General features: G+C 71.0%; 49 protein-coding genes, 1 tRNA gene and 1 pseudogene (2 of these 51 cut by a window edge). 36 read left to right on the top strand and 15 right to left on the bottom strand.

Features of this window, described 5'->3' with window-relative positions; translation table 11 throughout:
• The 3 genes from M3677_RS03190 to M3677_RS03200 all read left to right on the top strand — a co-directional run.
• On the top strand, positions 1-913 hold the 3' portion of the coding sequence (locus M3677_RS03190; RefSeq protein WP_066654496.1) for a glutamate synthase subunit beta. It extends 545 nt beyond the left edge of the window; the window shows 913 of its 1,458 coding nt (coding positions 546-1,458); the start codon falls outside the window, past its left edge; the stop codon is at positions 911-913.
• Between the two features lie 139 nt (positions 914-1,052).
• Positions 1,053-2,498 carry a pyruvate kinase gene (pyk, locus tag M3677_RS03195; RefSeq protein WP_066654495.1) on the top strand — a complete coding sequence of 482 codons (1,446 nt, stop codon included), beginning with the start codon at positions 1,053-1,055 and terminating at the stop codon, positions 2,496-2,498.
• A gap of 330 nt (positions 2,499-2,828) precedes the next feature.
• Entirely contained in the window at positions 2,829-3,905 is a 1,077-nt protein-coding gene (locus tag M3677_RS03200) for a VIT1/CCC1 transporter family protein (protein ID WP_251155024.1), read from the top strand.
• Between the two features lie 88 nt (positions 3,906-3,993).
• On the opposite strand, the gene M3677_RS03205 is transcribed toward M3677_RS03200, so the two are convergent.
• Positions 3,994-4,566 carry an HdeD family acid-resistance protein gene (locus M3677_RS03205; protein WP_158407755.1) on the bottom strand — a complete coding sequence of 191 codons (573 nt, stop codon included), beginning with the start codon at positions 4,564-4,566 and terminating at the stop codon, positions 3,994-3,996.
• A 223-nt stretch (positions 4,567-4,789) separates the two neighbouring features.
• On the opposite strand from M3677_RS03205, the gene M3677_RS03210 reads away from it, so the two are divergent.
• From M3677_RS03210 to M3677_RS03220, 3 genes are read left to right on the top strand one after another with little or no spacing between them, the layout of a single operon-like run.
• Positions 4,790-6,331, top strand: coding sequence for an aldehyde dehydrogenase family protein (locus tag M3677_RS03210; protein WP_066654488.1), 1,542 nt, complete (start codon positions 4,790-4,792; stop codon positions 6,329-6,331).
• Positions 6,331-6,744, top strand: a complete 414-nt coding sequence (locus M3677_RS03215; protein ID WP_251155023.1) for a DUF779 domain-containing protein — start codon at positions 6,331-6,333, stop codon at positions 6,742-6,744. The genes M3677_RS03210 and M3677_RS03215 overlap by 1 nt, the downstream gene beginning before the upstream one ends.
• 54 nt (positions 6,745-6,798) lie before the next feature.
• Positions 6,799-8,007: a GAF domain-containing protein gene (locus M3677_RS03220; RefSeq protein ID WP_251159772.1), complete on the top strand. Its 1,209-nt coding sequence runs from the start codon at positions 6,799-6,801 to the stop codon at positions 8,005-8,007.
• An 84-nt stretch (positions 8,008-8,091) separates the two neighbouring features.
• Here M3677_RS03220 and M3677_RS03225 read toward each other — a convergent pair whose 3' ends face one another.
• Positions 8,092-8,616, bottom strand: a complete 525-nt coding sequence (locus M3677_RS03225) for a hypothetical protein (protein WP_251159773.1) — start codon at positions 8,614-8,616, stop codon at positions 8,092-8,094.
• 149 nt (positions 8,617-8,765) lie between these two features.
• Here M3677_RS03225 and M3677_RS03230 point away from each other — a divergent pair, with 149 nt between their 5' ends.
• The 6 genes from M3677_RS03230 to M3677_RS03255 all read left to right on the top strand — a co-directional run bounded on the left by M3677_RS03230 (position 8,766) and on the right by M3677_RS03255 (position 13,324).
• On the top strand, positions 8,766-9,449 hold the full coding sequence (locus M3677_RS03230; protein WP_235426333.1) for a response regulator transcription factor: 684 nt from the start codon (positions 8,766-8,768) through the stop codon (positions 9,447-9,449).
• Complete coding sequence (locus M3677_RS03235) at positions 9,446-11,041, top strand: HAMP domain-containing sensor histidine kinase (RefSeq protein WP_251159774.1); 1,596 nt, start codon at positions 9,446-9,448, stop codon at positions 11,039-11,041. Before M3677_RS03230 ends, M3677_RS03235 begins: the two co-directional genes overlap by 4 nt.
• The gene (locus tag M3677_RS03240) at positions 11,038-11,595 is read left to right on the top strand and encodes an MOSC domain-containing protein (RefSeq protein ID WP_066654478.1); all 558 of its coding nucleotides are present in this window, start codon (positions 11,038-11,040) and stop codon (positions 11,593-11,595) included. The genes M3677_RS03235 and M3677_RS03240 overlap by 4 nt, the downstream gene beginning before the upstream one ends.
• A 41-nt stretch (positions 11,596-11,636) precedes the next feature.
• Positions 11,637-11,717: transfer RNA gene (locus M3677_RS03245), tRNA-Leu, on the top strand.
• 285 nt (positions 11,718-12,002) lie between these two features.
• The gene (locus M3677_RS03250) at positions 12,003-12,608 is read left to right on the top strand and encodes an ANTAR domain-containing response regulator (RefSeq protein WP_022903868.1); all 606 of its coding nucleotides are present in this window, start codon (positions 12,003-12,005) and stop codon (positions 12,606-12,608) included.
• Positions 12,609-12,853: 245 nt separating this feature from the next.
• The gene (locus M3677_RS03255) at positions 12,854-13,324 is read left to right on the top strand and encodes a GNAT family N-acetyltransferase (protein WP_251155018.1); all 471 of its coding nucleotides are present in this window, start codon (positions 12,854-12,856) and stop codon (positions 13,322-13,324) included.
• Positions 13,325-13,328: 4 nt separating this feature from the next.
• Here M3677_RS03255 and M3677_RS03260 read toward each other — a convergent pair whose 3' ends face one another.
• Positions 13,329-13,754: a PaaI family thioesterase gene (locus M3677_RS03260; protein WP_066658268.1), complete on the bottom strand. Its 426-nt coding sequence runs from the start codon at positions 13,752-13,754 to the stop codon at positions 13,329-13,331.
• Between the two features lie 55 nt (positions 13,755-13,809).
• Here M3677_RS03260 and polA point away from each other — a divergent pair, with 55 nt between their 5' ends.
• The 15 genes from polA (at position 13,810) to M3677_RS03335 (ending at position 35,173) form a co-directional block, all read left to right on the top strand.
• Positions 13,810-16,482 (top strand): DNA polymerase I, encoded by a 2,673-nt coding sequence (gene polA, locus M3677_RS03265; RefSeq protein WP_066654473.1) that lies wholly within the window; start codon positions 13,810-13,812, stop codon positions 16,480-16,482.
• Between the two features lie 241 nt (positions 16,483-16,723).
• Positions 16,724-18,403 (top strand): DUF885 domain-containing protein, encoded by a 1,680-nt coding sequence (locus M3677_RS03270; protein ID WP_251159775.1) that lies wholly within the window; start codon positions 16,724-16,726, stop codon positions 18,401-18,403.
• Positions 18,404-18,652: 249 nt separating this feature from the next.
• Complete coding sequence (gene rpsA / locus M3677_RS03275; RefSeq protein ID WP_066654468.1) at positions 18,653-20,128, top strand: 30S ribosomal protein S1; 1,476 nt, start codon at positions 18,653-18,655, stop codon at positions 20,126-20,128.
• 89 nt (positions 20,129-20,217) lie between these two features.
• A complete protein-coding gene (coaE, locus tag M3677_RS03280; RefSeq protein ID WP_251159776.1) occupies positions 20,218-20,820 on the top strand; it encodes a dephospho-CoA kinase in 603 nt (200 codons plus the stop codon).
• A 96-nt stretch (positions 20,821-20,916) separates the two neighbouring features.
• Positions 20,917-22,989 carry an excinuclease ABC subunit UvrB gene (gene uvrB, locus M3677_RS03285; protein ID WP_066658265.1) on the top strand — a complete coding sequence of 691 codons (2,073 nt, stop codon included), beginning with the start codon at positions 20,917-20,919 and terminating at the stop codon, positions 22,987-22,989.
• Positions 22,979-23,902, top strand: coding sequence for an SDR family NAD(P)-dependent oxidoreductase (locus tag M3677_RS03290; protein ID WP_251159777.1), 924 nt, complete (start codon positions 22,979-22,981; stop codon positions 23,900-23,902). The genes uvrB and M3677_RS03290 overlap by 11 nt, the downstream gene beginning before the upstream one ends.
• 49 nt (positions 23,903-23,951) lie before the next feature.
• Complete coding sequence (gene uvrA, locus M3677_RS03295) at positions 23,952-26,987, top strand: excinuclease ABC subunit UvrA (protein ID WP_245171061.1); 3,036 nt, start codon at positions 23,952-23,954, stop codon at positions 26,985-26,987.
• Entirely contained in the window at positions 26,988-29,156 is a 2,169-nt protein-coding gene (gene uvrC, locus M3677_RS03300; RefSeq protein WP_251159778.1) for an excinuclease ABC subunit UvrC, read from the top strand. It begins immediately after the preceding gene.
• Positions 29,157-29,264: 108 nt separating this feature from the next.
• The gene (gene rapZ, locus M3677_RS03305; RefSeq protein WP_066654437.1) at positions 29,265-30,176 is read left to right on the top strand and encodes an RNase adapter RapZ; all 912 of its coding nucleotides are present in this window, start codon (positions 29,265-29,267) and stop codon (positions 30,174-30,176) included.
• 76 nt (positions 30,177-30,252) lie between these two features.
• Positions 30,253-31,233, top strand: a complete 981-nt coding sequence (gene whiA / locus M3677_RS03310) for a DNA-binding protein WhiA (RefSeq protein ID WP_251159779.1) — start codon at positions 30,253-30,255, stop codon at positions 31,231-31,233.
• A gap of 204 nt (positions 31,234-31,437) precedes the next feature.
• Positions 31,438-32,448, top strand: a complete 1,011-nt coding sequence (gene gap / locus M3677_RS03315) for a type I glyceraldehyde-3-phosphate dehydrogenase (RefSeq protein WP_058749583.1) — start codon at positions 31,438-31,440, stop codon at positions 32,446-32,448.
• Entirely contained in the window at positions 32,445-33,662 is a 1,218-nt protein-coding gene (gene pgk / locus M3677_RS03320) for a phosphoglycerate kinase (protein WP_251159780.1), read from the top strand. Before gap ends, pgk begins: the two co-directional genes overlap by 4 nt.
• Positions 33,659-34,438, top strand: coding sequence for a triose-phosphate isomerase (tpiA, locus tag M3677_RS03325; RefSeq protein ID WP_251159781.1), 780 nt, complete (start codon positions 33,659-33,661; stop codon positions 34,436-34,438). Before pgk ends, tpiA begins: the two co-directional genes overlap by 4 nt.
• Before the next feature lie 120 nt (positions 34,439-34,558).
• Entirely contained in the window at positions 34,559-34,810 is a 252-nt protein-coding gene (gene secG / locus M3677_RS03330; RefSeq protein WP_058727797.1) for a preprotein translocase subunit SecG, read from the top strand.
• A gap of 3 nt (positions 34,811-34,813) precedes the next feature.
• A complete protein-coding gene (locus tag M3677_RS03335; protein ID WP_066654425.1) occupies positions 34,814-35,173 on the top strand; it encodes an RNA polymerase-binding protein RbpA in 360 nt (119 codons plus the stop codon).
• Between the two features lie 297 nt (positions 35,174-35,470).
• Here M3677_RS03335 and pgl read toward each other — a convergent pair whose 3' ends face one another.
• The 5 genes from pgl to tkt all read right to left on the bottom strand — a co-directional run bounded on the left by pgl (position 35,471) and on the right by tkt (position 42,381).
• Positions 35,471-36,241, bottom strand: a complete 771-nt coding sequence (gene pgl / locus M3677_RS03340) for a 6-phosphogluconolactonase (protein ID WP_251159782.1) — start codon at positions 36,239-36,241, stop codon at positions 35,471-35,473.
• Between the two features lie 106 nt (positions 36,242-36,347).
• Positions 36,348-37,292 (bottom strand): glucose-6-phosphate dehydrogenase assembly protein OpcA, encoded by a 945-nt coding sequence (locus M3677_RS03345; RefSeq protein WP_066654421.1) that lies wholly within the window; start codon positions 37,290-37,292, stop codon positions 36,348-36,350.
• A complete protein-coding gene (zwf, locus tag M3677_RS03350) occupies positions 37,289-38,827 on the bottom strand; it encodes a glucose-6-phosphate dehydrogenase (protein WP_066654419.1) in 1,539 nt (512 codons plus the stop codon). The genes M3677_RS03345 and zwf overlap by 4 nt, the downstream gene beginning before the upstream one ends.
• Before the next feature lie 191 nt (positions 38,828-39,018).
• Positions 39,019-40,131, bottom strand: a complete 1,113-nt coding sequence (tal, locus tag M3677_RS03355) for a transaldolase (RefSeq protein ID WP_066654417.1) — start codon at positions 40,129-40,131, stop codon at positions 39,019-39,021.
• A 156-nt stretch (positions 40,132-40,287) separates the two neighbouring features.
• On the bottom strand, positions 40,288-42,381 hold the full coding sequence (gene tkt, locus M3677_RS03360; protein WP_251159783.1) for a transketolase: 2,094 nt from the start codon (positions 42,379-42,381) through the stop codon (positions 40,288-40,290).
• 373 nt (positions 42,382-42,754) lie between these two features.
• Here tkt and M3677_RS03365 point away from each other — a divergent pair, with 373 nt between their 5' ends.
• Positions 42,755-43,699 carry a heme o synthase gene (locus M3677_RS03365; protein ID WP_066654411.1) on the top strand — a complete coding sequence of 315 codons (945 nt, stop codon included), beginning with the start codon at positions 42,755-42,757 and terminating at the stop codon, positions 43,697-43,699.
• Between the two features lie 632 nt (positions 43,700-44,331).
• Here the strand turns inward: M3677_RS03365 and M3677_RS03370 are convergent.
• The gene (locus M3677_RS03370; RefSeq protein ID WP_251159784.1) at positions 44,332-45,318 is read right to left on the bottom strand and encodes a heme A synthase; all 987 of its coding nucleotides are present in this window, start codon (positions 45,316-45,318) and stop codon (positions 44,332-44,334) included.
• Between the two features lie 250 nt (positions 45,319-45,568).
• On the opposite strand from M3677_RS03370, the gene sufB reads away from it, so the two are divergent.
• The 5 genes from sufB (at position 45,569) to M3677_RS03395 (ending at position 49,825) form a co-directional block, all read left to right on the top strand.
• Positions 45,569-46,987: a Fe-S cluster assembly protein SufB gene (gene sufB, locus M3677_RS03375; protein ID WP_066654410.1), complete on the top strand. Its 1,419-nt coding sequence runs from the start codon at positions 45,569-45,571 to the stop codon at positions 46,985-46,987.
• Positions 46,988-48,340, top strand: a complete 1,353-nt coding sequence (gene sufD, locus M3677_RS03380; protein WP_251159785.1) for a Fe-S cluster assembly protein SufD — start codon at positions 46,988-46,990, stop codon at positions 48,338-48,340.
• The gene (locus tag M3677_RS03385; RefSeq protein WP_066654408.1) at positions 48,337-48,666 is read left to right on the top strand and encodes a non-heme iron oxygenase ferredoxin subunit; all 330 of its coding nucleotides are present in this window, start codon (positions 48,337-48,339) and stop codon (positions 48,664-48,666) included. The genes sufD and M3677_RS03385 overlap by 4 nt, the downstream gene beginning before the upstream one ends.
• Before the next feature lie 62 nt (positions 48,667-48,728).
• Positions 48,729-49,496 carry a Fe-S cluster assembly ATPase SufC gene (gene sufC / locus M3677_RS03390; protein WP_066654406.1) on the top strand — a complete coding sequence of 256 codons (768 nt, stop codon included), beginning with the start codon at positions 48,729-48,731 and terminating at the stop codon, positions 49,494-49,496.
• Entirely contained in the window at positions 49,496-49,825 is a 330-nt protein-coding gene (locus tag M3677_RS03395) for a metal-sulfur cluster assembly factor (protein ID WP_022902786.1), read from the top strand. Before sufC ends, M3677_RS03395 begins: the two co-directional genes overlap by 1 nt.
• Before the next feature lie 253 nt (positions 49,826-50,078).
• On the opposite strand, the gene M3677_RS03400 is transcribed toward M3677_RS03395, so the two are convergent.
• Positions 50,079-50,678 carry a biotin transporter BioY gene (locus M3677_RS03400; RefSeq protein WP_066654402.1) on the bottom strand — a complete coding sequence of 200 codons (600 nt, stop codon included), beginning with the start codon at positions 50,676-50,678 and terminating at the stop codon, positions 50,079-50,081.
• Between the two features lie 116 nt (positions 50,679-50,794).
• Between M3677_RS03400 and M3677_RS03405 the strand changes: the two genes are divergently transcribed.
• On the top strand, positions 50,795-52,393 hold the full coding sequence (locus M3677_RS03405) for an ABC-F family ATP-binding cassette domain-containing protein (RefSeq protein ID WP_066654400.1): 1,599 nt from the start codon (positions 50,795-50,797) through the stop codon (positions 52,391-52,393).
• 134 nt (positions 52,394-52,527) lie between these two features.
• Here the strand turns inward: M3677_RS03405 and M3677_RS03410 are convergent, their stop codons facing one another.
• The 3 genes and pseudogenes from M3677_RS03410 to M3677_RS03420 all read right to left on the bottom strand — a co-directional run bounded on the left by M3677_RS03410 (position 52,528) and on the right by M3677_RS03420 (position 54,268).
• Positions 52,528-53,487, bottom strand: coding sequence for an SURF1 family protein (locus M3677_RS03410; RefSeq protein ID WP_081984869.1), 960 nt, complete (start codon positions 53,485-53,487; stop codon positions 52,528-52,530).
• 98 nt (positions 53,488-53,585) lie between these two features.
• Positions 53,586-53,792: pseudogene (locus tag M3677_RS03415) on the bottom strand (hypothetical protein); the annotation flags it as partial.
• A complete protein-coding gene (locus M3677_RS03420) occupies positions 53,792-54,268 on the bottom strand; it encodes a DUF3099 domain-containing protein (RefSeq protein ID WP_251155007.1) in 477 nt (158 codons plus the stop codon). The gene M3677_RS03420 and the pseudogene M3677_RS03415, both read right to left, overlap by 1 nt.
• Before the next feature lie 179 nt (positions 54,269-54,447).
• On the opposite strand from M3677_RS03420, the gene fabG reads away from it, so the two are divergent.
• Positions 54,448-55,161, top strand: a complete 714-nt coding sequence (gene fabG, locus M3677_RS03425) for a 3-oxoacyl-ACP reductase FabG (RefSeq protein ID WP_066654398.1) — start codon at positions 54,448-54,450, stop codon at positions 55,159-55,161.
• Between the two features lie 124 nt (positions 55,162-55,285).
• On the opposite strand, the gene serB is transcribed toward fabG, so the two are convergent.
• On the bottom strand, positions 55,286-55,924 hold the full coding sequence (serB, locus tag M3677_RS03430; protein ID WP_251159786.1) for a phosphoserine phosphatase SerB: 639 nt from the start codon (positions 55,922-55,924) through the stop codon (positions 55,286-55,288).
• A 213-nt stretch (positions 55,925-56,137) separates the two neighbouring features.
• A complete protein-coding gene (gene glgC, locus M3677_RS03435) occupies positions 56,138-57,379 on the bottom strand; it encodes a glucose-1-phosphate adenylyltransferase (protein WP_066654395.1) in 1,242 nt (413 codons plus the stop codon).
• A gap of 47 nt (positions 57,380-57,426) precedes the next feature.
• Here glgC and glgA point away from each other — a divergent pair, with 47 nt between their 5' ends.
• A protein-coding gene (gene glgA / locus M3677_RS03440) for a glycogen synthase (protein WP_066654393.1) crosses the window boundary here: on the top strand, positions 57,427-57,671 show its beginning. It continues 955 nt past the right edge of the window; 245 of the gene's 1,200 nt are visible here — the first part of the coding sequence; it begins with the start codon at positions 57,427-57,429; its stop codon lies off the right edge, out of view.

The raw sequence follows: 57,671 nt of genomic DNA on the forward strand, positions 1-57,671 counted from the left end.
GCTGCGCTACGGCATCCCGGACTTCAAGATGGAGAAGCGCCAGATCGACGCGCGCCTCGCCCAGATGCAGGCCGAGGGCACCCGCTTCCGCGCCGGTGTGGAGATCGGCGTCGACATCACCTGGGACGACCTGAAGTCCCGCTACGACGCGGTCGTCGTCGCGACGGGCGCCACGGTGCCGCGCGACCTGCCGATCCCGGGGCGCGACCTCGAGGGCGTCCACTACGCGATGGACTACCTCGTCCAGCAGAACAAGGCGAACGCGGGGACCACCGTCGACAACCAGCTCACCGCCGAGGGCAAGCACGTCGTCGTCATCGGCGGTGGCGACACCGGCGCCGACTGCATCGGTACGGCCCACCGTCAGGGCGCCCTGAGCGTGACGAACCTGGCGATCGGCAAGCAGCCGCCGCTCGAACGTCCGTCCGAGCAGCCGTGGCCGATGTTCCCGACGGTGTTCGAGGTCACGAGCGCCCACGAGGAGGGCGGCGAGCGGCACTTCCTGGCGTCGACCGTCGAGTTCCTCGGCAACGCCGCCGGCGAGGTCCGCGCGCTCCGGGTGGCGGAGACCGAGTACCTCGACGGCCGGCGCGTGCCGAAGGCGGGCACCGAGCGCGAGATCCCCGCCGACCTGGTGCTCATCGCGATGGGCTTCACCGGTCCGGAGACCGACACGATCGAGCCGCAGCTCGGGCTCCCCGCCACGGTGTCGGGCGCGGTCGCGCGCCAGGCCGACTACTCGACGAACGAGCCGGGCGTGTTCGTGGCGGGCGACGCCGGCCGTGGCCAGTCGCTCATCGTCTGGGCCATCGCCGAGGGACGCGCGGCTGCGTCCAAGGTCGACGAGTACCTCGAGGGCTCGACGATCCTGCCGGCGCCCGTCAAGGCCACCGACCGCGCGCTCACGGTCTGACGCCGTGAACGCCCCCGGAACACCGGTCCACCGATGAGCAGCAGGCCACCGGCACTCGATAGGGTGCTGGTGGCCTGCTCTCGTTCCGCGCGGCCCCACAGCGCGGAAACCGGCACCACCCACCACACGAAGGAATCCATTGAGACGCGCAAAGATCGTTTCGACGCTCGGTCCGGCTACGTCGGACTACGAGACCGTCAAGGAGATCATCGAAGCGGGCGTCGACGTCGCCCGCCTCAACCTCAGCCACGGTGACTACAGCGTCCACGAGGCCAACTACGAGAACGTCCGTCGCGCCGCGGAGGACCTCGGCAAGCCGGTCGCGATCCTCGTCGACCTGCAGGGTCCGAAGATCCGTCTGGCGAAGTTCGCCGACGGTCCGCACGAGCTCGCGGTCGGTGACGTCTTCACGATCACGACCGAGGACGTCCCCGGCTCGAAGGAGATCTGCGGCACGACGTTCAAGGGCCTGCCGCAGGACGTCAAGCCCGGTGACCCGCTGCTCATCGACGACGGCCGTGTGCGCCTGCGCGTGCTCGACACCGACGGCGTGCGTGTCCGCACCGAGGTCGTCGTCGCCGGTACGGTCTCGAACAACAAGGGCATCAACCTGCCCGGCGTCGCCGTCAACGTCCCCGCGCTGAGCGAGAAGGACGAGGCGGACCTCCGCTGGGCGATCCGTCAGGGCGCCGACCTCATCGCGCTGTCGTTCGTCCGCAACGCCTCGGACGTCGTCCGCGCCCACGAGATCATGGACGAGGAGGGCAAGCGCCTCCCGATCATCGCCAAGGTCGAGAAGCCGCAGGCCGTCGACGCCCTCGAGGAGATCATCGACGCCTTCGACAGCATCATGGTCGCCCGTGGTGACCTCGGCGTGGAGCTCCCGCTCGAGGCCGTCCCGATCGTGCAGAAGCGCGCCGTCGAGCTGTCCCGCCGCATGGCGAAGCCGGTCATCGTCGCGACGCAGATGCTCGAGTCGATGATCTCGTCGCCGATCCCGACCCGCGCCGAGACCTCCGACGTCGCGAACGCCGTCCTCGACGGCGCGGACGCCGTCATGCTCTCGGGCGAGACCAGCGTCGGCGAGTACCCGGTGCAGACGGTCCGCACCATGGCCCGCATCGTCGAGTCGACCGAGGACCACGGCCTCGAGCGCATCGCGCCGCTCGGCACGAAGCCGCGCACGCTCGGTGGCGCGATCACGCTCGCCGCGGTCGAGATCGCCGAGTTCACCGAGGCGTCGTACCTCTGCGTCTTCACCGAGTCCGGCGACTCGGCCCGCCGCATGTCCCGACTGCGCCACGGACTGCCCATCATCGCCTTCACCCCGAACGAGGCCACGCGTCGCCGCATGGCGCTCACCTGGGGTGTCCGCTCGTTCCTCGTGGAGCGCAAGACGCACACCGACGAGCTGTTCTCGCAGGTCGACGACGTGCTGCTCGCGAACGGCCTCGCCGCCCCCGGCGACCGGGTCATCGTGACGGCCGGTTCGCCCCCCGGACTCGAGGGGTCGACGAACGACCTGCGCGTGCACCGCGTCGGCGACGCGCACGCCGAGGCGGCTCCCGCCTACGTGCGGGACTGACCCCGGTCACCGCACCCGGTCACCACGCCGACAGGGCGCGGACGGGAGGCACGGCGCGACACCGCGCACGGCCTCCGGTCCGCGCCCTGTCGCGTTGGTCCGCCCCTGCGTCGCGTCGAGTCACCGGCGTGCCGACACGCCGGCGTCGCCGCGAGACGGACCGGAGCGAGCGAGACGCCGTCGGATCCGGCGGCGTCTCGTCGGGACGGCGGCGTCTCGTGGGGACGGCGGCGTCTCGTCGGGACGGCGGCGGCGGTCTCGACACGCAGGAACCGGCCACCCGCGGTGCGGCGCGACCGCGCGTCGGGCCGAGCGGGCAGGATCGGTGCTGTGAGCCTCCAGGACGACCGCCCCACCGCACCCACCGCAGCGGACGTCCGCCGCTGGCGCCGCTACCTGGCGGACGAGCGGGCGGAGGCCGCGGTCTACCGGAACCTGTCGACCCGCAGGACCGGTGAGGAACGCGAGATCCTGGCCGCACTCGCCGACGCCGAGGGTCGGCACGAGCAGCACTGGCTCGACCTGCTCGGTGACGACGTCGGGCGGCCGCTCCGCGGCAGCCTCCGCACCCGGGTCCTCGCCGCGCTCGCGAAGCGGTTCGGTTCCGTGTTCGTCCTGGCGCTCATGCAGCGCGCCGAGGACCGTTCGCCCTACGCCGACGACGACGACGCGACCGCGCGCATGGCGGCCGACGAGCGGATCCACGGCGAGGTCGTCCGCGGCCTCGCGAACCGCGGGCGCATGCGGTTGTCCGGCACCTTCCGCGCAGCGGTGTTCGGCGCCAACGACGGACTCGTCTCGAACCTCGCGCTGATCATCGGCATCAGTGCCTCGGGCGCCGATCGGCACTTCGTGCTGCTCAGCGGCATCGCCGGGCTGCTCGCCGGCGCGCTGTCCATGGGGGCGGGGGAGTACGTCTCGGTGCGGTCCCAACGCGAGCTGCTCGACGCCTCCGCACCCCACCCCGAGGCCGGGCGCGCGGTGGCCGACCTCGACGTCGACGCGAACGAGCTCGCGTTGGTCTACCGGGCCCGGGGCATGGACGAGGCCGCGGCGCAGGAGCACGCGGCCGAGGTCCTCGGCGGTCGAACGGTCACGGCAGCCGCCGCGACCGACGACCACGAGGCGGTGGGGAGCGGCACGAGTGCGGCGGTGTCGAGCTTCTGCTTCTTCGCCTCGGGCGCGATCATCCCCGTGCTGCCGTACCTGTTCGGGCTCGAGGGCTGGCCGGCGATCGTGCTCGCGGCCGTGCTGGTCGGCATCGCGCTCCTCGGCACCGGCGCGGTCGTCGGCGTGCTCAGCGGCGCGTCGCCGCTGCGGCGGGCGCTGCGCCAGCTCGCGATCGGCTTCGGCGCCGCCGTCGTGACGTACGGCCTCGGCCTGCTGTTCGGGACGGGCAGCGCGTAGCCGTCTCCCGGCCAGGCCTGCTGTTCGGGACCGGCAGCGCGGAGTCTGCACCCGGTCGGCGGTCACCGGTCGTCGGGGCTGGCGACCCTCACCGCCGGTCGGTGCGACCGGTGCCGACCGCCTCACGGCGGACCGCAGCGCGCGGCGGCAGCAGGAGGAGCGCGGCCGCGCCGACGCCGATCAGCGCGATGCCGGAGAACACCGTGAAGACCGACAGCGCGAGCGCCGGCGCGACGAGCACGACCACGCCGCCGATGCACGACAGCAGGCCGCTCACCACGGTCGGCGATCGCGAGGAACCGGGGTGGCCCACGACGGCACCGACGAGCGCGGCGACGCCCTCCACGAGGAACCCCACCCCGGCCAGCACCGCGTAGACGAGGAGCGGGACGGCGGGAGCGAGGAGCGCGACGAGTCCCGCCACCCCGACGAGCCCGCCGACGGCACCCGCCGTCCACCGCCACACCGCGGACGTCCCGTGCCCGCGGACCGCGGCGACCACGCGCATCGTGCCGGCGACCACGAGGTAGACGCCGAAGACGAGGGCGACGAGCACGATCGACGGCGCGGGCCAGACGACGGCCACGATGCCGAGCACGATCGCGACGACGGCCGTGGCGACGACGAACGCACGGAAGGACCGCACGGCGCGAGAGTCCACGGGTGCCCCTTCCGCTCGGTCCGCGAGGACACCGACGGTACCCGGGGGCGGTCGCCGGTGTCCGGGGGAGGCCGCGGGCGCTCTGGGGAGGTCACGGGCGCCCGGGGCGGTCGCCGGCGCCCGGGGTCGCCACCCGGCGCAATCGCTTGCAACCCCCGGCGTCGTACCGTCGCCGCAGGTGCTGGACCAGCGCCACCGACAGCGTCGTCGAAAGGTGTCCACCATGACCATCGCAGCATCGCCATCGACCTACGCCGCACCCGGCGAGGACGGGGCGCTCGTCTCCTACCGTTCCCGGTACGACCACTTCATCGGCGGCGAGTACGTCCCGCCCGCCGGCGGCCGGTACTTCGAGAACCCCACGCCGGTGACGGGCAGGGTCTTCACCGAGGTCGCCCGGGGGGACTCGACCGACGTCGACCGGGCGGTGGAGGCCGCCTGGAGGGCCTTCCCCGCCTGGTCGCGCACGAGCGTCGCCGAGCGCGCCGGCATCCTCAACCGGATCGCCGACCGGATGGAGGCGCACCTCGAGGAGCTCGCGGTCGCCGAGACCTGGGAGAACGGCAAGCCGATCCGCGAGACCCTCGGCGCGGACATCCCGCTCGCCGTCGACCACTTCCGCTACTTCGCCGGGGCGATCCGCGCGCAGGAGGGCTCGACGGGGGAGATCGACCACGACACCGTCGCCTACCACTTCCACGAACCGCTCGGCGTCGTCGGGCAGATCATCCCGTGGAACTTCCCGATCCTCATGGCGGTGTGGAAGCTCGCGCCCGCCCTCGCCGCCGGCAACTGCGTCGTGCTCAAGCCCGCGGAGCAGACGCCGGCATCGATCCACGTGCTGGTGGAACTGATCCGCGACCTCGTGCCCGCCGGGGTCCTCAACGTCGTGAACGGGTTCGGCATCGAGGTCGGCGCGCCGCTCGCCCAGCACCCGGACATCCGCAAGGTCGCCTTCACGGGGGAGACCACCACCGGCCGGCTCATCATGCAGTACGCCTCGCAGAACCTGATCCCGGTGACGCTCGAGCTCGGCGGGAAGAGCCCCAACGTGTTCTTCGCCGACGTCGCGCAGGAGCGGGACTCCTTCTACGACAAGGCCCTCGAGGGGTTCGCGTTCTTCAACCTCAACCAGGGCGAGGTCTGCACGTGCCCGTCCCGGGCGTTGGTGGCGCGCGAGATCTACGACGGGTTCGTCGCGGACGGGCTCGACCGGGTGCGCGCGGTCAAGCAGGGACACCCGCTGGACCCGGCGACGATGATCGGTGCGCAGGCGTCGAACGACCAGCTCGAGAAGATCCTGAGCTACATCGACATCGGGAAGCAGGAGGGGGCGAAGCTGCTGACGGGCGGCGAGCGGGCGGACCTCGGCGGTGACCTGTCCGGCGGCTACTACGTGCAGCCCACCGTCTTCGAGGGCGACAACGCCATGCGCATCTTCCAGGAGGAGATCTTCGGCCCCGTGCTCGCGCTCACCAGCTTCGACGGCTACGACGACGCCATCCGGATCGCCAACGACTCCCTCTACGGGCTGGGTGCCGGGGTCTGGAGCCGCGAGGCGACGACGCTCTACCGCGCCGGGCGTGACATCCAGGCCGGTCGCGTGTGGTCGAACACCTACCACCAGTACCCGGCCGGAGCGGCCTTCGGCGGGTACAAGCAGTCCGGCATCGGGCGCGAGAACCACAAGATGATGCTCGAGCACTACCAGCAGACGAAGAACCTGCTCGTGTCGTACGCCGACGGTCCGATGGGCTTCTTCTGATGCCCGACCCGGACCGCCCGGCCGCGGCGCGCGTCGCGGTGACGCCGGCGGCGGGGGAGCTCCTGCGCTCCCTCGCCGCCCGGCACGGGCCGCTCATGTTCCACCAGTCCGGCGGCTGCTGCGACGGGTCGAGCCCGATGTGCTACCCGGTCGGGATGTTCCGGACGGGGCCGGCCGACGTGCTCCTCGGCGCGCTCGACGTCGACGGTGCCGGCCCCGTCGAGGTCTGGATGTCACGCGCGCAGTTCGAGTACTGGAAGTACACGCACCTGACGATCGACGTGGTCGACGGTCGGGGCGCGGGCTTCTCGCTCGAGGTGCCGGAGGGCAAGCGGTTCCTCACGCGGTCGCGCATGCTCACCGACGACGAGCTCGACGACCTCGGTCTGGTCCCCGCGGACCACCGGACGTAGGCTGACCCCGTCGACCGCGACGACGCGGCGGACGTCTCGTCACGAGGAGGCCCGATGCGCGCACCCGCGGGGCTCCGTCCGCTCGTCGCCGCGTCCTGGCGTCGTTGTGCCCGGGTCGACCCGGACGACCGGCCGTCGCTGGCGCTGGGGCCCGACGAGCTCGACGCGCTCCGCCGCCACGGGCCGCTCGGGACGGCACTGCCCGTGGTGCGGCGGCTGCTGCTCGACGACGTGCGGTCCGCGGGGTGCGTCGTCGCCGTCACCGACGCCGCCGGGCGTCTCGTCTGGGTCGACGGCGCGCGTCCCGCCCGCAGCGCAGCCGAGGACATGGGCTTCCTGCCGGGTGCGGACTGGGCGGAGGAGCGCGCGGGCACGAGCGCGCCCGGTACGGCCCTGCGGCTCGACCGGGCGGTGCAGATCCACGCGGACGAGCACTGGGCGACCGCCGTCAAGGCCTTCTCGTGCACGGCGGTGCCGCTCCACGACCCGACCGGCGCCGTCGTCGGGGCGCTCGACATCACCGGCGACGCGCGCGCGGTCGAACGCCACACCCTGCCGCTCCTCGTCGCCACGGCCGCGGTGGCCGAGGCGGAACTGGCACTGCGGGCGGTGCAGGGCCTCCGCACCCCCGGACCGACCGGGGACGTGCCCCGTGGACGCGGCCGCGGTGCGCCGTGTCCGGCCGTCGGACTGGCCCTCCTCGGCTCGGACACCGCGACACTGACCTCCGACGGGCGCACGGTCCGGCTGTCGGAACGGCACTCGGAGATCCTCGCGGTGCTCGCATCGACGCCCGGCGGCCTCGCGGCGGCGGACCTGGCGGTCGCCGTGTACGGCGACCGCGGTGCCGTCACCACGCTCCGTGCCGAGGTGGTGCGCCTGCGTCGCGTGCTCGCGGCGCACGCCCCCGGTGCGACGGTGACCTCGCGACCGTACCGACTCCAGGGGCTGCGGACGGACGTCGACTCCGTCCTGTCCGCGCTCGACCGCGGGGCGCGCCTCCAGGCCGTCGACCGGTACGTCGGCCCGGTCCTGCCCGGTTCCGTCTCGCCGGGCGTCGACGACCTGCGCGACCGGGTCAGGACGCGGTTCCGTGAGGCGCTCGTCGCCGACGGCGGCGTCGAGGCGCTCCAGGCGTGGGCGCGGACGGCGGACGGCGCCGCCGACGCGCAGGTGCTGCGCGCGCTGCTCGCGGTCCTGCCGCCGCGGTCGCCGCGTCGGTCGGCCCTGGTGGCGGCGATCGAGGCGCTCGACGGATCGTGACGGGCGACCCGGCCCGGCCGGGAGGCGCGCCACGCGTCGACCGTCCGGCCGACGACGCGCGCCTCCCGCACCGGGTCGTCCCGCTCAGGACCCGGAGGTCGGTGCCGGGGTGGCAGAGCCGTCCGTGCCGCCGTCCCGGTCCGGCTGCGGCGGCTCCGGGGCGTCCGTGCCCTTCGGCGGCGTGGGTGCGTCGCTCTCCTCCGGCTTCGGCGCGTCGGAGCCCGTGGGCGGCTTCGGGGCGTCCGCGCCCTCCGGCGGGGCGGGGACGGCGCCGTCCTTCGGCTTCGGGGCGTCGCTGGCCGCGGGCGGAGCTGCCACGCAGCCCGGAGCCGGAGCGGCGCCCTCCGCGCCCTTCGCGCCGGGACCGGGGGCACCCTTCGTGCCCGGAGTGGGAGCACCGGAGGGTGCACCACTCGGTGCGCCGCTCGGCGCTCCCGTCGGTGCGCTCGTGGCACTCGGTGCGCCGGAGCCGTCCGCGACGGCAGCGGTGACGCCGAGCCCGCCGAGGAGCAGCGCCGCGGCGGCCGCGGAACCGATCCCCACGCGACGCAGGGTGCGCCGACGGCGGTCGGGCGCGGTGACGGGCTGGTCGTGTCGTTCGTCCTGCATGGTGTGCCTTCCGTGTCGGTGTCGGCGGACCGGGGCGGTCCGGCGACGAGGACGACGGTCGAGCTCGAACCTGAAGCAGGACTGAAGCACAGGCTTCGTCCAGCGTCCTCCATGCTGCTTGCGGGCAGTGCCCACCTACCGTGTCCGCCGTGAACGCACCCGCACGTGTCCTGGTGGTCGAGGACGACGACTCCCTCCGCACCGCCGTGGCCGCGACCCTGCGCGCCGAGGGGTTCGTCGTGACCGAGGCCACCGACGGCCGGGCGATCGCCGAGGACCTCGACCGCGCCGCTCCCGACCTCGTCCTGCTGGACTGGATGCTGCCCGGACCGAGCGGCATCCTGCTCGCGGCACGGATCCGGACGCGGTCGGACGCCGCCGTCGTGATGATGACCGCCCGCGACGAGCTCGACGACCGGCTGCGCGGCTTCGCCGAGGGGGCCGACGACTACGTGGTGAAGCCGTTCGCGATGGCCGAGCTCGTGGCTCGCGTCACGGCCGTGCTCCGCCGCCGCGGTCGGGTCCCGTCGGTGATCGAGGTCGGCGACCTCGTGCTCGACCCGGAGGGCGCGACCGTGCGACGCGCCGGCGTCCTGCTCGACCTGACGGCCACCGAGTTCCGGCTGCTGCGGTTCCTCGCCGAGAGCCGTGGCCGGACCGTCTCCAAGGGGCAGATCACGACGCAGGTGTGGGGCTACGAGGACATCGCGCCGAACCTGGTCGAGGTCCACCTCAGCGCACTCCGCCGCAAGATGGAGGTGCACGGTCCCCGGCTCGTGCACACGGTCCGCGGGCTCGGGTACCGGCTCTCCGTCGACCGGGGCGCGGCGTGACCGCGGTCGACCGACGGCTGCGCACGTCCTCGCTGCGACTGCGGACCGTGGTCGCGGTGCTCGTGCTGCTCGCGGTGCTGCTGGCCGGGCTCGTCGTCGCGGTCGAGGCGGTGCTCGGCGCGCGACTGCGTGCACAGGTCGAGGACCGACTGCGGGACCGGGCTGCCGCCGCTGCCGCACTCGTGGGGGTGCTCGACGCGGACGACCTCGCCGACCGCTTGTCGGCGCAGGGCCTCTCGGTGCGGATCGTGCAGCCCGACGGCGCCGCGGTCGAGGCAGGGCCGACACCCGACCAGCTGCGCGCCGGACCGCCCGACCCCGGGCAGCTCCCGGGTCCGGCGCCTCGCGACCGGTCGTCCTCCAGCGGCTCGACCGGGGCTGCCGACGCCGGTGCACCGGCGTCGTCCGGTGCGACGGCGTCGTCGGGTGCGTCGGCGTCGTCCGGTGCATCGGCGTCCTCCGGTGTGACGGTGGTGTCGTCGCGTGCCAGTGAGGACGACGGCGTGCTCACACTCCGGTCCGTCCTCGACGACGGCACACGCATCACGCTGACCGCCGGCACCCGCGACGTGCAGGAGACCCTGACGCAGCTCGGCTGGGTGATGGGCGGTGCGTCCGCGGTGTTCCTGGGTGTCGCCGTGGTCGGAGTGGTCCTGGTCGTGCGTCGCGCGCTGCGTCCGCTCGACGAGGTCACCGCGACGGCCCGTTCGATCGCCGACGGTGACCGTGGTCGGCGGTTGCGCCCTGCCAGGACGGACACCGAGATCGGCCGCGTCGCCGCCGCGTTCGACGAGATGCTCGACGCCGTCGAGGGCGCCGAAGCGCAGGCCGTGGCCGCTGAGGAACGGGTCCGGGGCTTCCTGTCGGACGCCGCACACGAGCTCCGCACGCCCGTCGCCGGCGTCCGCGCGGCGGCGGACACGCTGGTCCGGAGCGGTGGTGACGACCCGGCGACGACCGAGGTGCTCGCGGTGCACGTCGTCCGCCAGGCCGACCGCGCGGCGCGCCTCGTCGACGACATGCTCACGATGGCGCGACTCGACCGGGGGATCGCGCTCGACCGGCGGCCGACCGACCTCGTCCCGTGGCTGCGCGCCGAGGTCGACCGACTCGAGCTCCGGCTGCCGGGGATCACCCTGCACCCCGGACTCCCGACCGAGCCCGTCCCGGTCGAGGTCGACGCCGACCGACTCGCGCAGGTGCTCGGCAACCTCGTCGACAACGCGGCGCGGGCCACGGGCGGGACGGGGACGGTGCGGCTGACCCTCGGCACGGACGCCGACGAGGCGACGCTCGTGGTCGAGGACGACGGGCCCGGCATCCCCGTCGGTGACCGGGAGCGCGTGTTCGACCGGCTCGTCCGACTGGGGGAGTCGCGGGACGTCCGGTCGGGTGGTGCCGGACTCGGCCTGCCGATCGCCCGCGGCATCGCGGTCGCCCACGGTGGCACGCTCGTCCACGACGACGACGGGACGCTCGGCGGCGCGCGGTTCGTGCTCCGCCTGCCCCGCGCGACCCGCGCCGTCGACCCCGGGTCGGGCGCCGACCGGGGTGTCGCTCCGGCCCCGGTGTCTGCCACGATGGGGACGTGAGCGCTCATCAGGAGAACGGACGGATCGTCGCGGTGAGCCGCGACGCCGAGCACCGCTTCAGCAAGCCCGTCGTCGAGGAGATCACCCTCGTCGCGGGGTGGGGCGTCGACGGCGACGCGCACGCCGGGACGACCGTGCAGCACCGCTCCCGCGTCGCCAGGGACCCGTCACAGCCGAACCTGCGGCAGGTCCACCTGCTCCACGCCGAGGTGTTCGACGAGGTCGCCGCCTCCGGGCACACCGTCGTGCCGGGGGACATGGGGGAGAACGTCACGACCCGCGGCGTCGACCTGCTCGGACTGCCGACCGGGGCCCTGCTCCACCTCGGTGACGCGGCCTGTGTGCGCGTGACCGGGCTCCGGAACCCGTGCCAGCAGATCAACGACTTCGACCCGGGGCTGCTGCGCGCGGTCCTCGGCCGAGCGGAGGACGGCACCGTGGAGCGCAAGGGCGGCGTGATGGGCGTCGTCGTGACGGGGGGCATCGTCCGCGCGGGCGACGCCGTCCGGGTCGAGCTGCCCGAGGGAGCGCTGCAACCGCTCGCCCCGGTGTGAGGACCGGGGGCGGGGCCGGGCCCTGCTAGCCTGGAGCCCTCGCGAGTGTGGTGGAACGGTAGACACGGGGCACTCAAAATGCTCTGCCTCACGGCGTGCGGGTTCGAGTCCCGCCACTCGTACAAGGTCGCTCACGGCGTGCGGGGCTGGGCGCACCGAGCGTCCCGCCACTCGTACGAGGTCGCTCACGGCGTGCGGGGCTGGGCGCACCGAGCGTCCCGCCACTCGTACAAGGTCGCTCACGGCGTGCGGGGCTGGGCGCACCGAGCGTCCCGCCACTCGTACAAGGTCGCTCACGGCGTGCGGGGCTGGGCGCACCGAGCGTCCCGCCACTCGTACAGAAGTTCGTCGAACCGCGCATCCACAGCTGACGGAAGCCACGCGCTCCGTCTAGTAGGCTCTCGGTCGTGAGTGACACAGAAGCAACCCCCGCAGCACCGCGTCGCGTCGTCGTCGCCGAGGACGAGTCGCTCATCCGTCTCGACATCGTCGAGATCCTCCGCGACAACGGGTTCGACGTGGTCGGGGAAGCCGGCGACGGTGAGACCGCCGTCCAGCTCGCGACCGACCTGCGCCCGGACCTCGTCGTCATGGACGTCAAGATGCCCCAGCTCGACGGCATCTCCGCTGCCGAGAAGCTCTCCAAGAACCACATCGCTCCGGTGGTCCTCCTCACGGCGTTCAGCCAGAAGGACCTCGTCGAGCGCGCGACCGAAGCCGGTGCCCTGGCCTACGTCGTGAAGCCCTTCACCCCGAACGACCTGCTCCCCGCGATCGAGATCGCCCTCTCGCGTCACCAGCAGATCATCACGCTCGAGGCCGAGGTCGCCGACCTCGTCGAGCGGTTCGAGACCCGCAAGCTCGTCGACCGCGCCAAGGGCCTGCTCAACGAGAAGATGGGCCTCACCGAGCCCGAGGCGTTCCGCTGGATCCAGAAGGCGTCGATGGATCGTCGTCTGACGATGCACGACGTCGCGAAGGCGATCATCGAGCAGCTCAGCGCCAAGAAGTAACGAGCACCCGCTCGCTCACGCGGACGTCGGTGCACGGGTACGGGCCGACATCGCGCCGGTCGATCGTCACGTGCAACGTCGGAGGATGCGCCTGCACCGGGTGCGCGCGCATCGTGCGACACCGCACCTGTCGAACGACGCGTTCCGTGTCGGAGACCGCGTGCAGCGGCAGGGCCGCGGCAGAGCGCCGGACGGGAGGCGCGGGTCGGCCCCGCCGCAGCCGCGCCACGTGGCAGGGTGGGGGCATGGACGACGTGGTGATCCGTGCCTCCCGGCCGGAGGACATGCCGACGGTGGCCGACCTGCGTTGGCGGTGGAGCGTCGAGGAAGACGGCGCCGTGCCCACGGTGACGCCCGACGAGTACCGCGAGGCAATGTCGGCCTTCGCCGCCGAGCACGCCGACTCGCACCGGTGCGTGGTCGCGGAGCGCGTCGGGGAGGTGCTGGGGATGGCGTGGCTCGCCGTGCACCCGCGGCCGCCGGCGCCGCACCGGCCGCGCGGACGCGTGACCGCCGAGTTGCAGACCGTCTACGTGCACCCCGACCTGCGCGGCGGGGGCGTCGCCGGACGCCTGGTCACGGCCCTGCTCGACATCGCCGACGAACTCGGCGCGGAGCGCACCGCGGTGCACTCCAGCGTCGCCGGTGAGACGCTCTACCGTCGGCTCGGGTTCGGCGATGCCCGCCTGCTGCTGCAGCGACCGCCCGAGGACTGAACCGCTAGCGCCGCTCGCGGATCATGTTCGTGATCCGCACGGTGGAGCAGCGTCGGCCCTCGTCGTCGGTGAGCACGATCTCGTGCGTGGTGAGCGTGCCGCCGAGGTGGATCGCCGTGCAGGTCCCCGTGACCCGGCCGCTCGTCGCACTGCGGGAGTGCGACGCACTGAGCTCGATGCCGACCGCGTAGCGGCCGGGCCCGGCGTGCACGTTCGCAGCCATCGACCCGAGGCTCTCGGCGAGCACGACGTACGCTCCGCCGTGCAGCAGCCCGACCGGCTGGCGGTTGCCCTCGACGGGGATCGACCCGACGGCACGCTCCGCGCTCAGCTCGGTGATCTCCATGCCCATCTTCGTGGCGAGCTCGCCCGTGCCGCGGTCGGAGAGTCGCTCGTCGACGGCTCCGGAGGCGGTCGGTTCGTGGGTCACGTCGTCGGTCACGCTCGCGGACTCCCGTGTCGGATGGCGTCGGTAGGCTGTCCGGGTGTCGGACTCCGCAAAGCCTACCCTCATGGTCATCGACGGCCACTCGCTCGCCTTCCGGGCCTTCTACGCACTGCCGGTCGACAGCTTCGTGAACCGCGAGGGGCAGCACACGAACGCCATCCACGGCTTCATCTCGATGCTGCTCATGCTCCTGCAGCGCGAGAAGCCGACCCACCTGGCGGTCGCGTTCGACATCTCCCGCTTCTCCTTCCGCACCCGCGAGTACGAGGACTACAAGGGCACCCGCTCGGAGACCCCGCCCGAGTTCAAGGGCCAGATCCCGCTCCTGCAGCAGGCGCTCGAGGCGATGGGCATCACGACGGTGACGAAGGAGGACTACGAGGCCGACGACATCCTCGCCACCTTCGCGCGACAGGGTGCCGAGCAGGGGTACCAGGTGTACGTGGTCTCGGGTGACCGCGACTCGATCCAGCTCGTCAACGACGACGTCACGCTGCTGTACCCGTCGGTCCGCGGCGTCTCCGAGCTCACGCGCTACGACCGCGACAAGGTGTACGAGCGGTACGGCATCGAGCCGCACCAGTACCCGGACATCGCGGCGCTCGTGGGGGAGACCAGCGACAACCTGATCGGCATCGACAAGGTCGGCGAGAAGACCGCGGTCAAGTGGGTGACCGCGTACGGCTCCCTCGACGGTGTCCTCGAGCACGCCGACGAGATCAAGGGCGTCGTCGGGAACAACCTCCGCGAGCAGAAGGACCGGGCGATCCGGAACCGCAGGCTGAACCGGCTCGTGAACGACGTCGAGCTGCCCGTCGGACCGGCCGACGTCGCCCTCCGCCCGCTGGACGAGCAGGCCGTCCGCGACCTCTTCGCCAAGCTGCAGTTCCGCACGCTGCTCGACCGGGTCTTCAAGGTCGCCGGTACCGGTGAGCCGAGCGAGGCGAGCGATGCTCCCGGCTCGGTCGACAGCGGCGCGCCGACCCCGCCGAAGGTCACCACGGTCATCGACGAAGAGCTCGGGTACTGGCTCGAGCGCAAGGGTGCGAACGACGCCGAGAACGGGTTCGGCGTCGCGGTCGAGGTCATCGACGGCCGGCTCAGCGCGATCGGCATCGCGACCCACGACGACGCCGTCCTGGTGCCCGGCGGCAGCGGCGCGAAGGACTACGAGCAGCTCGCCGCGTGGTTCGCCTCCGACGCCCCGAAGCACTTCCACGACGCCAAGGCCGCCATCAAGGCGCTCGGCACGGTCGGCATCACGGTGCGGGGCATCGCCGGGGACGCCCGCATCACCGGGTGGCTCGCGCAGCCGGGCAAGCAGGGGCAGCCCCTCGCCGACCTCGTGTACCAGGAACTCGGCGAGGAGCTGCCGACCGCCGACCCGAACCAGCTCGTCCCCGAGAGCGAACCGGTCAACGTCGGCGTGCACGCCTGGTACGTCCTGCGGGTCGACACCGCGCTGCGCTCCCGCGTCGACGAGTCCTCGCTGCGGGTGCTCGACACGATCGAGCTGCCGCTCGTCCCGGTGCTGGCGGGCATGGAGACCATCGGTGTCGGTATCGACCGCCCGGTCCTGACCGGGCTGTCGCACGACCTGGGGGAGCGCGCCGCCGAGCTCGCGCAGCAGGCCTTCGCCGAGATCGGCCACGAGGTGAACCTCGGCTCGCCGAAGCAGCTGCAGGAGGTCCTGTTCACCGAGCTCGCGATGCCGAAGACCCGCAAGACGAAGACCGGCTTCTCGACCGACGCGGCGAGCCTGGCCGACCTGCAGGAGCAGCACCCGCACCCGTTCCTCGGACTGCTGCTGCAGCACCGCGACGCCACGAAGCTCCGGCAGATCGTCGACACGCTCGACGCCGCGGTCGTCGACGGACGCATCCACACCCGCTACGAGCAGACCGGCACGAGCACCGGCCGGGTCTCGTCGACGGACCCCAACCTGCAGAACATCCCGGTCAAGACCGCCGTGGGTCGCCGCATCCGGTCGGCCTTCGCGGTCGCCGAGCCGTACACGACGCTCGTGACCGCCGACTACTCGCAGATCGAGATGCGCATCATGGCGCACCTGTCCGGCGACCCGGGGCTCATCCAGGCGTTCAACGAGGGCGAGGACCTGCACCGCTTCGTCGGTGCCCGGGTGTTCTCGGTCGAGCCGGCGGACGTCACGCCCGAGATGCGCACGAAGGTGAAGGCGATGTCGTACGGCCTGGCCTACGGCCTCAGCCCGTTCGGCCTGTCGAAGCAGCTCCGCATCGAGCAGTCCGAGGCGCGCACGCTCATGAACGAGTACTTCGCCCGCTTCGGTGCGGTGCGCGACTACCTCCGGGGCGTCGTCGAGCAGGCCCGTGAGGACGGCTACACCGAGACGATCTTCGGTCGCCGGCGTCCGTTCCCGGACCTGAAGAGCCCGAACCGCGTCCTCCGCGAGAACGCCGAGCGCGCCGCGCTGAACGCGCCGATCCAGGGGTCGGCCGCCGACATCATGAAGATCGCGATGCTCGGCGTCGACGAGGACCTCCGCGAGGGATCGCTCGAGTCGCACCTGCTGCTCCAGGTGCACGACGAGCTCATCCTCGAGGTCGCTCCCGGCGAGCAGGAGCGCGTCGAGGAGATCCTGCGCACCCGGATGGGCGCGGCTGCCGAGCTGAGCGTCCCGCTCGACGTGTCGGTCGGCGTCGGTCCGAACTGGGAGTCCGCGGCGCACTGACGCGCGCGGGTCGCGTTGCGACGCGGCCACGTCACGGACGGGAGGCGCGGTGCCGGCTGGCACCGTGCCTCCCGTCCGTCGTCCAGACAGCTCGCGCGCCGCGGTCGCGTCGAGACGCCGCGGTTGCGTCGAGACGCCGCCAGATCCGGCGGCGTCTCGCTCACCGGAGGGCGTCTCGTGTCGACGCCCCCGTCCCGCCGTCCGCAGCTCCGCCTGCCGAGGCGCTCGGTAGGGTCGGGGCATGAGCGAAGACCGACCCGTCCGCCAGCCGTCCGCCGTCGACCGCGTCGCCGAGGACTGGGTGTCCACCCTCGTCGACCTCGACCCGACCGTCGCCACGTACATCGGGGTCCCCGGGCGCACCGACGGCTACGGCGACACCTCGCCCGCCGGCGCCGACGCCCTCGCCGACGCCGCACGTTCCGCGCGCCGGGCCCTCGACGCCGCCGAGTCGACGGACGACGTCGACCGGGTGACGAAGACCGACCTCGGAGCGGAGCTCGACCTGGTCGTGGAGTCGCACGAGCGGAAGCTGCACCTGCGGGACCTCAACGTGATCGCGAGCCCCGCGCAGGAGTTCCGCGACGTCCTCGACCTGATGCCGACCGCGACCACCGCCGACTGGCAGGACGTCGCGGGGCGCCTGCACGCGCTGCCGGACGCCCTGGAGGGCTACCGCGAGACCCTGCTGCAGGGCACGCGCGAGCAGGTCACGCCCGCCGCGCGCCAGGTCGCACTCATCGCCGAGCAGGCCGCGCGCAACGGTGCCGAGGACGGGTTCTTCCGCCAGCTCGTCGACGGCGCCGCGCTCGAGGGCGGCGCACCGCTGCCCGAGTCGCTCCGCGGCGAGCTGGTGCGCGGCGCCGAGGTCGCGGCGGCCGCGTACCGGTCGTTCGGCGGCTTCCTCGAGCACGAGCTGCTGCCCCTGGCGACCCCGGTCGACGCGGTCGGTCGCGAGGACTACGAGCTGCACTCCCGACGCTTCCTGGGTGCCGTCGTCGACCTCGACGAGACGTACGAGTGGGGCATCGAGGAGCTCGCCCGGATGCGCGACGAGCAGGAGCGCATCGCGGACCGCATCGAGTCCGGCGCCTCGGTGGCGCGCGCGATCGAGGTCCTCGACGCCGACCCCGCCCGCATCCTGCACGGCACCGACGCCCTGCAGCGGTGGATGCAGGAGACCAGTGACGCGTCGATCCGCGCGATGGACGGGGAGTACTTCGACATCGCCGACCCGATCAAGCGCCTGGAGTGCCGGATCGCCCCGACGCAGGAGGGCGGGATCTACTACACCGGCCCCTCCGACGACTTCTCGCGTGCGGGGCGGATGTGGTGGTCGGTGCCGCAGGGCGTCACGGAGTTCGGCACGTGGCGAGAGAAGACGACGGTCTACCACGAGGGCGTGCCCGGTCACCACCTGCAGATCAGCCAGGCGGTCTACAACCGCGGGGAGCTCAACACGTGGCGTCGGCAGCTGGCCGGACCGTCCGGGCACGTCGAGGGCTGGGCCCTCTACGCCGAGCGGCTCATGGAGCAGCTCGGGTTCCTCGACGACGACGGGGACCGCCTCGGCATGCTCGACGGCCAGCGGATGCGGGCGGCCCGCGTGGTGCTCGACATCGGTGTGCACCTGCAGAAGACCAACCCCGACGGCGGTGGCTGGACGTGGGAGTACGCGCTCGACTTCATGGGCCGGAACGTCAACATGGCGCCGGAGTTCGTGCAGTTCGAGGTCGCCCGGTACTTCGGGTGGCCGGGGCAGGCGCCGTCCTACAAGGTCGGGCAGCGCGTCTGGGAGTCGATCCGCGACGAGCTCGCCGCACGCGAGGGCGCTGCGTTCGACCTGAAGGCCTTCCACCACCGGGCGCTCGCACTCGGCGGGGTCGGCCTGGACACGCTCCGGAGCGCGCTGCTCGACTGACGGCGTGACGGGTCGACGGACGGGAGGCGCGTGGCGGGGTCGCCGCGTGCCTCCCGTCCGTCCTCCGGTCACCCCGCGACACGCGACACGCCCGGTTGTGGGGCCCGCGGCCCTGCGGCTAGACTCAATCGGCGCAATCCGCGCCAACCAACCACTGCCATGACGGCTCGCACCGACGTTCGGTGCGGACCAGGGGGTCGCTCCCTCGCCGTCACGGCCCGACTCATGTCCGTTCGGAGCAATCTCTACATGACAACCACCACGACCAAGGCTCCCAAGCAGGTCGCCATCAACGACATCGGCTCGGCTGATGACTTCCTGGCCGAGGTCGAGAAGACCCTCAAGTTCTTCAACGACGGCGATCTGATCTCCGGAACCGTCGTGAAGATCGACCGCGACGAGGTCCTCCTCGACGTCGGCTACAAGACCGAGGGTGTCATCCCCTCGCGCGAGCTCTCGATCAAGCACGACGTCGACCCCAACGAGGTCGTCGAGGTCGGCGACGAGGTCGAGGCCCTGGTCCTCCAGAAGGAGGACAAGGAAGGCCGCCTCATCCTGTCGAAGAAGCGTGCGCAGTACGAGCGTGCGTGGGGCGACGTCGAGAAGATCAAGGAGTCCGACGGCGTCGTGACCGGCACGGTCATCGAGGTCGTCAAGGGCGGTCTCATCGTCGACATCGGCCTCCGTGGCTTCCTCCCGGCCTCGCTCATCGAGCTGCGTCGCGTCCGCGACCTGACCCCGTACCTGGGTCAGGAGCTCGAGGCGAAGATCCTGGAGCTCGACAAGAACCGCAACAACGTGGTCCTCTCGCGCCGCGCCCTGCTCGAGCAGACGCAGTCCGAGTCGCGCACCACCTTCCTCAACAACCTCCACAAGGGCCAGGTCCGCAAGGGCATCGTGTCGTCGATCGTCAACTTCGGTGCGTTCGTGGACCTGGGCGGCGTCGACGGTCTCGTCCACGTCTCCGAGCTCTCCTGGAAGCACATCGAGCACGCCAGCGAGGTCGTCGAGGTCGGTCAGGAAGTCACCGTCGAGATCCTCGAGGTGGACCTGGACCGCGAGCGCGTGTCGCTCTCGCTCAAGGCCACGCAGGAGGACCCGTGGCAGGTCTTCGCCCGCACCCACGCGATCGGTCAGATCGCACCGGGCAAGGTCACGAAGCTCGTGCCGTTCGGTGCCTTCGTCCGCGTCGCCGACGGCATCGAGGGTCTCGTCCACATCTCGGAGCTCTCGAACAAGCACGTCGAGCTCGCCGAGCAGGTCGTCTCCGTCGGTGACGAGGTCTTCGTCAAGATCATCGACATCGACCTCGACCGTCGCCGCATCTCGCTCAGCCTCAAGCAGGCGAACGAGGGCGTGGACCCGGAGGGCACCGAGTTCGACCCGGCGCTCTACGGCATGCCGACCGAGTACGACGACCAGGGCAACTACAAGTACCCCGAGGGCTTCGACCCGGAGACCAACGAGTGGCTCGAGGGCTACGACACCCAGCGCACCGAGTGGGAGGGCCAGTACGCGGCCGCCCAGTCGCGCTGGGAGGCCCACAAGGCGCAGGTCGCGAAGACCATCGCGGACGAGGAGAAGGGTGGCTTCGACCTCCCCGCCTCGGCCTCGAGCTCGTCCTCGTCCTCGTCGACCTTCTCGAGCGAGTCGAACGGTCAGGGCACCCTGGCCGACGACGCCTCGCTCGCGGCGCTCCGCGAGAAGCTCAGCTCGAACAACTGATCGAGCGGGTCGCACGTCCCGGAAGCCCGGTACCCCTGAGGGGGTGCCGGGCTTCCGGCGTTCCACGACGTCCTCGGTAGCCTGGACCGGTGCGCATCATCGGTCTGACAGGCGGCATCGCCGCGGGCAAGTCCACCGTCTCCCGTCGCTGGGCGGAGCACGGGGCGGTCGTCGTCGACGCCGACCGGCTCGCGCGGCAGGCGGTCGCTCCGGGCAGCCCCGGGCTCGCCCGTGTCGTGGAACGGTTCGGGACGGGCGTGCTCGCCCCCGACGGCGCGCTCGACCGGGCCGCCCTGGGCAGCATCGTCTTCTCCGACGCCTCGGCGCGGAAGGACCTCGAGGGGATCACCCACCCGGAGGTGTGGCGGCTCGCACGGGGAGCGTTCGACGCTGCCGAGGCCGCTGATCCGGAAGCCGTCGTCGTCTACGACGTCCCGCTCCTCGCCGAGGCCCGGGGGAGTCGGCCGATCCGGTTCGACGCGGTCGTCGTCGTGGACGCCCCTGCGGCGCAGCGGGTCGGACGACTCGTCGAGCACCGGGGCATGCCGCGTGACGAGGCCGCGCGACGTGTGGCGGCCCAGGCGTCGGACGCCGAGCGGCTCGCCCTCGCCGACCACGTCGTCGACGCGACCGGATCGCTCGAGGACACCCTGCGGTCCGCCGACGCGGTGTGGGACCGCATCGCGTCCTGAACGGGCCCAGCAGGCCCTGGTACCCGCTCAGCTGTGGGCGATCAGGGCCGTCGGGTGTCAGGGGGCGCGACTACCGTTGTCCCCATGGCAGTGTCGATCCAGCCCACCCGGGCGATCCGTCCCTTCGAGGTGATCAGCGAGTACTCGCCGAGCGGTGACCAGCCGGCGGCGATCGCCGAGCTCGCCGGTCGGATCAACGCGGGTGAGACCGACGTCGTGCTGCTCGGCGCGACCGGTACCGGCAAGTCGGCGACCACCGCCTGGCTGATCGAGCAGGTCCAGCGGCCGACGCTCGTGCTCGCGCACAACAAGACCCTGGCCGCGCAGCTGGCGAACGAGTTCCGCGGGCTCCTGCCGAACAACGCGGTCGAGTACTTCGTCTCGTACTACGACTACTACCAGCCCGAGGCGTACGTCCCGCAGACGGACACCTTCATCGAGAAGGACTCGTCGGTCAACGCGGAGGTCGAGCGGCTCCGGCACTCGACGACGAACTCGCTGCTCAGCCGGCGCGACGTCGTGGTGGTGTCGACCGTGTCCTGCATCTACGGCCTCGGTACGCCGGAGCAGTACATGAACGCGTCGATCGCGCTCCACGTCGGCCAGACGATCTCCCGCGACCAGCTCGTGCGCAAGTTCGTCGGCATGCAGTACCAGCGCAACGACGTCGACTTCGCCCGCGGCACCTTCCGCGTCCGCGGCGACACCATCGAGATCATCCCGATGTACGAAGAGCACGCGATCCGCATCGAGATGTTCGGTGACGAGATCGAGGCGCTCACCTCGCTGCACCCGCTGACCGGCAACGTCATCGCGGACCTGCCCGGTGTCTCGATCTTCCCGGCGTCGCACTACGTCGCCGACACCGACGTCATGCACCGGGCGATCGAGCGGATCAAGGACGAGCTGGCCGACCGACTCGCCGAGCTCGAGGGCCAGGGCAAGCTGCTCGAGGCCCAGCGGCTCCGCATGCGCACGACCTTCGACATCGAGATGATGGAGCAGATCGGCTTCTGCTCCGGCATCGAGAACTACTCGCGCCACATGGACGGGCGCGATGCGGGCGAGGCGCCGCACTGCCTCATCGACTACTTCCCGGACGACTTCCTCATCGTGATCGACGAGTCGCACGTGACCGTGCCGCAGATCGGTGCGATGTACGAGGGTGACGCCTCCCGCAAGCGCACGCTCGTCGAGCACGGCTTCCGTCTGCCGAGCGCGCTCGACAACCGACCGTTGACGTGGGAGGAGTTCCTCGAGCGCGTCGGGCAGAAGGTCTACCTGTCGGCGACCCCGGGCAAGTACGAACTCGGCGTCACCGACAGCGTCGTCGAGCAGATCATCCGTCCGACGGGTCTGGTCGACCCCGAGATCGTCGTGAAGCCGAGCGACGGCCAGATCGACGACCTGCTCGAGGAGATCAAGCTGCGCGTCGAGCGTGACGAGCGCGTGCTCGTCACGACCCTGACCAAGCGGATGGCCGAGGAACTCACGGACTTCCTCGGCAACGCCGGCGTCCGCGTGCGGTACCTGCACTCCGACGTCGACACCCTGAAGCGTGTCGAACTGCTGACGGAGCTGCGCCAGGGCGTGTACGACGTGCTCGTCGGCATCAACCTGCTGCGCGAGGGCCTCGACCTGCCCGAGGTGTCCCTCGTGGCGATCCTCGACGCCGACAAGGAAGGGTTCCTGCGGTCGTCGACGTCGCTCATCCAGACGATCGGCCGTGCCGCCCGCAACGTGTCGGGCCAGGTGCTCATGTACGCCGACAAGATCACCGACTCCATGCGCCAGGCGATCGACGAGACCGATCGGCGCCGCGAGAAGCAGGTCGCCTACAACCTCGAGCACGGCATCGACCCGCAGCCCCTCCGCAAGAAGATCGCCGACATCACCGAGGTGCTGCAGCGCGAGAGCGACGACACCAAGGCGCTGCTCGAGGGTCGCCCGGGTTCCGACGGCCGCCGGTCGCCCACGCCGAACCTGCGTCGCGAGGGCATCGCGGGAGAGGGCGCGACCCAGCTCGAGGCGACGATCGCCGACCTCAACGACCAGATGCTGCAGGCCGCGGCCGAGCTGAAGTTCGAGCTGGCGGCACGGCTCCGCGACGAGGTGCAGGACCTGAAGAAGGCGCTGCGACAGATGGAGTCCGCCGGGCATGTCCGCTGACACCTCCGGGACCGCGCGGCGGACGGTCGTCGTCACGGGTGCCAGCGCCGGCCTGGGCTACCACGCAGCCGAGCAGCTCGCGGCACAGGGCCACCGGGTCGTGCTCGCCACGCGGAACCCCGAGCGTGCCGCCGCTGCCGAGCGGAGCATCCGGAAGCACGTCGACGACGCAGCGCTCGTGCACCTGCACCTCGACCTGGCCGACCTCGACAGCGTGCGTGCCGCGGCCGTGCGGCTCCGGGAGCTCGGCCCCGTGCACGCCCTGCTCAACAACGCCGGCGTGGTCGGATCGGCTCGCCCGCAGCGCACCGCGCAGGGCTTCGAACTGCAGGTCGGCACGAACCACCTCGGACACTTCGCCTGGACGGCGCTGGCGCTGCCGGCCCTCGACCAGGACGCCGGGCGTGTGGTGCACCTCGGCTCCATCGCGCACCGCCTCACGACGCTCGACCGGACGGATCCGCTCGCGGTCGGCCGCTACGAGGGCCACCGCCAGTACGCCAGGAGCAAGCTCGCGGTGATGCTGTTCGGCTTCGAGCTCGCGCAGCGGTTGGGTGACGCCGGCTCGCGGGTGCGCAGCGTCGTCGCGCACCCAGGGCTCGCGCTCGACGCCGCCGCGCCGCCCCGACCGGACGTCGCGCCGACGCGGTCGGAACCGGCGTGGATGCGGGCGGGCTCGGGCTGGGTGGCGCAGGGCAAGGACGCCGGGGCGTGGCCACTCGTGCACGCCGCCGTCGGTGAGGCCGTGCGCTCGGGGGAGTACTGGGGGCCGGCCGGTCCGCTCCAGTTCGCCGGTCGTCCGGCGCTCGTCCCGGCGCGCCCGCGTGCCCACGACCGCACCGTCGCTGCGCGCCTCTGGACGGCGAGCGAACAGGCGACCGGCGTCGCGTTCGCTCTCGACGCACTCGGCTAGACCGCCACGCCCGGACGGATGTCGGTCCTGCTTCGTAGAATCGTCTGCGATGACCATCACCTCTGACCGCGGAACCGCGACCCCGGGCCGGAACGCCTTCGGCGAGCCTGCAGACCTCCACATCCCCGGCGGGACGGCGCCGCACAGCACCTCGACGCTCAGCGTCCGGGGCGCTCGCGTGCACAACCTCCGCGACGTCGACCTCGAGATCCCTCGGGACTCGCTCGTCGTGTTCACCGGGCTGTCCGGGTCGGGCAAGTCCTCGCTCGCGTTCGACACGATCTTCGCCGAGGGCCAACGGCGCTACGTGGAGTCGCTGTCGGCCTACGCCCGGCAGTTCCTCGGCCAGGTGGACCGGCCCGACGTCGACTTCATCGAGGGCCTGTCGCCGGCGGTCTCGATCGACCAGAAGTCGACGAACCGGAACCCGCGGTCGACCGTGGGCACCATCACCGAGGTCTACGACTACATGCGTCTGCTCTGGGCGCGCATCGGTGTCCCGCACTGCCCCGTCTGCGGCGAGGTGATCAGCAAGCAGAGCGTGCAGCAGATCGCGGACCAGCTCATGGAGTTCGAGACCGGCACGCGCTTCCAGGTCCTCGCGCCGGTCGTCTCCAAGAAGAAGGGCGAGTTCGTCGACCTCTTCCAGGAGCTCGCGGCCTCGGGGTACGCCCGTGCGATCGTCGACGGTGAGCGCATCCAGCTGAGCGACCCGCCCAAGCTCAAGAAGCAGGTCAAGCACGACATCTCGGTGATCGTCGACCGTCTCGTGGCGAGCGACGACATCCTCGGCCGCCTCACCGACTCGCTCGAGACCGCCCTGCGGCTGACGAACGGCACCGTGGCGATCGACCTCGTCGACCACGAGGGGCCCGGCGCGGTCCGGACCTACTCCGAGAACCTGTCCTGCCCGAACAACCACCCGCTCGCGCTCACCGAGATCGAGCCGCGGACCTTCTCGTTCAACGCACCGTTCGGTGCCTGCCCCGAGTGCTCGGGCCTCGGTACCCGCATGTCGGTCGACCCCGACCTGGTGCTCGGCGACCCCGAGGCCTCGCTGCGAGACGGCGTCCTGCTGCCCTGGACGGGCACGAGCGGGCTGTACTCGTACTTCGAGAAGCTCCTCGCGGGTCTCGGCAAGGACCTCGGGTTCGGCCTCGACACCCCGTGGAACCAGCTCGACCCGTCGGTGCAGGCCGCGATCCTGACCGGCAAGGACTTCCAGGTCTCCGTGTCGTGGAAGAACCGTTTCGGCCGCGAGATGCGGTACACGAGCGGGTTCGAGGGCGTCATGCCCTACATCGAGCGCAAGTTCGCCGAGGCCGAGTCGGACTCGCAGCGGCAGCGCTTCCAGGGCTACCTGCGCGAGGTCCCCTGCCCGGTCTGCGACGGCACGCGCCTGAAGCCCGAGGTCCTCGCCGTGACGGTCGACGGTCGCAGCATCGCCGACGTGACCGACATGTCGCTCGACCAGGCGTACGGCTTCATGGAGGAGCTGACGCTCACCGAGCGTGAGGCGCACATCGCGGCCGCGGTCCTCCGCGAGATCCGCGCGCGGCTCGAGTTCCTGCTCGAGGTCGGCCTGAACTACCTGACCCTCGCACGCGGAGCCGGCGGGCTCTCCGGCGGCGAGGCACAGCGCATCCGGCTCGCGACGCAGATCGGATCGGGCCTGACGGGTGTGCTCTACGTGCTCGACGAGCCGAGCATCGGCCTGCACCAGCGCGACAACCGTCGGCTCATCGACACGCTCGTCAAGCTCAAGGACCTCGGCAACACCCTCATCGTCGTCGAGCACGACGAGGACACCATCCGCACGGCGGACTGGGTCGTCGACATCGGACCGGGCGCGGGCGTGAACGGCGGCAAGGTCGTGCACTCCGGCTCCTACGAGGGCATCATCGCGAACCGCGAGTCGGTGACCGGTGACTACCTGGCAGGTCGGCGCGCGATCGAGGTGCCCGCCGAGCGACGGAAGATCAACCCGAAGCGCGTCATCAGCGTGCAGGGCGCCCGGGCGAACAACCTCAAGCAGGTCGACGTCGACTTCCCGCTCGGTGTCTTCACCGCGGTGACCGGCGTCAGCGGCTCCGGCAAGTCGACCCTGGTCAACGACATCCTGTACAAGGTGCTCGCGAACCAGCTCAACGGCGCGCGGCACATCGCCGGCAAGCACACCCGCGTGAAGGGCCTCGACCAGCTCGACAAGGTCGTGCACGTCGACCAGGCGCCGATCGGCCGCACCCCGCGGTCCAACCCGGCGACCTACACCGGCGTGTTCGACCGCATCCGGCAGCTCTTCGCCGAGACGCCCGAGGCGAAGGCGCGCGGCTACCAGCCCGGTCGCTTCAGCTTCAACGTCAAGGGCGGCCGCTGCGAGAACTGCTCGGGTGACGGCACGATCAAGATCGAGATGAACTTCCTGCCCGACGTCTACGTGGCGTGCGAGGTCTGCGGCGGTGCGCGGTACAACCGCGAGACGCTGCAGGTGCACTACAAGGGCAAGGACATCTCCGAGGTCCTCGACATGCCGATCAGCGAGGCGGCCGAGTTCTTCGAGCCGATCTCGGCGATCCACCGCTACATGGCGACGCTCGTCGACGTGGGCCTGGGCTACGTGCGCCTCGGGCAGAGCGCGACGACCCTCTCCGGTGGCGAGGCCCAGCGCGTCAAGCTCGCGACGGAACTCCAGCGCCGCTCGAACGGCCGCACGGTCTACGTGCTCGACGAGCCGACGACCGGCCTGCACTTCGAGGACGTCCGGAAGCTGCTGCTCGTGCTGCAGAGCCTGGTCGACAAGGGCAACACCGTGATCACGATCGAGCACAACCTCGACGTGATCAAGTCCGCCGACTGGCTGGTCGACATGGGACCCGAGGGCGGCGCCGGTGGCGGTACGGTACTGGCCGTCGGCACCCCGGAACACGTGGCCGACGTCCCCGAGAGCCACACCGGTGTGTTCCTGCGCGAGATCTTCGATGCGCAGGACGCCCGTGTCGGCAAGGAGCAGGCGGTCGGTGCGCGTCAGGCCACCCAGAAGCACCAGGGCGGGCAGCAGAGCAAGCAGAAGGCGGGTGCTCGGTAGGTGGCGGACACCGTCTCCTGGCGGCCGAAGGCGGGGGAGATCCCGACCGACCCAGGCGTCTACCGGTGGCGTGACGAGGCCGGTCGGGTGCTCTACGTCGGCAAGGCGAAGAACCTCCGCGCCCGCCTGAGCAACTACTTCGCACCGCTGCCGACCCTCCACGAGCGCACCCGACGCATGGTGCTCACGGCCCGGAGCGTCGAGTGGACCACCGTCGGCTCCGAGATCGAGGCACTGCAGCTCGAGTACACCTGGATCAAGGAGTTCGACCCGCCGTTCAACGTCAAGTTCCGGGACGACAAGTCGTACCCGTACATGGCGATCACCCTGGGCGAGGAGTCGCCGCGGGTGATGGTGACGCGGAACCGGAAGATCAAGGGCGCGAAGTACTTCGGGCCCTACCCGAAGATCTGGGCGGTGCACGACACCATCGACCTGATGATCAAGGTGTTCCCGATCCGCACCTGCTCGGACTCGTCCTACAAGAAGGCGATGCAGACGGGCAAGCCGTGCTTCCCGGGCCAGATCGGCAAGTGCGGTGGACCCTGCTCGCAGAAGGTCACCATCGCCGAGCACCGGGCGATCGTCGAGGAGTTCGTCCGGTTCATGGGCAGCTACGACCGCAGGGTGATCACGACCCTGCGGCAGCGCATGGCCGCGGCCGCCGACGCCATGGACTACGAGCAGGCGGCGCGGTACCGCGACCAGGTCGGTGCCCTCGAAGCGGTGCTCGAGAAGTCGGCGGTGGTCCTCCGTGACTCGGTCGACCTCGACCTGTTCGGTGTGGCCGAGGACGAGCTCGCCGCCGCCGTGCAGCTGTTCTCCGTGCGCGGCGGGCGCATCCGCGGTGTCCGGGGGTGGGTGGTCGACAAGGAGCTCGACATCAGCACCGGTGACCTGGTCGAACAGATCGTCCAGGGCCAGTACGCGACGAGCGACGACGTCCCGCGCGAGGTCGTCGTGCCGGAACTCCCCGAGGACGCCGAGGCCCTGCAGCAGTGGCTCAGCGAGCGGCGCGGCAGGCGCGGCACGAAGCTCAGCACGGCCCAGCGGGGCGACCGGGCGGGCCTCGCGCGCACGGCCGCCCAGAACGCCGCGCAGGCGCTCATGCTCTACAAGACGAAGCGCAGCGCGGACTACACGACCCGGTCGGCTGCCCTCGCCGACATCCAGGACGCCCTGGGCATGACCGAGGCCCCCCTGCGGATGGAGTGCTACGACATCTCCCACCTGCAGGGCACGAACGTGGTGGCGTCGATGGTGGTGTTCGAGGACGGGCTCCCGCGCAAGGACCAGTACCGCCGCTACACGATCGCCGAGACGACCGACGACACCGACAGCATGTACCAGGTGCTGTCGCGACGGCTGGCGCGCCTCGACGAGGACGCCGCGGTGCCGGACGTCCCGGACGCCACGAGCGAGGACGTCGTCGAGGGCACGAAGCCGACGAAGCGGTTCGCGTACCGTCCGCAGCTGCTCATCGTCGACGGCGGCCAGCCCCAGGTCCAGGCGGCCAAGCGGGCGATGGACGAGGCCGGCGTGCACGACATCGCCCTGGTGGGCATCGCGAAGCGCCTCGAGGAACTGTGGTTGCCCGACGACGACTTCCCGGTGATCATGCCGCGCAACTCCGAGGCGCTCTTCCTGATCCAGCGGATCCGTGACGAGGCGCACCGGTTCGCGATCACGCACCAGCGGACCCGCCGGAAGCGCGACGTCCGGTCGCAGCTGTCGGAGATCCCCGGGCTCGGCCCGACCCGGGTGAACGCCCTGCTGAAGCACTTCGGGTCGGTCGCGCGCCTGCGTGAGGCGACGGCGGAGCAGATCGCCGAGGTGAACGGCGTCGGGCCGGCCACCGCGGCGGCGGTCGTCACGAAGCTCGCGCAGACGCCCCGCAGCGCGCCGGAGGGGAGCCCGCCCGGAGCGAGCGCCCCCGAGGCGGGCCCGTCCGGTGCGAGCGCCCAGGACGCGGGCCCGCCCGGAGGAAGCGTGCCGGAGGCGAGCGACGCCGACCCTGCCGGGCGCGCAGCCAGCACCCCCGGTCCGGAGCGGACGACGGACCCGGACGCGCCCGCAGCCGCCGCGGAGGAGCCGAGCCGCGCCTCCAGGCCGGTCGGCCCCGTCCGCGTCCCGGACGTCTCCGCCGACGGCCCGTCGCGTCCACGGTGACCGGCCCCGCTCCGAGCGCGGGACGGTAGCCTGGACGCGCAGCCGAGACCCGAAGCCGAGACCTCCCCGGGCCGTGGCCCGGGCCGCCACGACGGAGCCCTCCCACACATGAGCGACACGAGCGACGACCGAACAACCCCGACGTCCGCGTCGCAGCAGCACGACATCCTCATCGTCACCGGCATGTCCGGCGCCGGCCGTTCCACGGTCGGCAAGGCGCTCGAGGACCTCGGCTGGTACGTGGTCGACAACCTCCCGACGCAGATGCTCGGCCCGCTCACCGAGCTCGCGGACCGTGCCGGGGAGAAGATCCCGAAGATCGCGACCGTCGTCGACGTCCGCGGCGGACGGTTCTTCACCGACCCGGAGCAGGCGGTCGAGCAGGTCCGTGCCAGCACCTCCGCCCGGGTCCGGGTGCTCTTCCTCGAGGCGACGGACGCCGTGCTCGTGCGCCGCTTCGAGCAGGTCCGCCGGCCGCACCCGTTGCAGGGCGACGGGACGCTGCTCGACGGCATCGGCCTCGAGCGTTCGCGGCTGTCCGGGCTGCGCGAGGCCTCCGACGTCGTCATCGACACCTCGGACCTGAACATCCACCAGCTCGCCAACGCCGTCACGGAGCGCTTCGCCGACGACCACTTCGTCGGGGTCCAGGTCACGCTCATGAGCTTCGGGTTCAAGTACGGGCTGCCCGCCGACGCCGACATGGTCGCGGACGTGCGGTTCATCCCGAACCCCTACTGGGTGCCGGAACTCCGCCCGCACACCGGCCTCGACGCCCCCGTCTCGGAGTACGTCCTGTCGCAGCCGGGCGCCCGCTCGTTCGTCGAGCGGTACGCTGCCGTGCTCGAGCCCGTGCTGGCGGGATACCAACGCGAGAACAAAAGACACGCTACGATCGCCATCGGCTGTACCGGCGGCAAGCACCGCTCGGTCGCCGTCGTCGCCGAGTTGGCGAACCTCCTCCGCGGGATGTCCGACGTCGCCGTGCGTGTGAAGAACCGAGATCTCGGCCGGGAGTGACCGTTCCTCCGGCCGCTCCACACCCACGTGCGCCGGACCCGCGGACCCCACCAGAGAAAACGTTAGGAATGATGCTGTGCCGTTGACTGCCGAGGTCAAGGACGAACTGGCCAGGGTCGTCGTGAACCGCAACACGGTCCGCGCCGCCGAACTCGCGACCATCCTGCGGTTCGCGGGCGGCCTGCACGTCATCTCGGGCAGGATCGCGGTCGAGGTCGAGCTCGACACCCGGATCATCGTCCACCGCGTGCGCAAGGACCTGGCGGAGCTGTACGGCGTGCGGAGCGAGGCGTCGGTGGGGTCGTCCGCGTCCTCCCGCCGCGGCACCCGCTACCTGGTCCGCGTGCTCGAGGCGGGAGAGACGCTCGCCCGCCAGACCGGGCTCATGGACGCGCGCCGTCGCCCGGTGCGTGGCCTGCCGAACCGTCTGACGACCGGCAACCGCGAGGACCTCGCCGCCATCTGGCGCGGTGCGTTCCTCGCCTCCGGCACGCTGACCGACCCCGGTCGCGCCGCCGCGCTCGAGGTCACCTGCCCGGGCAACGAGGCGGCGATGGCACTGGTCGGTGCCGCCTCGCGCCTCGGGATCGCCGCGAAGGGCCGCGAGGTCCGCGGCGTCCACCGCGTCGTCATCCGCGACGGCGAGGCGATCGGCCAGATGCTCACCGTCATGGGCGCCGCCCGCACCACCGCCGAGTGGGAGGAGATGCGCCAGCGCCGCGAGGTCCGCGCCACCGCCAACCGTCTGGTGAACTTCGACGACGCCAACCTCCGCCGCTCGGCGCAGGCCGCCGTCGCCGCGTGCGCCCGCGTCGAGCGCGCGCTCGAGATCCTCGGTGACGACGTCCCGAACCACCTCAAGTACGCCGGATCGCTCCGGCTGCAGCACCGTGACGCCTCGCTCGACGAGCTCGGTCAGCACGCCGAGCCGCCGATGACCAAGGACGCGATCGCCGGCCGCATCCGCCGCCTGCTCGCGATGGCCGACAAGAAGGCCGTCGACACCGGCGTGCCGGGGACCGAGGCCAGCGTGCCGGAGGAGCTCGAGGGGGCGTAGTCCCCGTCCGTCCGGGGGAGCGTCCACCACCGTCGGCGGGACCGTCCGGACGGACCGTCATCCGGCGCGGGCGCGCAGTGTCCGACTGCTAGGGTCGTTACGGCGACGTTACGGGGCGTATCGTCCACCACACGTGGGTCCGCAGGGCCGCACGACTCCGAAAAGCAGCGCCCCCGGGGCGCTCCACACCCACCAGGAGATCCATTGACCGTCAAGATCGGCATCAACGGCTTCGGCCGCATCGGCCGTAACTTCTTCCGGGCCGCCCTCGCCAAGGGCTCCGACCTCGAGATCGTGGCGGTGAACGACCTCACCGACAACGCGGCCCTCGCGAACCTGCTGAAGTTCGACTCCATCACGGGTCGTCTCGGCGTCTCCGTCGAGCTCGACGGCGACAGCATCGTCGTCGACGGCAAGCCGATCAAGGTCCTCGCGGAGCGCGACCCCGCGAACCTCCCCTGGGGCGAGCTGGGCGTCGACATCGTCATCGAGTCGACCGGCTTCTTCACCAAGGCAGCCGACGCGCAGAAGCACATCGACGCGGGCGCCAAGAAGGTCATCATCTCGGCCCCGGCGACCGGCGACGACGTCACCATCGTCCTCGGCGTCAACGAGGACCAGTACGACCCCGAGAACCACAACATCATCTCGAACGCGTCGTGCACCACGAACAGCCTCGCGCCGCTCGCCAAGGTCTTCCACGACAAGTTCGGCATCGAGCGTGGCCTCATGACGACGGTGCACGCGTACACCGCCGACCAGAACCTGCAGGACGGCCCGCACAAGGACCCGCGTCGTGCCCGCGCCGCGGCGCTCAACATCGTCCCGACCTCGACCGGTGCGGCGAAGGCCATCGGCCTCGTCATGCCCGAGCTCGCCGGCAAGCTCGACGGCTACGCCCTCCGCGTGCCGGTGCCGACCGGTTCGATCACCGACCTCACCCTCGAGACGTCGTCCGAGGTCACCGTCGACGAGATCAACGCCGCCTACAAGGAGGCCGCCGAGGGCCCGCTCAAGGGCATCCTGCTCTACAGCGAGGACCCGCTGGTGTCGACCGACATCACGACGGACCCGCACTCGTCGATCTACGACTCCGGCCTGACCAAGGTCATCGGCAAGCTCGTCAAGATCACCTCGTGGTACGACAACGAGTGGGGCTACTCGAACCGCCTCGTCGACCTGACCGAGTACGTGGGCGAGCGACTCTCGGCATGAGCCTCCGCACCCTCGAGGACCTCGGCGACCTCGCCGGCAAGCGCGTCGTCGTCCGGTGTGACCTGAACGTCCCGCTCAAGGACGGCACGATCACCGACGACGGCCGCGTGCGCGCGTCGCTGGGCACGCTCAACACGCTCGTCAACGCCGGTGCGCGGGTCATCGTGATCTCGCACCTCGGTCGTCCCGACGGCACGCCTGCGCAGGAGTACTCGCTCGCCCCCGTGGCGCAGCGGCTCTCCGAACTGCTCGGCAAGGAGGTCACCTTCGTCGGCGAGACCGTCGGCGACGAGGCGACCGCGGCCGCCGAGGCCCTCGGGGACGGCGACGTCCTGCTGCTCGAGAACCTCCGCTTCAACCCGGAGGAGACCTCGAAGGACGCGTCGGCGCGCACGGCGTTCGCCGAGCGGATCGCCGCCCTCGGTGACGCGTTCGTGTCGGACGGCTTCGGCGTCGTGCACCGCAAGCAGGCCTCCGTGTACGAGCTCGCGGCAGCGCTGCCCAGCGCGGCCGGCTCGCTCATCGAGTCCGAGCTGACGGTGCTCGAGCGGTTGACCAAGGACCCGCAGCGGCCGTACACGGTCGTGCTCGGCGGATCGAAGGTCAGCGACAAGCTCGGTGTCATCGAGCACCTGCTCCCGCAGGTCGACACGCTGTGCATCGGCGGCGGCATGCTCTTCACGTTCCTCGCGGCCCAGGGTCACGGGGTCGCGAAGTCGCTCCTCGAGCAGGACCAGCTCGACACCGTCCGGGCGTACCTCGCCAAGGCGGACGAGCTCGGCGTGACGATCGACCTGCCGACCGACGTCGTGGTGGCCTCCGGGTTCGCCGCGGACGCCGACCACGAGACCGTCGCCGCCGACGCGATCGAGTCCTCGTCGTTCGGCACGGACGGCATCGGCCTCGACATCGGACCGGAGACCGCGGCGCGCTTCGCGTCGGCGGTGTCCGGCTCGAGGACCGTGTTCTGGAACGGTCCGATGGGCGTGTTCGAGTTCCCGGCGTTCGCAGCAGGCACGAAGACCGTCGCGCAGGCGTTGACCGAGGTCGACGGCCTCGGTGTCGTCGGCGGTGGCGACTCCGCGGCGGCCGTCCGGTCGCTCGGGTTCTCGGACGACCGGTTCGGGCACATCTCGACCGGTGGTGGTGCGAGCCTCGAGTTCCTCGAGGGCAAGTCACTGCCCGGTCTCGAAGCACTGGGGTGGTCCCGATGACCCGCACGCCGTTCATCGCCGGTAACTGGAAGATGAACCTGGACCACCTCCAGGCCATCGCCACCGTGCAGAAGCTCGCGTGGACCCTGAAGGATGCCCGTCACGACCACGACGACGTCGAGGTCGCGGTGTTCCCGCCCTTCACGGACCTCCGCAGCGTGCAGACGCTCATCTCGGCCGACAAGCTCGAGATCCGGTTCGGCGCCCAGGACCTGTCCCAGTACGACTCCGGTGCCCACACCGGTGACGTGTCCGGGGCGTTCCTCGCAGCGCTCGACGCGCAGTACGTCATCGTCGGACACTCCGAGCGGCGCACGCTGCACGGGGAGACCGACGAGGTCGTCGCCGCGAAGACCGCCGCTGCAGTCAAGCACGGCCTCGTGCCGGTGGTCTGTGTCGGTGAGACCGGCGAGGAGCGCGAGCAGCGCGGCGCCGGTGTCGTCCCGGTCGAACAGCTCAAGGTCGTCCTCGAGGCCGTGAAGCCGTCCGAGATCGTCGTCGCGTACGAACCGGTCTGGGCGATCGGTTCCGGTCAGGCCGCGACTGCGGAACAGGCCCAGGAGGACTGCGCCGCGCTGCGTCGCGGGATCGCCGAGGCCTGGGGCGACGACCTCGCCGCCAGCACGCGCGTGCTCTACGGCGGTTCGGTGAAGTCGGGCAACATCGCCGGCTTCCTGCGCGAGCCCGACATCGACGGCGCGCTCGTCGGTGGGGCCTCGCTCGACGTGCAGGAGTTCGCGGCGATCGCGCGCTTCCGGCAGCACGTCGGACTCTGATCCATCCTGCTCAGGCCGGCCACGTCCGCGTGGCCGGCCTGAGCCACGCCCGTGCCGGTGTCGGGGCTGCTCACGCGGCCCGCTACACTTGCAGGGCTGACTTCACACGAAAGGTACGTCGTGGCGATACTCTCCGTCGTGCTGCAGGTCCTGCTCGCGATCACGAGCCTCCTGCTCACGCTCCTCATCCTCCTGCACAAGGGCCGCGGTGGCGGTCTCTCCGACATGTTCGGCGGCGGCGTGACGAGCAACCTCGGGGCGTCCGGCGTCGCCGAGCGCAACCTCAACCGCATCACGGTGATCCTCGGTCTGGTCTGGATCGTCTCGATCATCGTGCTCGGTCTCATCAACAAGTTCACGGCAGGGAGCTGAGCCATGGCAACCGGAGGCAGTGCAATCCGAGGGTCCCGCGTCGGCGCGGGTCCGATGGGGGAGCAGGACCGCGGCGTCCAGGCCGAGCGCGTGGCCGTCTCGTACTGGGACGCCCTCGGCAACGAGGTCGTGCGGTACTTCTCGGCGACCCTGCCGGACGACGAGATCCCGGAGACGGTGGACTCGCCGTCGACGGGTCTGCCGGCCGGCCGCGACAAGGAGAACCCTCCCGTCGTCGCGAAGACCGAGCCCTACAAGACGCACCTCGCGTACGTGAAGGAGCGCCGCACCGAGGAAGAGGCAGCGCAGCTCCTCGAGGACGCGCTGCAGCAGCTCCGGCAGCGCCGCGGTACCGCGAAGTAGCACCCGACGTCAGAAGGCCCCCGCACCGCTCCGGTGCGGGGGCCTTCGTCGTCCGCGGGACGTGTCGTCGGTGCCCCTCGGTCCTCCGGTCCTGGCTGTTCCGGTCGCAGGACGTGCCGCGCGCGGTCGTTCGGGTTGCACGACATGCCGTCGGGATCGGAGGTGAGCGGCAAGTCGTGCGACCGGAAGCGGGCCGGCGACGTCCGCACGGCAGTTGCGCGGACCGACCGGACCACAGACGGATGGGAGGCGCGGTGCCAGCCGGCACCGCGCCTCCCGTCCGCCAGGGGGTCGCGTCTAGTAGGTCGACGCGATGAGGTTCTCGGGGACCTCGCGCGCGGCGTCCTGGTCCACGAAGAACACGGTGCGCTTGCGGCCCTGCACGCCGCCGACGGGGACCTCGTCCACCGCGGCACCGGCCAGGGCGAGGCCGAGCACCGACGCCTTCTCGGCGCCGGACAGGATGACCCACACGCGCTGCGAGGCGTTGATCACCGGGAAGGACAGCGTCAGGCGCTGCGCCGGCGGCTTGGGGGAGTCGTCGACCGTCAGCACGGCACGGTCGGTCACCGCGAGCTGCGGGAACTCGGGGAAGAGCGACGCCGTGTGGCCGTCGGGGCCGACCCCGAGCAGCGTGATGTCGAAGCGGGGCGCGACCGCGCCCTCGGGTGCTGCGTCCTGGAGCTCGCGCTCGTACTGTGCGGCGGCCTCGTCGATGGACAGCCCGGCGTCGGACGGTGCCATCGGGTGGATGTTCGCCTGCGGGATGTCCACGTGCTCGAAGAAGTCCGTCTGCGTGCCGGTGACGTTGCGGTCCGCATCGCCCTCGGCGACCCAGCGCTCGTCGACCCACCACACGTGCACCTTCGACCAGTCCACGCTCTCACGCGCGGGCGACTGCCCGATCGCCGCGAGGACCAGGGTCGACACCGAGCCGCCGCTGATCGCGATGTCCGCGCGCTCCTGCTCGTCCAGCACGTCGATGATCTTCGTGATGAAGCGAGCGGCGACCGACGCGCCGAGGGACTGCTTGTCCGGGTGCACCAGCACCCGTCGTTCGTTGGTCACGTGTCTCCCGTGTTCGTGGCGGCCGACCGGTGCGACCGCCTTCGGTCCGACCGGGGCGGGCGGCGGTCGTGTCGACCGCCGCCCGGACCCCGGCCGTGTGCGGTGCTCAGCCGGCGATGGACTCGCGCAGCTGGGGCACCCCGTGCTTGACGACGTCTCCGAAGAGGACGTCCGCGTCGAGTCTACGGAGTTCCTCTGCGAGGCAGTCGCGCAGGTTCCGTCGGGGCAGCGACAGGTCGTGCGTCGGCTGCCCGGGCATCGACAGGGTCGCGACGTCGACGAGCGAGCGCTCGAGGTCGATCGTGCCTGATGCACGCTCGAGCTTGACCCCGTGGATGCCGCTCGACCCGGTGGCCCGCGGCGAGGTGACGACGGACACCGGCACCTGCAGCTGCAGCTGGAGCCACGCGGCGAGCAGGATCGTGGACGGGCTGTCGCTCGCACCGGACACCTCGACGCCGGTGACGGGCTCGTACGGCGGCTGGTCGAGCGCCGCGGCGAGCTGGTTCCGCCAGAGCGTCAGGCGGGTCCACGCGAAGTCGGTGTCACCCGGCACGTAGGACTTCCCGAGCGCCTCGATCGCGCTGTTCGGGTCCTTCTGCGCGGCGGCATCGGTGATGCGACGCTGCGCGATCCGGCCCAGCGCGGACGCTGCCGGCTGCTCCGGAGCGGCCTGCGGCCACCATGCGACGACGGGGGCGTCGGACAGGAGGAGACCGGTGACCAGGCTCTCCTCGTCCGTCGCGGTCTCGCCGTACGCACGGAGGACGATGACCTCGCTCGCGCCCGCATCGCTGCCGACGCGGATCTGGGCGTCGAGTCGACCGGGGGACTTCGTGTCGCCGTCGTTCTTCGACACGATGATCACCCGCATCGGGTGCTCGCGCGACGCCTGGTTCGCGGCCGAGATCGCCTCTTCCTCGTGCCCGAGGGCGGTCGAGATGATGAGCGTCAGCACGCGGCCGAGGGCGACGGCGCCACCCTCCTCGCGGATGTGGACGAGCTTCTTCTGGATCTTCGAGACCGTGGTGTTCGGCAGGTCGATCTTCATGGACGCCTCCAGGTCCGGCCGTCGCGGGCGAGCAGGGCATCGGCGGATGCCGGACCCCACGTGCCGGGACGGTACTGCTCGGGCTGGCCCTGCGTGGCCCAGAACTCCTCGATCGGGTCGAGGATCTTCCACGACAGTTCCACCTCTTGGTGACGGGGGAACAGGGGAGGGTCGCCGAGGAGCACGTCGAGGATGAGTCGCTCGTACGCCTCCGGCGAGGCCTCGGTGAACGCGTGTCCGTAGCCGAAGTCCATCGTCACGTCGCGCACCTGCGTGCCGACGCCCGGGACCTTCGAGCCGAAGCGGAGCGTGACGCCCTCGTCCGGCTGGACACGGATGACGAGCGCGTTCTGCCCGAGGGGTGCCTGCGTGTTGCCGTAGACGTCCTCGGGGACGCGCTTGAAGACGATCGCGATCTCGGTCACGCGACGGCCGAGGCGCTTGCCCGCCCGCAGGTAGAACGGGACGCCCTGCCAGCGGCGGGTCGCGATGTCGAGCTTGATCGCCGCGTAGGTCTCGGTCGTGGACTCGGGGTCCATCCCCGCTTCCTCGAGGAAGCCCAGGACCTTCTCGCCGCCCTGCCAGCCACCGTCGTACTGGCCGCGTGCCGTCGCCGTGGCGAGGTCCTCGGGCAGGCGCACGGCGGAGAGCACCTTCTCCTTCTCGGCGCGCAGGTCAGCGGCCTTGAACGAGACGGGTTCCTCCATCGCGGTGAGCGCGAGGAGCTGCAGCAGGTGGTTCTGGATGACGTCGCGCGCTGCGCCGATGCCGTCGTAGTACGCGGCCCGACCGGCGACGCCGATGTCCTCGGCCATCGTGATCTGCACGTGGTCGACGTAGTTCGAGTTCCAGATGGGTTCGTACATCTGGTTCGCGAACCGGAGCGTCAGCAGGTTCTGGACGGTCTCCTTGCCGAGGTAGTGGTCGATGCGGAACACGTCGTCGGGCGCGAAGACGCTCTCGACGATCGCGTTCAGCTCGCGCGCGGTGCGGAGGTCGGAGCCGAACGGCTTCTCGACGACCACGCGGCTCCAGGAGCCCTCGCGCTTCTCGGTCAGTCCGGAGACCTTGAGCTGCTCGGTCACCACCGGGAACATCTTCGGCGGGATGGAGAGGTAGAAGGCGTGGTTGCCGAGCGTGCCGCGCTCCGCGTCGAGCTCGTCGACGGTGCGCTTCAGCTCGAGGAAGGCCTCGGGGTCGTCGAACGAGCCCTGCACGAAGCGGATGCCCTGCTCGAGCTGCTTCCAGACGGCCTCGTCGAAGGGGGTGCGGGAGTGGTCCCGGACCGCGTCGTGCACGAGCTGGGAGAAGTCCTGGTCCTCCCAGTCGCGCCGGGCGAACCCGACGAGTGCGAAGCCCGGGGGCAGGAGCCCTCGGTTCGCCAGGTCGTAGACCGCGGGCATCAGCTTCTTGCGGGACAGGTCGCCCGTCACGCCGAAGATGATGAGGGTGCTGGGCCCCGCGATCCGGTTCAGACGTCGGTCGGTCGGCAACCGGAGCGGGTTGTGCTCCGGGGTGATCGCCACCGGTGACATGAGTGTGGACTCCTTGTGGGTCGAACGGAGACGGCGGAGCGCTGCGCTGCGGGGGCAGCGGCGACTCCGCCGTCGTGGTGGTCAGGTCCGGCCGGGAGGCGCGTCGCGGCTCCGGCGGTCGGGTCCTGACCGGGGGTGCCTGCGTCCGGGGGACGGCGGTCCCGTCCTCCGGACGCAGGCTCCGGTCGTGCTTACTTGCTGTTCTCGAGCGCGGTCTTCACCGTGTCGACGAGCTCGCCCCAGGAGACGTTGAACTTGTCGACGCCCTCCTTCTCGAGCAGCGCGACGACGTCGTCGTAGTCGACACCGGCGGCAGCGATCTGGTCCATGACCTGCTGCGCGTCGTCGAACGAGCCGGCGATGGCGTCACCGTGGATCTCGCCGTGGTCGAACGTCGCGTCGAGCGTCTTGCCCGGCATGGTGTTGACCGTGTTCGGCGCGGCGAGCTCGGTCACGTAGAGCGTGTCGGGCAGCGACGGGTCCTTGACACCGGTCGAGGCCCACAGCGGGCGCTGCGTGTTGGCACCGGACTCGAGCAGGCCGAGGGCACGCTCGGTGGCGAACTGCTCGGTCCAGACCTGGTACGCGAGCTGCGCGTTGGCGATGCCGGCCTTCGACTTGAGGGCCTTCGCCTCGTCGGTGCCCGCGGCGTCGAGGCGCTTGTCGATCTCGGAGTCGACACGTGACACGAAGAACGAGGCGACCGAGTGGATCTTCGAGAGGTCGTGGCCCGCGGCCTTGGCCTTCTCGAGGCCACCGAGGTAGGCGTCGATGACGGCGCGGTAGCGCTCGAGCGAGAAGATCAGGGTGACGTTGACCGAGATGCCGGCACCGATGACCTCGGTGATGGCCTCGAGGCCCTCGAGCGTCGCGGGGATCTTGATGAGGACGTTCTCGCGACCGACCTTCTCGAACAGGAACTTGGCCTGCTCGATGGTCTTCTGGGTGTCGTGGGCGAGGCCCGGCTCGACCTCGATCGAGACACGGCCGTCGAAGCCCTTGGTCTCGTCGTAGATCGGCTTGAAGACGTCGGACGCGTTCGCGACGTCCTGCGTGGTGATCTCGAAGATCGCCTCGGTGACGTCGGTGCCCTTCGCCGCGAGCTCCTTGACCTGCGAGTCGTAGCGCTCGCCCTTGGCGAGGGCCGACGCGAAGATCGTCGGGTTCGTGGTGACGCCGACGACGTTCTTCTGCTCGATCAGCTCGGTCAGCTTGCCGGTCTCGAGCAGCTCGCGCGACAGGTCGTCGAGCCAGATGCTGACGCCGACCTCGGAGAGGGCGGCGGTGGGGGTGTTCTCAGCCATGGTTTCTCTTCTTCTTTCGTCGACCGGCCCGGTGCGCGGAGGCGACCAGGGCCGTGTGTGTCGTGGTCTGTGGGCCGGGAGGCGCGGTGGCGGGGCCGCCGCGTGCCTCCCGGCAGAGGGGCCGGACCCGGCGTACCGGATCCGGCCCCTCGTGGGTCAGGACGCTGCGATCGATTCCTTGGCGGCGGCGACGACGTGCTCGGTGGTGAAACCGAACTCGGCGAACAGGCGCTGGTAGTCGGCCGATGCACCGAAGTGCTCGATCGACACGCTGCGGCCCTTGTCGCCGACGATGTCGCGCCAGCTCATCGCGATGCCGGCCTCGACCGAGACGCGCGCGGTGACGGCCTTCGGCAGGACCTGCTCGCGGTAGGACTCCGACTGCTCGAAGAACCACTCGAGCGAGGGGGCGCTCACGACGCGGGCGTTGATGCCCTCGCCCTTGAGCTGCTCACGCGCGTCGACCGCGATCTGGACCTCGGAACCGGTCGCGATGAGGATCACGTCCGGGGTGCCGTTCGGCGCCTCGGCCAGGACGTACGCGCCCTTCGCGACGTTCTTCGCCGAGGCGAGCGTCTCGCCGGAGGCGTCGCCCTCGCCACGCTCGAAGACGGGGAGGTTCTGACGGCTCAGCGCGATGCCGGCCGGACGGTCCTTGTGCTTGAGCATCTCGAGCCACGCGTACGACACCTCGTTGGCGTCGGCCGGACGGACGACGTCGAGACCCGGGATCGCACGGAGCGCGGTGATCTGCTCGATCGGCTGGTGCGTCGGGCCGTCCTCGCCCAGGGCGATGGAGTCGTGGGTCCAGACGTAGATCGCCGGCGCCTTCATGAGCGCGGCGAGACGGACCGCCGGACGCATGTAGTCGCTGAAGATGAGGAACGTGCCGCCGAAGGGGCGGGTGTTCCCGTGCAGGACGATGCCGGACAGGATCGAGCCCATCGCGTGCTCGCGGATGCCGAAGTGCAGCACGCGGCCGTACGGGTCGGTGCTCCAGGTCTTCGTCGACGCCTCGGCCGGACCGAAGGACTTCGCGCCCTCGATCGTGGTCAGGTTCGACTCGGCGAGGTCCGCCGAACCGCCCCAGAACTCGGGCATGAGCGGCGCGATGGCGTTGATGACCTTGCCGGAGGCGGCGCGGGTCGAGACGGCCTTCTCGGTGGAGAAGACCGGCAGCGCCTCCTCGAGGCCCTCGGGGAGCTCGCCCGCGTTGATGCGGTCGAGCATGGCCTTCTTCTCCGGGTTGGCCGCAGCCCACGCGTCGAAGGTCTTCGTCCACTCGGCGTGCTCGGCCTGGCCCTTGGTGATCGCACCGCGGGTGTACTCGAGCACCTCCGGGTCGACGTGGAAGGTCTTGTCCGCGTCGAAGCCGAGGACCTCCTTGAGGCCCTTGAGCTCGTCGGAACCGAGCGCCGAACCGTGGATCTTGCCGGAGTTCTGCTTGGTCGGCGACGGCCAACCGATGATCGTCTTGAGGACGATGAGCGACGGCTTGGTCGTCTCGGCCTTGGCGGCCTCGACGGCACGGTGGAGCTCCTCGACGTCCTCGGAGTACTCGCCGGTCTTCTTCCAGTCGACGTGCTGCACGTGCCAGCCGAGGGCCTCGTAGCGGGCCGCGACGTCCTCGGAGAACGCGATGTCGGTGTCGTCCTCGATCGAGATCTGGTTCGAGTCGTAGAAGACGACCAGGCGACCGAGCTGCTGACGGCCCGCGAGGCTCGCGGCCTCGTTGGTGACGCCCTCCTGCATGTCGCCGTCACCGGCGATCACGTAGGTGAAGTGGTCGAAGGGCGACTCGCCGTCGGCGGTCTCCGGGTCGAACAGGCCGCGCTCGAAGCGCTGCGCGTAGCCGAAGCCGACCGCCGAGGCGAGGCCCTGGCCGAGCGGGCCGGTGGTGATCTCGACACCGTCGGTGTGGCCGTACTCCGGGTGACCCGGGGTCTTCGAGCCCCACTTGCGCAGGTGCTGCAGGTCCTCGAGCTCGAGGCCGTAGCCGTGCAGGTAGAACTGCACGTACTGCAGGATCGAGGCGTGACCGGCGGAGAGGATGAAGCGGTCGCGGCCGATCCAGGTGGAGTCGCTGGGGTCGCGACGCATCACCTTCTGGAAGAGCAGGTGGGCGACCGGCGCGAGGCTCATCGCGGTGCCGGGGTGACCGTTGCCGGCGGCCTCGACCGCGTCGGCGGCGAGGACGCGTGCCGTGTCGACGGCCTTCCGGTCGATGGCGTCCCAGGTGAATTCAGCCACTTGGATGTTGACCCTTCGTTGTTGCGACATGTGCGAGGGCTCGTGCCATCGCACGGACATGATCGCCGTCCCGGGGCCGTGTGTCGTGTCGCCGTCGAGCGGCGGCCGACCGGCTCTTCGCGGCCGACGTCTTCGGGGCACACGATGCGGGAGGGCGTGTCCAGCATAGTGACCACGCACTCAGAAGGTGTCCAGGTGACGACGGTGCCGTGTCGGGCAGCCGGCCCGGTCGGCGAGGCGGGGCATACTCGCGGCGCCTCGATGGCCTAAACTGGTGTCGACCCGTGTGCATTCCGGGTCGACGCACGCCCCGACGGTGACGGAGCCGCCCACCGAGCGTGCGAGCTGACGCGAACGGACTGAGGTTCCCCTGTTGACTGCCACCGCGACCCGGCCCGACACCGATCGACCCCGCTCGACGCTGTCCCGCAAGGTCCGCGCGTACGTCTCGCTGACGAAGCCCCGGGTCATGGAGCTGCTCCTCGTCACGACCGCTCCGACGATGTTCCTGGCGGAGCGCGGGGTCCCGGACCTCTGGCTCGTGTTCTGGACGATGCTCGGCGGCGCGATGTCGGCAGGGTCGGCCTCGGCGTTCAACTGCTACATCGACCGCGACATCGACCGGCTGATGAAGCGCACCAGCCAGCGCCCCCTGGTCACCGGTGAGCTCTCCGACAAGGAGGCACTGGTGTTCTCGTGGACGCTCGCCGTCCTGTCGACCGCCGTCCTCGGCTTCCTGGTGAACTGGCTGGCCGCCGCGCTCAGCGTCGTCGCGATCCTGATCTACGTCTGCGTCTACACGCTCTGGCTCAAGCGCCGCACCCCGCAGAACATCGTCTGGGGCGGATCCGCCGGGTGCATGCCGGTGCTCATCGGCTGGGCCGGTGTCACCGGGTCGCTGACCTGGGCGCCGATCATCCTCTTCATGGTGATCTTCCTCTGGACGCCGCCGCACTACTGGCCGCTGTCGATGAAGTACCGCGACGACTACGACGCCGCCGACGTGCCGATGCTCGCGGTCGTGCGCGGGCGCACGGTCGTCGGGCTGCAGGTCGTGCTCTACGCCTGGGCGACGCTCGTCTGCTCGCTGCTGCTCATCCCGGTCGCGCACATGGGGCCGCTGTACACGGTCGTCGCCCTGGCCGGGGGCATCTGGTTCGTCGTCGAGTCGCACCGGCTGTACTCGCGGGCGATCCAGCACGTGGAGCAGGTCCAGCCGATGCGGGTGTTCCACAGCTCGATCACGTACCTGACGCTGCTGTTCATCGCGGTGGGCATCGACCCGCTGCTGCCGCAGGTCTTCACCTTCACGATCTAGCCAGGGTTCGTCGCCCGCGCACGGAGCGCCGCCTGTCTGCCGGCGGCGCTCCGTGCGTCGGGGCGCAGCGCGGGCGGTCCCGGGTCGGGCGTTCGCGGGTCGGGTGGGCGGGGTGCGTGCCCGCGTCGACCCGGGTGGCGTCGGTTGACGCGACGACGCCGCTGTCGTACGACGACGGGGATGTCGCGGGAGCCTGCGCGTGACGCGGGCTGCACGAGGCGAGTGCGCCCAGCGACGATGCCGCTGTCGTACGACGACGGGGATGTCGCAGCAGACGCGCGGCCGCGACCGGGCGTCGGACGGGAGGCGCGGGGCGGGCGGTGCTGCGCCTCCCGTCCGCACCGTGGCCGGTCCGGTGCCGAGGCGCGGGGCGGGGGGTGCTGCGCCTCCCGTCCGCATCGTGGCCGGTCCGGTGCCGAGGTGCGGGACGGCGGCGTCCGCACGAGACGGTCGCACCTGCGCGAGACGGTGCCGGATCCGGAGGCGTCCCGGGTGGTCGGAGGCGTCCTGCGCCGACGCCGGCGTCCTGTGCGTGGTCACGGGGCCGGAGCCGTGCGGACGACGACGTCCCACGCGTCGGCGCTCGGGACGGAGGCGACGCGTGGGACGTCGGAGGGCGGCGGACGACCGCGTCAGGCGGTGATGCGCTCCCGCGCGGCCTGGCGACCGGCGCTGCCGCGCGTGCTGAGCACGACGACGGTGACCGCACCGACGAGGAGTCCGGCGAGCACCATGTGGGTCCCCACCAGGCCGACCGGCAGGCCCGTGCGCGCCTGGGTCAGGCCGACGGCGATCTGCACGAACTCGACGACGAGCAGGACGAGGGCCCAGCGGCTCGACAGCCGGAGGACGACCGCGCCGACGACGAGCGCCAGCGTCAGCGCGAACAGCGCGTAGGCCGGGATCGCGTGCAGGTGCTCCATCAGCTGCGGGTCGAACCCGGTGCGGTGCAGACGGCCCCCGTCGACCGCCTCGCTCGCACCCGCGTGCGGCCCGGAGCCCGTGGTCAGGATGCCGACCAGGACGGTGACGACCACCGCGACGACGGTGCCGCGGACCAGGCCGGTGTACCAGCCCGGGACGAGCCGCACCGCGGTGCGCGGACCGTTCATCGAGCGGTACACGAGCGTCGCCGTCACCGCGACGAGCGTCGTCGACACCACGAAGTGCAGCCCGACGACGAACGGGTTGAGGTTCGTGAGGACGCTGAGGCCGCCGATCACCGCCTGCACCGGGATCGCGATGCCCTGGGCGAAGGCGAGCCAGAAGAGCTCGGGGCGCGTGCGGCGCATGCGGACGACGGCGAGGAACATCGCGACCGCGACCACCACCAGCACGAAGGTGAGCAGACGGTTCCCGAACTCGATCACGCCGTGGATCCCCATCTCCGGGGTCGACACGAGCGACTCGGCGGTGCACTTCGGCCACGTCGGGCAGCCGAGGCCGGACGCTGTCAGGCGGACGAGGCCGCCGGTGCCGATCAGCACCACCTCGACGACGAAGGACGCCCAGGCGAGCCAGATCACGCGGGGGTCGACGGCGCGGGGGAGGGACCACCACCGCGGCGTGCGGGTGCCGGGGCGGACGCCCTGCTCGACGGTGGGTCCGACGCGAGTCACGAGGGTGGTGCCTTCCTGTTGTTCCGTGCGGTGAACCTGTAGGATTCGAGGGTTCAGCAGCAGTCAAGTCTAGGCAGGCGCCGGCTCCGAATGGGCCGTGATCGCCGATCGGTCGGACGACTGCGTGGGACCATCGACGTTGCGAGGCAGCAACGCCGTGGGACTCCTGTCGGAGGTCCGCGGTGGAATGGCGTCCGGACGTCACGGGTTGTCCCGACAGACGCTGCCGCGAGAAGGAAACGAGGAGACCATGTCCGACGTGCTCATCGACCGTCCAGAACTCGAAGGGCTCGGCCAGTACGAGTTCGGCTGGTCCGACTCCGACACGGCCGGCGCGTCCGCGCGCCGTGGTCTGTCGGACGAGGTGGTCAGCGACATCTCCGCCCGGAAGAACGAGCCCGAGTGGATGCACAAGCTCCGCCTCAAGGCGCTGACGCTGTTCGACCGCAAGCCCATGCCGTCGTGGGGTGCCGACCTGTCGGACATCGACTTCGACAACATCAAGTACTTCGTGAAGTCCACCGAGAAGCAGGCCCAGACCTGGGAAGAGCTGCCCGAGGACATCCGCAACACCTACGAGCGCCTCGGCATCCCCGAGGCGGAGCGCCAGCGCCTCGTCGCCGGTGTCGCCGCCCAGTACGAGTCCGAGGTCGTCTACCACCAGATCCGCGAGGACCTGGAGCAGCAGGGCGTCATCTTCATGGACACCGACACGGCGCTCCGCGAGCACCCGGAGTTCTTCGAGGAGTACTTCGGCTCGGTGATCCCGGCCGGCGACAACAAGTTCGCCGCGCTGAACACCGCCGTGTGGTCCGGTGGCTCGTTCGTCTACGTCCCGAAGGGCGTGCACGTCGAGATCCCGCTGCAGGCCTACTTCCGGATCAACACCGAGAACATGGGCCAGTTCGAGCGGACGCTGATCATCGCGGACGAGGACTCCTACGTCCACTACATCGAGGGCTGCACGGCGCCGATCTACAAGTCGGACTCGCTGCACTCCGCCGTGGTCGAGATCATCGTGAAGAAGAACGCCCGCGTGCGCTACACGACGATCCAGAACTGGTCGAGCAACGTCTACAACCTCGTCACGAAGCGCGCGATCGCGCACGAGGGCGCGACGATGGAGTGGATCGACGGCAACATCGGGTCGAAGGTCACGATGAAGTACCCGTCGATCTACCTCGCCGGTGAGCACGCCAAGGGCGAGACCCTGTCCGTCGCCTTCGCCGGTCCGGGCCAGCACCAGGACGCCGGCGCGAAGATGATCCACATGGCGCCGTACACGACGTCGTCGATCGTCTCGAAGTCGATCGCCCGTGGCGGCGGCCGCGCCGGCTACCGCGGTGAGGTCCGCGTCGACCCGGCCGCGCACCACGCCGCGAACACGGTCCGCTGTGACGCGCTGCTCGTCGACACGGTGAGCCGCAGCGACACGTACCCGGCGATCGACATCCGCGTCGACGACGTCCAGCTCGGCCACGAGGCCACGGTCTCCCGCGTGAGCGAGGAGCAGCTGTTCTACCTCATGTCGCGCGGCATGCCGGAGGACGAGGCCATGGCCATGATCGTCCGCGGGTTCATCGAGCCCATCGCCCGCGAGCTCCCGATGGAGTACGCGCTCGAACTCAACAAGCTCATCGAGATGAGCATGGAAGGATCCGTCGGCTAGATGTCGAACACCAGCACCAACCCGACACCCACCGACGGGGCCACCCCCGCACCGCGCATCGACCAGCCGGTCGAGCCCTCGGCCGTCGCACAGGGCCAGCAGGCTCCGTCCGCACGCAGCACGCAGGGGACCGAGCGCAGTGCTGGTTCGGAACAGCACGGCGCCCGCGCGCACTCCGACGGCGGCTGGGACGCGAAGGTCCCGGTCCAGACCCGATCCGAGCGGCCGCAGTCCGGTGACCTCGACGCGTTCCCGCCGGTGACCGGCCGCGAGGTCAACTGGAAGTTCGCGCCGCTCGCGAAGCTCCAGCCGTTGCTCGAGGGTGGCCTCGACGGCTCCGCCTACCCGTTCCTGGCGCGCCAGACCGAGGGGGCCGACGTCGAGTGGGGTCGCAGCGACGACCCGGTCGTCGGCACCGCCGGCCTGCCCGAGGACCGCGCGGCCGCGGCGGCCTGGACCGCCCGCGACGCGGTGCTGAAGGTCACCGTCAAGGCGACCGAGGCGCACGAGTCGATCTCGATCACCCGCTCGGACTTCGGCACGCAGGCCCGCGCGGCGCACACGGTCATCACGGCCGAGCAGCACGCCCAGGGCATCGTCGTCATCGACAACCGCGGGTCGGCGCTCCTCAGCGAGAACGTCGAGATCGTCGTCCGTGACGGCGCGCGGCTCACGGTCGTCAGCCTGCAGGACTGGGACGACGACGCGGTGCACGTGTCGACGCAGTTCGCCGAGGTCGGTCGCGACGCCTTCCTCAAGCACGTCGTGGTCTCGCTCGGCGGCGACGTCGTCCGCGTGAACCCCTCGACGCACCTCGGGGCGCAGGGTGCGGACACCGAGATGTACGGCGTGTACTTCGCCGACGCCGGGCAGTACATCGAGCAGCAGGTGTACGTGAACCACGACGCCCCGAACACCCGTGGCCGCGTCAACTACAAGGGCGCACTGCAGGGCGAGGGTGCGCACACGGTCTGGATCGGCGACGTGCTGATCGGGCGCGCCGGTGACGGCACCGACTCGTACGAGCAGAACCGCAACCTGGTGCTCACCGACGGCACGCGCGCGGACAGCATCCCGAACCTCGAGATCGAGACGGGCAACATCGAGGGAGCCGGGCACGCCAGTGCGACCGGTCGCTTCGACGACGAGCAGCTCTTCTACCTGCAGGCCCGTGGCATCCCCGAGGAGGAAGCACGTCGCCTCGTCGTGCTCGGCTTCCTGGTCGAGGTCATCCAGAAGATCGGCGCGCCCGAGCTCGAGGAGCGCCTGATCGCCGCGGTCGAGCAGGAGCTCGCCGACGGCCGGACCGTGGTCGCCGCTGCGGAGCCCGAGGCCGAGCAGGCGGACGCCTGATGGCCGAGAAGGTCTGCGCTGAGTCGGAGATCGCCGTCGACAGCCCGATGCGCGTCGTCGTGGACGGCACCGCCGTGGCGATCGTGAAGGACTCGGCCGGGGCCGTGCACGCGATCGGTGACACCTGCACGCACGGGGACATCTCCCTGGCCGAGGGCTTCGTCGAGGGCGACACGCTCGAGTGCTGGGCCCACGGGTCCCGCTTCTCGCTGGCCACCGGCAAGCCGCAGAACTTCCCGGCGTACGAGCCGGTGCCGGTCTTCCGGGTCGAGGTCCGTGACGGCGACGTCTACGTCGACGTGCACGACCCGGTCCCCGTCGACTGAGCGACACCACCACTCTTCCCGCGCGGCTGACGCCGCACAGCAGCTGTAACCGAAGGAACGCAATGTCCACTCTCGAAATCCGTGACCTGCAGGTCTCGATCGACACCGACCAGGGCACCAAGGAGATCCTGAAGGGCGTCGACCTCACCATCAACGAGGGCGAGATCCACGCGATCATGGGGCCGAACGGCTCCGGCAAGTCCACCCTGGCCTACACGATCGCCGGTCACCCGCGCTACAACGTCACCGGCGGCTCGATCACGCTCGACGGCGAGGACGTCCTCGCGATGAGCGTCGACGAGCGCGCCCGCGCCGGCATGTTCCTCGCGATGCAGTACCCGGTCGAGATCCCCGGCGTCACGGTGTCGAACTTCCTCCGTACCGCGAAGACCGCGATCGACGGCGAGGCCCCCGCACTCCGCGGGTGGGTCAAGGACCTGCGCCAGTCGATGGCCGACCTCAAGATGGACTCGTCGTTCGCCGAGCGCAACGTCAACGAGGGCTTCTCCGGCGGCGAGAAGAAGCGCCACGAGATCATGCAGCTCGAGCTCCTCAAGCCGAAGTTCGCCGTGCTCGACGAGACCGACTCCGGCCTCGATGTCGACGCGCTGAAGATCGTGTCCGAGGGCGTCAACCGCGCGAAGGCAGCGACCGGCCTCGGCGTCCTGCTGATCACGCACTACACGCGCATCCTCCGCTACATCAAGCCGGACTTCGTCCACGTGTTCGTCGCGGGCAAGGTCGCCGAGCAGGGTGGTCCGGAGCTGGCCGAGCGCCTCGAGAACGAGGGCTACGACCGCTACGTGCAGGCTGCAGCGGCGGGCAACTGATGATCACCGCACTCTCCCCGGAGAAGTTCGACGAGGTCGTCGAGGGCCTCAAGGAGGTCCAGGACCCGGAGCTCGGCGTCAACATCGTCGACCTCGGCCTCATCTACGACCTCGCGATGGACGACGAGGCGAACGCCCTCGTGATCAGCATGACGTTGACGAGCGCGGGCTGCCCCCTGACCGACGTCATCGAGGGCGACACCGCCAACGCGCTCGACGGCATCGTCGACGCGTTCCGCATCAACTGGGTGTGGATGCCGCCGTGGGGTCCGGAGCGGATCACCGACGACGGACGCGAGATGATGCGCGCGCTCGGTTTCTCGATCTAGCAGCATCCGACCGACGGACGGGAGGCGCGGTGCCAGCTGGCACCGCGCCTCCCGTCCGTCGTCGGTGCGGTGCGCCCGCCACGCCGAGTGCGCACGATGCGTCACGTTCGACCGGTCCCCGCGACGCAGATCGCCCGCCCGGCGATCGTCGCGCGGCGTGTCGTGCTCGCTCGCGGCGGGAGACAGCAGCCCGGGTCGGAACAGCGACGGGCCCCGCACCAGCAGGTGCGGGGCCCGTCGTCGTGCGGGTGCGTCAGCGGCGGCCGACCAGCTTCCACGCCAGGGGCAGGACACCGGCGGCGATGAGGGCCTTGGCGACGCCACCGACGATGAACGGGTAGAGGCCGGCGGCGAGCACCGACTGGAGGTCGTTCGGCGCACCGAGCTGACCGAGCACCACCGCGAGCCAGGGCAGGCCCGTGACGAAGGGGACGGCGGTCGCCAGGAGCATCGCGACCGTGGCACGCCCGACCTTCCGGTCCCAGTTCCGGCGGGCGAGCCAGCCGACCAGGCCGGCGGCCGGCACGAATCCGATGACGTAGCCGAAGCTCGGCGATGCCAGGGCCGCGAGGCCACCGGAGAACTCGGCGAAGAACGGTGCGCCCGCGAGGCCCGCGACGGCGTAGACGAGCAGCGACAGCATGCCGCGTCGGGCGCCGAGCGTGGCGCCGACGAGCACGACGGCCAGGGTCTGCCCGGTGATCGGGACCGGCCACATCGGCACCTGGAGCTGTGCCATCGCGGCGGTGAACAGCGCGCCGCCGGCGACCAGGGCGGCGTCGGTGGCGAGCCCCGAGGTGCGAAGACGGTCGGCGAGGACTGCGCGGCGAGCGAACCCGGTGGCGTTCGTCATGGATTCTCCTAGAATGGACTGCTGGTCCCGTTCGAGGACCATCGGTCCCGTCAGCGTAGCGGTGCACCTCCCGCACACGTCGTTGTGCACATCACCAACTGATTGGACGTCCTCCTGTGCTTGCCGTGCACGACCTCGAGATCCGCGTAGGCGCTCGCCTCCTCATGGAGCACGTGTCCTTCCGCGTCGAGAAGGGTGACAAGATCGGGCTCGTCGGGCGCAACGGCGCCGGCAAGACCACGATGACGAAGGCCCTCGCCGGCGAGTCGCAGCCGACCGACGGCAAGATCGAGCGCTCGGGGGAGATCGGCTACCTGCCGCAGGACCCGCGCTCGGGCAACCCCGAGGACACCGCGCGCAAGCGCATCCTCGACGCCCGTGGTCTCGGCGAGCTCGTCGAGGGCATCCGCCAGGCGACGCTCGACATGGCGAGCGACGACGCCGACGTGGCCGAGAAGGCGATGCGCCGGTACAGCCGGCTCGACGACCAGTTCAACGCGCTCGGCGGGTACGCTGCCGAGGCCGAAGCGGCGTCGATCGCATCGAACCTCAAGCTGCCGGACCGCATCCTCGACCAGCAGCTGAAGACGCTGTCGGGTGGTCAGCGCCGGCGCATCGAACTCGCCCGCATCCTGTTCTCGGACGCCGAGACGATGATCCTCGACGAGCCGACGAACCACCTCGACGCCGACTCCGTGGTGTGGCTCCGCGAGCACCTGAAGACCTACCCCGGCGGCGTCATCATCATCTCCCACGACGTGGAGCTGGTGGACGAGGTCGTCAACCGCGTCTTCTACCTCGACGCGAACCGTCAGACCATCGACGTCTACAACATGGGGTGGAAGCTCTACCAGCGGCAGCGCGTGGCCGACGAGGAGCGCCGCCGCAAGGAGCGCGCCGGCGCCGAGAAGAAGGCCGCGACCCTGAAGGACCAGGCCGCCCGCTTCGGCGCGAAGGCGTCGAAGGCTGCCGCTGCGCACCAGATGGTCGCGCGCGCGGACAAGCTGCTCGCCGGACTGGAGGACGAGCGCGTCGCCGACCGCGTCGCGAAGATCCGCTTCCCCACGCCGGCACCGTGCGGTCGCACTCCGCTGATGGCCGAGGGGCTGTCGAAGTCGTACGGCTCGCTCGAGATCTTCGCCGGGGTGGACCTGGCGATCGACCGTGGGTCGCGCGTGGTCATCCTCGGGTTCAACGGTGCGGGCAAGACGACGCTGCTCCGGATCCTGGCCGGTGCGGACCGACCGGACACGGGCGAGATCCTGCCCGGGCACGGCCTGCGGATCGGGTACTACGCGCAGGAGCACGAGAACATCGACGTGAACCGCACGGTGATCGAGAACATGGTGTCGGCGTCGACGGACCTCAACGAGACCGAGGCCCGTCGTGTGCTCGGTTCGTTCCTGTTCACCGGCGACGACGGCTACAAGAAGGCCGGCGTCCTGTCCGGTGGTGAGAAGACCCGGCTGTCGCTCGCGATGATCGTCGTGTCGGGCGCGAACGTGCTGCTGCTCGACGAGCCCACGAACAACCTCGACCCGGCGTCGCGCGAGGAGATCCTCAACGCGCTGGCTGGCTTCGAGGGCGCCGTGGTGCTCGTGTCGCACGACGCCGGTGCAGTCGACGCGCTCAACCCCGAGCGGGTGCTGCTGCTGCCGGACGGTACCGAGGACCACTGGAACAAGGACTACGCGGAGCTCATCGAGCTGGCGTAGCGACCCCCTGACGGACGGGCGCGCACCGCTCGACGGCAACGCGGAGCGTTGCGAGGGGCGCGCCGACCGAGCCTGCGAGGGAGGACGGTGCCGGCCGGCACCGCGCCTCCCGTTCGTCCCGGGGTCGCGATCCGTCAGCGGTGCGCGCCGAGCAGCTCGTCCTCGACCTCGTCGTCGGACCTCGGCTTGGCGTCCTTCCGCCGCTGCCGTTCGAGGGCACGCTCGCGCTCCTCGGGGTCGTCCTGGTTGAGGTTCCGGTACTCCTGCACCATCACGTAGGCCAGGAAGCCGAATCCCCCGGCGGCGAAGAGGAACCACTGGATGAAGTAGCTGAGGTGCAGACCGGTGTCCGCGGACGGACGGTCCCACCCGAGGGGCCGGGCCTCCGCAGGAGCGGGGGATTCGGAGGCGAGCTGGCCGTACGCGCCCGTCCAGATCGGTGCGTCCACCTTGCCAGCGACGTCGGCGAGCGTCACCGACTGCACCTGGTCGGTGTGCGACGGGTCGGTGCGGCCGGGGATGCGCGGCTCGCTCTGCTGCAGGCGCGCGATCACCGTCACCTGCCCGCTCGGCGGAGCGGGGACGCTGTCCGGCGCGTCCTGCCGGTTGCCGGTCGGGACCCATCCGCGGTCGACGACGAACGCGCGACCGTCGGCGGTGACGAGCGGCGTGAGGACCTCGAACCCGGGCTGGCCGTTGTGCACGCGGTTGCGGACGAGGAGCTGGTCGTCGACGTCGTACCGACCGGTGACCTCGACCCGGAGCCACTGCTGGTCGTCGGTCCACGACGAGGCCCGGGGGAGCGCCTGGTCGAGCGGCACGGGCGTGTGGTCGTAGTTCTGCGCGATCTGCTCGTTCTGCCGGACGGCCTCGTTGCGCCGGTCCCACTGCCACATCCCGAAGAGCGTGCAGATGATCGCGAAGGCCACGGCGATCGCGAAGTACCCGAGCCAGCGGCGGCTCCGGACGAACCGCCAGCCGACCGTCGGGCCGTCGGTGGTGTCCGCGTGGACGGACCCGGGAGCGGCGTCGCGCTGGAGCTTCGCGGCGTGCTTCCGGCCGTAGCGGGCGCTGGGGTCGAACTCGTCCGTCATCGTCCGGTGCCGCTGGAGCGCACCCCGACGTCGTTCTTCGGGGCGTCCTCCCGCGCACGGACGTCGTCGAGGCTGTCGACGTCCTCGTGCATCCCGGTCACCCGGACCGGGAACGAGCGGGAGCGCAGGTAGTCGGCGAGGAAGTCGCAGTGCTCCTCGCAGGCCGCCCAGATCTTCACGCGGTCGACGGCGTGGATGCGCGGGTTCCGCCAGTTGATCCGCCACTCGGCCGTGTTCGTGCAGCCGGCCCGGGAGCAGACCGGTGTCGCGCCGGGCTCCGTGAAGAGGTCGAACGTCGCCCCCATCAGCGGCGCGTCCGGGACTTCGCGGACCACACACGGGAGCGGTCGCCGTTCCGCTGCCACTCCTCCTGCGCGTGCTGGGCCTGCTCGCGGAGGCGTTCCTGCTCGGCACGGTAGGCCTCGGCCCGGGCGTCCTCCTGCTGCTCGCGGAGGCGGGGGTCGACGGCGTCGTAGAGCTCGATGGCTCCGGCCGGGGCGACGATGTCGCTCTCGGCGTGGTTGCCGGCGTTGGCGAGGATGACCGCGACCCACGGGATGACCGCGGCGAGGACGATCGGGATGACCGCGAGCCAGGTGTGCCAGGTCGTCCACACGAGGACGGCGCCGATGAAGCACACCACGCGCACGGCCATCTGCCAGACGTACTTGGACAGGCGGTGCGCCCGGTCCAGCTCGGGGGAGTCCGGCAGGGACGTGATGCTCTGCGTGGACCCGGAGTGGGTGTGCGTCGCGTGGAACCGGCGCTGCGTCGACTTCATACGGTGTTCTTCCATTCGCCAGGGTCAAGCCTAAGCCCGGACCACCGACAGTTGCCCCGCCGCGCGGGGGACAGCTGCGGGGAACGGCTCCGGTACGCTCGTCCGGGCGTGTCCAGCGGCCCACGGCTCGGCCGTCAGGTCGGCGGACACCGCGTCACCACCACTCGAACGGAGCGATCATGACCACCCCCCGTACCGTCCTCATCACCGGCGGCAACCGCGGCATCGGGCACGCCCTCGCAGCGCGTTTCGTCGCCGCCGGGCACCGGGTCGCCGTGACCTCCCGCAGCGGCCAGGGCGGACCCGAGGGGGCGCTCACCGTCGCCGCGGACATCACCGACTCCGCCTCGGTCGACGCGGCCTTCACGCAGGTCGAGGCCGAGCTCGGGCCGATCGAGGTCCTCGTCGCCAACGCGGGCATCACGAACGACCAGCTCCTGCTCCGCATGTCCGAGGAGGACTTCACGAGCGTCGTCGACACGAACCTGACCGGCACGTTCCGGGTCGTCAAGCGCGCGACCAAGGGGATGATGAAGGCGAAGTTCGGCCGCATCGTGCTCATGTCGAGCGTCGTGGGCGCCTACGGCCAGGTCGGTCAGGTCAACTACGCCTCGTCCAAGGCTGCCCTGGTCGGCATGGCGCGCTCGATCACGCGCGAGCTCGGGTCGCGCGGCATCACGGCCAACGTCGTCGCGCCGGGGTTCATCCAGACCGACATGACCGCAGCCCTGCCCGAGGAGCTGCAGGCCGAGTTCAAGAAGCAGATCCCGGCGGCGCGCTACGGCACGGTCGACGACGTCGCCGACGCCACGCTCTTCCTGGCGAGCGACGGTGCCGGGTACGTCTCGGGTGCGGTGATCCCGGTCGACGGCGGTCTCGGGATGGGGCACTAGCCCCGGACACCGACCGGCGGCCCGCTCGGACCGTCCTCGAGACTCGGCTGGGCGGACACGTTCGCGACGTGGAGTCCGCGAACGTGTCCGCGGAGGCGAGACTCGGCTCCGCGGCGCGTGTGGCTCAGCCCTGCAGGCCCAGCGTCGCGAGCACCGCGGACAGGTCGCGGTCGACGACCGCCACGTCCGCCCGCTCGCGCACCAGCGGCTTCGCGTCGAAGGCCACGCCCAGGGCGGCGACACCCATCATGACCAGGTCGTTGGCGCCGTCGCCGACCGCGACCGTGCGCGACAGCGAGACGTCGTCCGCCCCGGCCCACGCACGCAGGGTCTCGGCCTTCGCCTCGGCGTCGACGACGTCACCGAGCACCCGACCGGAGAGCACGCCGTCGACCACCTCGAGACGGTTCGCCCGGCAGTGGTCGAGGCCGAGGCGCGCGGCGAAGGGGTCGAGCACCTCGTGGAAGCCGCCGGACACGACGCCGACCGTGCCGCCTGCGGCGTGGACGCCCCGGACGAGCTCCTCGGCTCCGCGCGTGACGCGGACCGCCTGCTGCGCGCGGGTGCAGACGTCGGCCTGGAGGCCCGCCAGGGTCGCGACCCGCTCCCGGAGGCTCTCGGCGAAGTCGATCTCGCCGCGCATGGCGCGCTCCGTCACCGCCTGCACCTGTGGCCGGGTCCCGGCGTGGTCGGCGAGCAGTTCGATGACCTCGTCCTCGAGCAGCGTGGAGTCGGCATCGAGGACGACGAGGAAGCGTGGCACGGACCAACGGTACCGACAGCAGGAGGCGCGGCCGACGTCTGTGACGTCAGCCGCGCCTCCAGGCCGGTGCGGCGGGGTCAGGCCTCGACGCGGACGCCCTTGCCGACGTCGGTAGGTGCAGCCCGGACTCGGCGACCGTCCCGGACTAGGCCTCGACGCGGACGCCCTTGCCGACGTCGGTAGGTGCAGCCCGGACTCGGCGACCGTCCCGGACTAGGCCTCGACGCGGACGCCCTTGCCGACGACCGTGATGCCGGACTCCGTGACGGTGAAGCCGCGGGCCTCGTCGGTCTCGCGGTCGACGCCGACCTGCGCACCGGGCGCGATGACCACGTCCTTGTCGAGGATCGCGCGGTTCACGACCGACCCGGCGCCGATGGACGCCCGTTCGAACACGATGGAGTCGAGGACCTTCGCGCCCGAGTCGATCCCGCACCACGGACCGATGACGCTGCGCTCCACCTGGGCGCCGGAGAGCAGGCACCCGAGCGCCACGATCGAGTCGACCGTCGAGCCGGTGTTGCCGTTCGCGTCGCGGACGAACTTCGCCGGCGGCAGGTTCGTCTGCTGGTTGAAGATCGGCCAGTCCTGGTTGTACAGGTTGAAGACCGGGACCGGCGCGATGAGGTCCATGTGGGCGTCGAAGAACGAGTCGATCGTCCCCACGTCGCGCCAGTAGTACCGGTCGCGGTCGTTCGAGCCGGGCACGTCGTTGCGCTGCAGGTCGTAGACGCCGGCGTCGCCGCGGGCCACGAAGTCGGGGACGATGTCGCCGCCCATGTCGTGCTTGCTCGACTCGATCTGGCCGTCGCGGAGCACCGCGTCGACGAGGGCGTCGGCGTTGAACACGTAGTTGCCCATCGACGCGAGGATCTCGTCCGGCGAGTCGGCCAGGCCGACGGCGTCCTTCGGCTTCTCGAGGAACGCGTCGATCTTGGTCGGGTCGTCCTGGTCCACCTGGATGACGCCGAACTGGTCCGCGAGGCCGATCGGCTGCCGGATCGCCGCGACCGTGGCACTGCGGCCGGAGGCGATGTGCGCCTCGATCATCTGGTGGAAGTCCATGCGGTAGACGTGGTCCGCACCGACCACGACCACGATGTCCGGGCGCTCGTCGCGGAGCAGGTTGAGGGACTGCAGGATCGCGTCCGCCGAACCGGCGAACCACCGCTTGCCGAGTCGCTGCTGCGCCGGCACCGACGCGACGTAGGACCCGAGGAGCCCCTCCATGCGCCAGGTCTCGGCCACGTGACGGTCGAGGCTGTGCGACTTGTACTGGGTCAGGACGACGATCTTCTGCAACCCGGAGTTCACGAGGTTGGAGAGCGCGAAGTCGATGAGACGGAAGTTGCCGCCGAACGGGACGGCGGGCTTCGCGCGATCGGCCGTGAGCGGCATGAGCCGCTTGCCCTCGCCGCCGGCGAGGACGATGCCGAATACCTTCTTTGGTGCCATGTGGTTCACAGTAGGCGTCCGGACGGCGAACCCGTTACGTTGAGTCCGTGCGAGTCGATCTACTGACCAGGGAGTATCCGCCGGAGGTCTACGGCGGAGCGGGTGTCCACGTGGCCGAGCTCACGGCTGCGCTGCGGTCGGGGACGGACACGGACGTCCGGGTGCGCGCCTTCGGGGCGTTCCGTGACGAGGAGGGCGTGTGGGCGTACCGCACGCCCGAGGGCCTCGAGGACGCGAACGGCGCGCTCCAGGCGCTCGGTACCGACGTCCGCATCGCCGCCGACGTCGCGGG

This window comes from Curtobacterium sp. P97 (assembly GCF_023712445.1).
In the GTDB taxonomy this organism is placed as follows: domain Bacteria; phylum Actinomycetota; class Actinomycetes; order Actinomycetales; family Microbacteriaceae; genus Curtobacterium.

Coding starts and splice junctions, on each gene's coding strand:
- M3677_RS03215 (WP_251155023.1), top strand. CDS start 6,331: ATGCCCGACCCGGACCGCCCGGCCGCGGCGCGCGTCGCGGTGACGCCG.
- zwf (WP_066654419.1), bottom strand. CDS start 38,827: ATGTCACCGGTGGCGATCACCCCGGAGCACAACCCGCTCCGGTTGCCG.
- sufC (WP_066654406.1), top strand. CDS start 48,729: ATGTCCACTCTCGAAATCCGTGACCTGCAGGTCTCGATCGACACCGAC.
- tpiA (WP_251159781.1), top strand. CDS start 33,659: ATGACCCGCACGCCGTTCATCGCCGGTAACTGGAAGATGAACCTGGAC.
- M3677_RS03345 (WP_066654421.1), bottom strand. CDS start 37,292: ATGAAGATCGACCTGCCGAACACCACGGTCTCGAAGATCCAGAAGAAG.
- M3677_RS03400 (WP_066654402.1), bottom strand. CDS start 50,678: ATGACGAACGCCACCGGGTTCGCTCGCCGCGCAGTCCTCGCCGACCGT.
- M3677_RS03220 (WP_251159772.1), top strand. CDS start 6,799: ATGCGCGCACCCGCGGGGCTCCGTCCGCTCGTCGCCGCGTCCTGGCGT.
- M3677_RS03255 (WP_251155018.1), top strand. CDS start 12,854: ATGGACGACGTGGTGATCCGTGCCTCCCGGCCGGAGGACATGCCGACG.
- sufD (WP_251159785.1), top strand. CDS start 46,988: ATGTCGAACACCAGCACCAACCCGACACCCACCGACGGGGCCACCCCC.
- M3677_RS03410 (WP_081984869.1), bottom strand. CDS start 53,487: ATGACGGACGAGTTCGACCCCAGCGCCCGCTACGGCCGGAAGCACGCC.
- glgC (WP_066654395.1), bottom strand. CDS start 57,379: ATGGCACCAAAGAAGGTATTCGGCATCGTCCTCGCCGGCGGCGAGGGC.
- fabG (WP_066654398.1), top strand. CDS start 54,448: ATGACCACCCCCCGTACCGTCCTCATCACCGGCGGCAACCGCGGCATC.
- M3677_RS03395 (WP_022902786.1), top strand. CDS start 49,496: ATGATCACCGCACTCTCCCCGGAGAAGTTCGACGAGGTCGTCGAGGGC.
- sufB (WP_066654410.1), top strand. CDS start 45,569: ATGTCCGACGTGCTCATCGACCGTCCAGAACTCGAAGGGCTCGGCCAG.
- rapZ (WP_066654437.1), top strand. CDS start 29,265: ATGAGCGACACGAGCGACGACCGAACAACCCCGACGTCCGCGTCGCAG.
- uvrA (WP_245171061.1), top strand. CDS start 23,952: ATGACCATCACCTCTGACCGCGGAACCGCGACCCCGGGCCGGAACGCC.
- pgk (WP_251159780.1), top strand. CDS start 32,445: ATGAGCCTCCGCACCCTCGAGGACCTCGGCGACCTCGCCGGCAAGCGC.
- M3677_RS03225 (WP_251159773.1), bottom strand. CDS start 8,616: ATGCAGGACGAACGACACGACCAGCCCGTCACCGCGCCCGACCGCCGT.
- M3677_RS03210 (WP_066654488.1), top strand. CDS start 4,790: ATGACCATCGCAGCATCGCCATCGACCTACGCCGCACCCGGCGAGGAC.
- M3677_RS03270 (WP_251159775.1), top strand. CDS start 16,724: ATGAGCGAAGACCGACCCGTCCGCCAGCCGTCCGCCGTCGACCGCGTC.
- M3677_RS03335 (WP_066654425.1), top strand. CDS start 34,814: ATGGCAACCGGAGGCAGTGCAATCCGAGGGTCCCGCGTCGGCGCGGGT.
- M3677_RS03290 (WP_251159777.1), top strand. CDS start 22,979: ATGTCCGCTGACACCTCCGGGACCGCGCGGCGGACGGTCGTCGTCACG.
- M3677_RS03420 (WP_251155007.1), bottom strand. CDS start 54,268: ATGAAGTCGACGCAGCGCCGGTTCCACGCGACGCACACCCACTCCGGG.
- tal (WP_066654417.1), bottom strand. CDS start 40,131: ATGGCTGAGAACACCCCCACCGCCGCCCTCTCCGAGGTCGGCGTCAGC.
- rpsA (WP_066654468.1), top strand. CDS start 18,653: ATGACAACCACCACGACCAAGGCTCCCAAGCAGGTCGCCATCAACGAC.